This is a genomic window from Streptomyces sp. NPDC058326 (genome assembly GCF_042879855.1).
Classification (GTDB): domain Bacteria; phylum Actinomycetota; class Actinomycetes; order Streptomycetales; family Streptomycetaceae; genus Streptomyces.
The window spans coordinates 1-55117 of sequence record NZ_JBHVZO010000014.1 but is presented as its reverse complement, the minus strand read 5'-3'; the positions used below and the strand labels follow the sequence as shown (position 1 = coordinate 55117).

52 protein-coding genes, 2 tRNA genes and 1 riboswitch (1 of these 55 cut by a window edge) are annotated in these 55117 nt (G+C 71.7%); of the genes, 31 read left to right on the top strand and 23 right to left on the bottom strand.

Going from position 1 to position 55117, the window contains the following annotated elements:
- On the bottom strand, positions 1 to 971 hold the 5' portion of the coding sequence (locus ACFVYX_RS24370) for an ABC1 kinase family protein (RefSeq protein ID WP_389683569.1). The gene continues 379 nt to the left of window position 1, outside the view; 971 of the gene's 1350 nt are visible here — the first part of the coding sequence; the start codon lies at positions 969 to 971; the stop codon falls past the left edge of the window.
- Between the two features lie 41 nt (positions 972 to 1012).
- Positions 1013 to 2224: a TOMM precursor leader peptide-binding protein gene (locus ACFVYX_RS24365; protein WP_389683568.1), complete on the bottom strand. Its 1212-nt coding sequence runs from the start codon at positions 2222 to 2224 to the stop codon at positions 1013 to 1015.
- 233 nt (positions 2225 to 2457) lie between these two features.
- Between ACFVYX_RS24365 and ACFVYX_RS24360 the strand changes: the two genes are divergently transcribed.
- The 4 genes from ACFVYX_RS24360 to ACFVYX_RS24345 all read left to right on the top strand — a co-directional run bounded on the left by ACFVYX_RS24360 (position 2458) and on the right by ACFVYX_RS24345 (position 6318).
- The gene (locus tag ACFVYX_RS24360; protein WP_389683567.1) at positions 2458 to 3033 is read left to right on the top strand and encodes a SprT-like domain-containing protein; all 576 of its coding nucleotides are present in this window, start codon (positions 2458 to 2460) and stop codon (positions 3031 to 3033) included.
- A 132-nt stretch (positions 3034 to 3165) separates the two neighbouring features.
- The gene (locus ACFVYX_RS24355) at positions 3166 to 4848 is read left to right on the top strand and encodes a TerD family protein (protein ID WP_389683566.1); all 1683 of its coding nucleotides are present in this window, start codon (positions 3166 to 3168) and stop codon (positions 4846 to 4848) included.
- Positions 4849 to 4862: 14 nt separating this feature from the next.
- Positions 4863 to 5543, top strand: a complete 681-nt coding sequence (locus ACFVYX_RS24350) for an AIM24 family protein (RefSeq protein ID WP_389683565.1) — start codon at positions 4863 to 4865, stop codon at positions 5541 to 5543.
- A gap of 19 nt (positions 5544 to 5562) precedes the next feature.
- Positions 5563 to 6318, top strand: coding sequence for an AIM24 family protein (locus ACFVYX_RS24345; protein ID WP_389683564.1), 756 nt, complete (start codon positions 5563 to 5565; stop codon positions 6316 to 6318).
- A 57-nt stretch (positions 6319 to 6375) separates the two neighbouring features.
- Here the strand turns inward: ACFVYX_RS24345 and ACFVYX_RS24340 are convergent, their stop codons facing one another.
- Positions 6376 to 6897, bottom strand: a complete 522-nt coding sequence (locus ACFVYX_RS24340; protein WP_389683562.1) for an NUDIX hydrolase — start codon at positions 6895 to 6897, stop codon at positions 6376 to 6378.
- Positions 6894 to 8324 carry a zinc-dependent metalloprotease gene (locus ACFVYX_RS24335; RefSeq protein ID WP_389683561.1) on the bottom strand — a complete coding sequence of 477 codons (1431 nt, stop codon included), beginning with the start codon at positions 8322 to 8324 and terminating at the stop codon, positions 6894 to 6896. Before ACFVYX_RS24335 ends, ACFVYX_RS24340 begins: the two co-directional genes overlap by 4 nt.
- Before the next feature lie 238 nt (positions 8325 to 8562).
- Here ACFVYX_RS24335 and ACFVYX_RS24330 point away from each other — a divergent pair, with 238 nt between their 5' ends.
- From ACFVYX_RS24330 to ACFVYX_RS24315, 4 genes are all read left to right on the top strand, one after another.
- Positions 8563 to 9672, top strand: a complete 1110-nt coding sequence (locus ACFVYX_RS24330) for an SDR family oxidoreductase (protein WP_389683560.1) — start codon at positions 8563 to 8565, stop codon at positions 9670 to 9672.
- 172 nt (positions 9673 to 9844) lie between these two features.
- On the top strand, positions 9845 to 10306 hold the full coding sequence (locus ACFVYX_RS24325; RefSeq protein ID WP_389683559.1) for a molybdenum cofactor biosynthesis protein MoaE: 462 nt from the start codon (positions 9845 to 9847) through the stop codon (positions 10304 to 10306).
- 139 nt (positions 10307 to 10445) lie between these two features.
- Complete coding sequence (locus tag ACFVYX_RS24320; RefSeq protein WP_389683558.1) at positions 10446 to 10676, top strand: hypothetical protein; 231 nt, start codon at positions 10446 to 10448, stop codon at positions 10674 to 10676.
- A gap of 67 nt (positions 10677 to 10743) precedes the next feature.
- Positions 10744 to 11832, top strand: coding sequence for a PDZ domain-containing protein (locus ACFVYX_RS24315; RefSeq protein ID WP_389683557.1), 1089 nt, complete (start codon positions 10744 to 10746; stop codon positions 11830 to 11832).
- Between the two features lie 137 nt (positions 11833 to 11969).
- On the opposite strand, the gene ACFVYX_RS24310 is transcribed toward ACFVYX_RS24315, so the two are convergent.
- On the bottom strand, positions 11970 to 12521 hold the full coding sequence (locus tag ACFVYX_RS24310) for a PPA1309 family protein (RefSeq protein WP_030320796.1): 552 nt from the start codon (positions 12519 to 12521) through the stop codon (positions 11970 to 11972).
- Between the two features lie 135 nt (positions 12522 to 12656).
- Here ACFVYX_RS24310 and ACFVYX_RS24305 point away from each other — a divergent pair, with 135 nt between their 5' ends.
- The 4 genes from ACFVYX_RS24305 (at position 12657) to ACFVYX_RS24290 (ending at position 18006) form a co-directional block, all read left to right on the top strand.
- Complete coding sequence (locus tag ACFVYX_RS24305) at positions 12657 to 15554, top strand: UPF0182 family protein (RefSeq protein ID WP_389683702.1); 2898 nt, start codon at positions 12657 to 12659, stop codon at positions 15552 to 15554.
- 45 nt (positions 15555 to 15599) lie between these two features.
- Positions 15600 to 15673: transfer RNA gene (locus ACFVYX_RS24300), tRNA-Met, on the top strand.
- Positions 15674 to 15877: 204 nt separating this feature from the next.
- Complete coding sequence (locus ACFVYX_RS24295; protein WP_389683556.1) at positions 15878 to 17842, top strand: tetratricopeptide repeat protein; 1965 nt, start codon at positions 15878 to 15880, stop codon at positions 17840 to 17842.
- A 90-nt stretch (positions 17843 to 17932) separates the two neighbouring features.
- A tRNA-Met gene (locus tag ACFVYX_RS24290) sits at positions 17933 to 18006 on the top strand.
- 164 nt (positions 18007 to 18170) lie between these two features.
- Here ACFVYX_RS24290 and ACFVYX_RS24285 read toward each other — a convergent pair.
- Entirely contained in the window at positions 18171 to 18590 is a 420-nt protein-coding gene (locus ACFVYX_RS24285) for a Fur family transcriptional regulator (protein ID WP_384116046.1), read from the bottom strand.
- Between the two features lie 148 nt (positions 18591 to 18738).
- Here ACFVYX_RS24285 and ACFVYX_RS24280 point away from each other — a divergent pair, with 148 nt between their 5' ends.
- On the top strand, positions 18739 to 20208 hold the full coding sequence (locus ACFVYX_RS24280; protein ID WP_389683554.1) for a catalase: 1470 nt from the start codon (positions 18739 to 18741) through the stop codon (positions 20206 to 20208).
- A 77-nt stretch (positions 20209 to 20285) separates the two neighbouring features.
- Here ACFVYX_RS24280 and ACFVYX_RS24275 read toward each other — a convergent pair whose 3' ends face one another.
- Entirely contained in the window at positions 20286 to 20675 is a 390-nt protein-coding gene (locus tag ACFVYX_RS24275) for a cyclic nucleotide-binding/CBS domain-containing protein (protein WP_389683553.1), read from the bottom strand.
- A gap of 139 nt (positions 20676 to 20814) precedes the next feature.
- On the bottom strand, positions 20815 to 21624 hold the full coding sequence (hisN, locus tag ACFVYX_RS24270; RefSeq protein ID WP_389683552.1) for a histidinol-phosphatase: 810 nt from the start codon (positions 21622 to 21624) through the stop codon (positions 20815 to 20817).
- Between the two features lie 116 nt (positions 21625 to 21740).
- On the opposite strand from hisN, the gene ACFVYX_RS24265 reads away from it, so the two are divergent.
- Complete coding sequence (locus tag ACFVYX_RS24265) at positions 21741 to 22394, top strand: TetR/AcrR family transcriptional regulator (protein ID WP_389683551.1); 654 nt, start codon at positions 21741 to 21743, stop codon at positions 22392 to 22394.
- Here the strand turns inward: ACFVYX_RS24265 and ACFVYX_RS24260 are convergent.
- From ACFVYX_RS24260 to ACFVYX_RS24245, 4 genes are all read right to left on the bottom strand, one after another.
- Positions 22286 to 22609: a DMT family transporter gene (locus tag ACFVYX_RS24260; protein WP_389683550.1), complete on the bottom strand. Its 324-nt coding sequence runs from the start codon at positions 22607 to 22609 to the stop codon at positions 22286 to 22288. The two genes, ACFVYX_RS24265 and ACFVYX_RS24260, sit on opposite strands and share 109 nt — an antisense overlap.
- A 92-nt stretch (positions 22610 to 22701) precedes the next feature.
- Positions 22702 to 23715, bottom strand: a complete 1014-nt coding sequence (gene rsgA, locus ACFVYX_RS24255; RefSeq protein WP_389683549.1) for a ribosome small subunit-dependent GTPase A — start codon at positions 23713 to 23715, stop codon at positions 22702 to 22704.
- Positions 23716 to 23718: 3 nt separating this feature from the next.
- The gene (aroA, locus tag ACFVYX_RS24250) at positions 23719 to 25050 is read right to left on the bottom strand and encodes a 3-phosphoshikimate 1-carboxyvinyltransferase (protein WP_389683548.1); all 1332 of its coding nucleotides are present in this window, start codon (positions 25048 to 25050) and stop codon (positions 23719 to 23721) included.
- Between the two features lie 21 nt (positions 25051 to 25071).
- Positions 25072 to 25767 (bottom strand): M50 family metallopeptidase, encoded by a 696-nt coding sequence (locus tag ACFVYX_RS24245; protein WP_389683547.1) that lies wholly within the window; start codon positions 25765 to 25767, stop codon positions 25072 to 25074.
- Positions 25768 to 25815: 48 nt separating this feature from the next.
- Here ACFVYX_RS24245 and ACFVYX_RS24240 point away from each other — a divergent pair, with 48 nt between their 5' ends.
- The 8 genes from ACFVYX_RS24240 to def all read left to right on the top strand — a co-directional run bounded on the left by ACFVYX_RS24240 (position 25816) and on the right by def (position 33238).
- Positions 25816 to 26661 (top strand): SOS response-associated peptidase, encoded by an 846-nt coding sequence (locus ACFVYX_RS24240; RefSeq protein WP_389683546.1) that lies wholly within the window; start codon positions 25816 to 25818, stop codon positions 26659 to 26661.
- Between the two features lie 136 nt (positions 26662 to 26797).
- A complete protein-coding gene (locus tag ACFVYX_RS24235; RefSeq protein WP_389683701.1) occupies positions 26798 to 27430 on the top strand; it encodes an alpha/beta family hydrolase in 633 nt (210 codons plus the stop codon).
- Between the two features lie 252 nt (positions 27431 to 27682).
- Positions 27683 to 28339 carry a sigma-70 family RNA polymerase sigma factor gene (locus ACFVYX_RS24230; RefSeq protein ID WP_030207302.1) on the top strand — a complete coding sequence of 219 codons (657 nt, stop codon included), beginning with the start codon at positions 27683 to 27685 and terminating at the stop codon, positions 28337 to 28339.
- Positions 28336 to 28677: a mycothiol system anti-sigma-R factor gene (gene rsrA, locus ACFVYX_RS24225; protein WP_389683545.1), complete on the top strand. Its 342-nt coding sequence runs from the start codon at positions 28336 to 28338 to the stop codon at positions 28675 to 28677. Before ACFVYX_RS24230 ends, rsrA begins: the two co-directional genes overlap by 4 nt.
- A 147-nt stretch (positions 28678 to 28824) precedes the next feature.
- A complete protein-coding gene (locus ACFVYX_RS24220; protein ID WP_389683700.1) occupies positions 28825 to 30219 on the top strand; it encodes an HD-GYP domain-containing protein in 1395 nt (464 codons plus the stop codon).
- Positions 30216 to 31475 carry an HD-GYP domain-containing protein gene (locus ACFVYX_RS24215; protein ID WP_389683544.1) on the top strand — a complete coding sequence of 420 codons (1260 nt, stop codon included), beginning with the start codon at positions 30216 to 30218 and terminating at the stop codon, positions 31473 to 31475. Before ACFVYX_RS24220 ends, ACFVYX_RS24215 begins: the two co-directional genes overlap by 4 nt.
- Before the next feature lie 79 nt (positions 31476 to 31554).
- Complete coding sequence (locus ACFVYX_RS24210) at positions 31555 to 32535, top strand: tetratricopeptide repeat protein (RefSeq protein WP_389683543.1); 981 nt, start codon at positions 31555 to 31557, stop codon at positions 32533 to 32535.
- Between the two features lie 67 nt (positions 32536 to 32602).
- Positions 32603 to 33238, top strand: a complete 636-nt coding sequence (def, locus tag ACFVYX_RS24205) for a peptide deformylase (RefSeq protein WP_389683542.1) — start codon at positions 32603 to 32605, stop codon at positions 33236 to 33238.
- A 64-nt stretch (positions 33239 to 33302) separates the two neighbouring features.
- Here the strand turns inward: def and ACFVYX_RS24200 are convergent, their stop codons facing one another.
- The 6 genes from ACFVYX_RS24200 to ACFVYX_RS24175 form a co-directional block, all read right to left on the bottom strand.
- Positions 33303 to 34319 (bottom strand): ribonucleotide-diphosphate reductase subunit beta, encoded by a 1017-nt coding sequence (locus ACFVYX_RS24200; protein WP_389683541.1) that lies wholly within the window; start codon positions 34317 to 34319, stop codon positions 33303 to 33305.
- Positions 34319 to 36700, bottom strand: a complete 2382-nt coding sequence (locus tag ACFVYX_RS24195; RefSeq protein ID WP_389683540.1) for a ribonucleoside-diphosphate reductase subunit alpha — start codon at positions 36698 to 36700, stop codon at positions 34319 to 34321. Before ACFVYX_RS24195 ends, ACFVYX_RS24200 begins: the two co-directional genes overlap by 1 nt.
- Positions 36701 to 36831: 131 nt before the next feature.
- Positions 36832 to 36998: riboswitch (cobalamin riboswitch) on the bottom strand.
- Between the two features lie 21 nt (positions 36999 to 37019).
- On the bottom strand, positions 37020 to 37520 hold the full coding sequence (locus tag ACFVYX_RS24190) for a GNAT family N-acetyltransferase (RefSeq protein ID WP_389683539.1): 501 nt from the start codon (positions 37518 to 37520) through the stop codon (positions 37020 to 37022).
- Positions 37521 to 37624: 104 nt separating this feature from the next.
- Positions 37625 to 39256, bottom strand: coding sequence for a monocarboxylate uptake permease MctP (gene mctP / locus ACFVYX_RS24185; RefSeq protein ID WP_389683538.1), 1632 nt, complete (start codon positions 39254 to 39256; stop codon positions 37625 to 37627).
- Positions 39253 to 39465 carry a DUF3311 domain-containing protein gene (locus ACFVYX_RS24180; protein WP_389683537.1) on the bottom strand — a complete coding sequence of 71 codons (213 nt, stop codon included), beginning with the start codon at positions 39463 to 39465 and terminating at the stop codon, positions 39253 to 39255. The genes mctP and ACFVYX_RS24180 overlap by 4 nt, the downstream gene beginning before the upstream one ends.
- A gap of 183 nt (positions 39466 to 39648) precedes the next feature.
- Complete coding sequence (locus ACFVYX_RS24175; protein WP_389683536.1) at positions 39649 to 40632, bottom strand: LuxR C-terminal-related transcriptional regulator; 984 nt, start codon at positions 40630 to 40632, stop codon at positions 39649 to 39651.
- A 221-nt stretch (positions 40633 to 40853) separates the two neighbouring features.
- Here ACFVYX_RS24175 and ACFVYX_RS24170 point away from each other — a divergent pair, with 221 nt between their 5' ends.
- A complete protein-coding gene (locus ACFVYX_RS24170) occupies positions 40854 to 41786 on the top strand; it encodes an aldo/keto reductase (protein WP_389683535.1) in 933 nt (310 codons plus the stop codon).
- A 169-nt stretch (positions 41787 to 41955) separates the two neighbouring features.
- Here the strand turns inward: ACFVYX_RS24170 and ACFVYX_RS24165 are convergent, their stop codons facing one another.
- The gene (locus tag ACFVYX_RS24165) at positions 41956 to 43113 is read right to left on the bottom strand and encodes an endonuclease/exonuclease/phosphatase family protein (protein ID WP_389683534.1); all 1158 of its coding nucleotides are present in this window, start codon (positions 43111 to 43113) and stop codon (positions 41956 to 41958) included.
- Positions 43114 to 43236: 123 nt separating this feature from the next.
- On the opposite strand from ACFVYX_RS24165, the gene ACFVYX_RS24160 reads away from it, so the two are divergent.
- Genes ACFVYX_RS24160 through ACFVYX_RS24130 form a run of 7 tightly spaced genes read left to right on the top strand, consistent with a single transcriptional unit; the run spans position 43237 to position 50916 of the window.
- A complete protein-coding gene (locus tag ACFVYX_RS24160) occupies positions 43237 to 44280 on the top strand; it encodes a glycosyltransferase family 2 protein (protein ID WP_389683533.1) in 1044 nt (347 codons plus the stop codon).
- A complete protein-coding gene (locus ACFVYX_RS24155; RefSeq protein WP_389683532.1) occupies positions 44277 to 45293 on the top strand; it encodes a lysylphosphatidylglycerol synthase domain-containing protein in 1017 nt (338 codons plus the stop codon). Before ACFVYX_RS24160 ends, ACFVYX_RS24155 begins: the two co-directional genes overlap by 4 nt.
- Positions 45280 to 46680, top strand: a complete 1401-nt coding sequence (locus ACFVYX_RS24150) for an aspartate aminotransferase family protein (RefSeq protein ID WP_389683531.1) — start codon at positions 45280 to 45282, stop codon at positions 46678 to 46680. Before ACFVYX_RS24155 ends, ACFVYX_RS24150 begins: the two co-directional genes overlap by 14 nt.
- Positions 46674 to 47696 (top strand): NAD-dependent epimerase/dehydratase family protein, encoded by a 1023-nt coding sequence (locus ACFVYX_RS24145; RefSeq protein ID WP_389683530.1) that lies wholly within the window; start codon positions 46674 to 46676, stop codon positions 47694 to 47696. The genes ACFVYX_RS24150 and ACFVYX_RS24145 overlap by 7 nt, the downstream gene beginning before the upstream one ends.
- 11 nt (positions 47697 to 47707) lie before the next feature.
- A complete protein-coding gene (locus ACFVYX_RS24140; protein ID WP_389683529.1) occupies positions 47708 to 48604 on the top strand; it encodes a UbiA prenyltransferase family protein in 897 nt (298 codons plus the stop codon).
- Between the two features lie 30 nt (positions 48605 to 48634).
- Positions 48635 to 49642: a glycosyltransferase family 2 protein gene (locus ACFVYX_RS24135; RefSeq protein WP_389683528.1), complete on the top strand. Its 1008-nt coding sequence runs from the start codon at positions 48635 to 48637 to the stop codon at positions 49640 to 49642.
- On the top strand, positions 49639 to 50916 hold the full coding sequence (locus tag ACFVYX_RS24130; protein WP_389683527.1) for an endonuclease/exonuclease/phosphatase family protein: 1278 nt from the start codon (positions 49639 to 49641) through the stop codon (positions 50914 to 50916). The genes ACFVYX_RS24135 and ACFVYX_RS24130 overlap by 4 nt, the downstream gene beginning before the upstream one ends.
- Before the next feature lie 19 nt (positions 50917 to 50935).
- On the opposite strand, the gene ACFVYX_RS24125 is transcribed toward ACFVYX_RS24130, so the two are convergent.
- The 4 genes from ACFVYX_RS24125 to ACFVYX_RS24110 all read right to left on the bottom strand — a co-directional run bounded on the left by ACFVYX_RS24125 (position 50936) and on the right by ACFVYX_RS24110 (position 53462).
- The gene (locus ACFVYX_RS24125) at positions 50936 to 51685 is read right to left on the bottom strand and encodes a BTAD domain-containing putative transcriptional regulator (RefSeq protein ID WP_389683526.1); all 750 of its coding nucleotides are present in this window, start codon (positions 51683 to 51685) and stop codon (positions 50936 to 50938) included.
- 25 nt (positions 51686 to 51710) lie between these two features.
- Positions 51711 to 51971 carry a hypothetical protein gene (locus ACFVYX_RS24120; RefSeq protein ID WP_389683525.1) on the bottom strand — a complete coding sequence of 87 codons (261 nt, stop codon included), beginning with the start codon at positions 51969 to 51971 and terminating at the stop codon, positions 51711 to 51713.
- A gap of 73 nt (positions 51972 to 52044) precedes the next feature.
- A complete protein-coding gene (locus ACFVYX_RS24115) occupies positions 52045 to 52266 on the bottom strand; it encodes a hypothetical protein (RefSeq protein ID WP_389683524.1) in 222 nt (73 codons plus the stop codon).
- A 431-nt stretch (positions 52267 to 52697) separates the two neighbouring features.
- Complete coding sequence (locus ACFVYX_RS24110; protein WP_389683699.1) at positions 52698 to 53462, bottom strand: GntR family transcriptional regulator; 765 nt, start codon at positions 53460 to 53462, stop codon at positions 52698 to 52700.
- 285 nt (positions 53463 to 53747) lie between these two features.
- Here ACFVYX_RS24110 and ACFVYX_RS24105 point away from each other — a divergent pair, with 285 nt between their 5' ends.
- A complete protein-coding gene (locus ACFVYX_RS24105; RefSeq protein WP_389683523.1) occupies positions 53748 to 55043 on the top strand; it encodes an extracellular solute-binding protein in 1296 nt (431 codons plus the stop codon).
- Positions 55044 to 55117 lie beyond the last annotated feature (74 nt).

Below are 55117 nucleotides of genomic sequence, written 5' to 3'. Positions count from 1 at the left end.
CCGATCGTCTCCGGCAGTCCGCCCGGCAGCCGGTCCACGGTGCCGAAGTCGAGCACTCCGAGCCGCCAGGCCTCCGGCCCGTCGTCCTCGCCGGGGCCGGGCAGCAGCCGGAAGTTCCCCGGATGCGGATCGGCGTGCAACAGCCCGGTGCGCGCCGGGCCCGAGAAGAGGAAGCGGGCAAGCAGCTGGCCGGCCCGGTCGCGCTGCTCCTCCGTTCCGTCAGCGATCACCTCGGCGAGCGGGAGCCCGTCCATCCACTCGGTCACGAGGATCTGCTCCGACTGGTGCACCACCGCGGGCACCACCACATGGGGGTCGTCCGCGAACTCCTCCGCGTGCCTCTGCTGGGCCTCCGCCTCCAGGCCGTAGTCCAGTTCCTCGGAGACCCGGTCCCGCATCTCGGCGATCAGCGGCTTGATGTCCATGCCCGGAACGAGCGGACCGAGCAGCCGGGCGAAGCGGCTCAACTGTGTCAGGTCGGAGAGCAACGCCTCCCCGGCGCCCGGATACTGCACCTTGACCGCGACCTCGCGACCGTCGTGCCAGACGGCCCGGTGCACCTGCCCGATCGAGGCCGCCGCCGCGGGCTTGTCCTCGAACTCGAGGAAAAGCTCCCGCCATTCGGGACCGAGCCGCTCCGTGAGGACGGTGTGCACGGTCCGCGTCGGCATCGGTGGCGCAGCTTCCTGAAGCTTCGTCAGCGCCGCCCGGTACGGTCCGGCCACGTCCTCCGGCAGGGCGGACTCGAAGACGGACAGCGCCTGTCCGAGCTTCATGGCACCGCCCTTGAGCTCGCCGAGCACCTTGAACAACTGCTCGGCCGTGCGTTGCTGGAGCTCGCGGGCGACGATCTCCGCCGATCTGCCGCCGATCCGCTTTCCCAGGCCCCAGGTGGCCCGGCCCGCGAAGCCGAGCGGCAACGCGGCCAACTTGGCAGTCCGGGTGACCGCCTTCCGGGGAAGATCAGACATACGCCCCTCCAAAACCCAGATAGTTGTGCTGCGTAGGGCCGTTACCCCGCCATTGTGTCCTGCGCGCTTCCGGCCGCCGAGACGCGCTCCCCCTCTCGCCCGCGCGCGGCCCCGCAGGGACACGCCGGATGCGGTCCCAGCCGCTCGGCACGCCACTCCAGCAACGGCAGCGACACCGACCATCGGGTGCCGGTGCTCGCCGGGAGATCCCCGTCCAGAAAGGCCAGCGCGTGCGCGGCGGCGAGCCCCGCCACCGCCGTCGCGAGACCCAGGTCACAGGCGGGCAGCGGATGGGGGGCGCCGGAGCGCCACTGGGCGAGCAGCCGGGGCCACACGGGCTCCCGGTCGGTCCGCCCTTCCTGGAGACACCGCGCGCAGGCGGTGCCGCCCGGCAGTACGAGCGGACCGACCGTCCCTGTCGCTTCGAGCACCCCGGCGTACAGGTGCGGGGTACCGGTGGCGACCCACCGCTCGGCCGGGAGCGGATCGGGGACGTACGCGCCGAGACCGTCCCTCGGCGTCACCACGACGAGTGACAGCCCGGCCCCACCGGAACCCTCACCCGGTCCGCCGCGTCCCCGGCCCGCCGATCCGCTGCCGCCGGCCGGTGCCGGTGCTCTCCGCCGCGGGGCGGACAGGCCCGGTGCGGGGCGGCGGGTCCGCCAGCGGCCGACCAGGCGTCGGGCCGCCGTCGCCCGGCGCTCGCCGACGGACTCGACCGGCAGTCCGCCGGGGGCCGTCTCCCAGGGTTCGACCCGGCCCGAGTCCCGCACCTCGACCTCGCCCACGCCCGCCGCGGCAAGCAGCGCCGCCACGGTCGCCCCCACCCGTCCGGCGCCCCGGACCTGGACACGCAGGGCCCGCCGGGCCGCCAGGGTCCGTGCCGCCCGCTCCGGCCCGGGGTGCACCACGGAGAGGGAGGCCAGGTCGGCGCGGAGCGGATCGAGCGCCGGGTCCACCGCCCCGGCCGCCGGTCCCGCCCTCCCGGGCCGCCCGGTGCCGGCGTCGGCGAGCAGTCCGGCCGACTCCAGTCGCCCGAGGAGTGCCTCCAGACGTCCGTCCGGCAGGCCGCGCTCCCGCGCCTCGGCCCGCAGCAGTTCCGTCCCGCGGGTGCCGTCGAGCAGTCCGAGCAGGGCTTCCGTGTCCTGGTCGACGGGGTCGAGCACCACCGCGTGGGCGGGGGTGACCCCGAACTGGACACAGCGGAGACCCCGCCAGGTCCGCCGCAGCGCAGGTTTCACCATGGGATGCATTTCCCTCGCCCCCCGCTCTCGTCCCGATCCGCATTCAAGATCGACGACGTCGAGATCGTCGACGGTCCATTCGCCGTCCCGAGGCGAGAATGCCCCGTCGCCGTGAGAGCCGCCGAAAGTTGTCCACAGGCGAGGGGATTAGTCATTCGAATGGTGCGGAGTGGGGGCGGATCGCCCGCGAAACCCCTCCTCGGGTGGGACTTCTCCCGCCGGCAGCGGGTAACGTCGGGGCCGTGCCCGCCGACCCACAGCGCAGCGTGACCGACTCCCCGCACCCCGGTGCGGGGACGAGTGCGGTCGAGGTCCGCAGAAGCCCGCGGCGGAGCAGAACCGTCTCGGCCTACCGCGAGGGCGACCGGACCGTGGTGCTCATTCCGGCACGGATGTCCGAGGCGGAGGAGCGCCGCTGGGTCGGCGTCATGCTGGACAAGCTCGCCGCGAAGGAGAGCCGGAGCGTCCTCGGGGACCGTGAGCTGACCGAGCGGGCGCTGCGTCTGTCGGAGCAGCACCTCGGCGGCCGGGCCCGGCCCGGCTCCGTGCGCTGGGTCACCAACCAGAACACCCGCTGGGGTTCGTGCACCCCCTCCGAGGGCAGCATCCGCCTCTCCCACCGGCTCCAGGGCATGCCCGAGTACGTCGTCGACTACGTCCTCCTGCACGAGCTGGCCCATCTGCTCGTCCCCGGGCACGGGCCCCGGTTCTGGCGGCTCCTCGAGGCGTATCCCCGCACCGAGCGGGCGCGCGGCTACCTGGAGGGCGTGGTCGCGGCCGAGCGTCTGCCGCACCTTCCCGCCGCTCGCGAAGAGTGACGGAGCCGGTACGGGCACGCGCGCGGGTTTCCCGATTCCGTACCGAAAACGACCTGCGCTGTCTCAATGTCGTACTCAGCGGCTAGCCTGGCGCGAGCAATCGCCATTCGGGATGGGGGACGGTCGTAACGCATGGCCAGGGAATTCCAACGCGGCCACAAGGCCAAGATCAGTGATCTCACCGCGGGAACCGATCTGTACGTGGGTGTGCAGATCGCGGCGCCCGGGCTGACCTTCGACATCAGCTGTTTCGGGCTCGACGCGGAAGAGCGGCTCTCCGACGACCGCTACTTCGTCTTCTTCAACCAGCCGAAGACTCCGGAGGAGTCCGTCCAGCTGCTCGGTGCCCAGTCCGGCGACACCGAGTCGTTCCGCGTCACCCTCGATCGCATCCCCGCCAACATCCACAAGCTGTCGTTCACCGCGACGATCGACGGCGCCGGCCAGATGTCCCAGGTCGGCCCCGGTCACCTGCGGATCGTGGCGGGCGGCGAAGAGGTCGCCCGGTACTCCTTCACGGGCGCGGAGTTCAGCACCGAGCGCGCCGTGATGCTCGGCGACTTCTACCTCAAGGACGTGTGGCGGTTCGCCGCCGTCGGCCAGGGCTTCGACGGCGGCCTGGACGCGCTCCTGCGCAACTTCGGCGGCGAGGTCGCCGAGGAGGAGCCCGCGGCGCAGCAGCAGGCCGCGGCTCCCGGGTTCGCCCCGCCGCCGCAGGCGGCGGCGCCTCCGGCCTTCGGCGCGCCCGCGGCCCCGGCGCCCGCCTTCGGCGCGCCTCAGGCACCCGCGCCCGCCCCCGCGTTCGGCGGGCCGCCCGCCCCGCAGGCGCCCACGCCGCCGCCCGCTCCGGCGCAGCCGGTGCACACGGCGCCCACGATGGTGGCGCCGATGGCTCCCGCGCCCGTTCCGCCGCCCGCCCCCGCCCCGACGGCCCCCGGGCCGTACGGTCAGCCGCCCCAGCCGTCCCCGTACGGTCAGGTCCCGGGCCAGCCGCCCGGCCAGTACCCCGGTCAGGTCCCGGGGCAGGGCCAGGTGCCGTACGGTCAGGCCGCCCCGGCTCCGTACGGTCAGCAGCAGCCGTACGGGCAGCAGGCGCCGTACGGTCAGCAGCCCGGCGTCCCGCAGGGTGTGCCCCAGGGCGTGCCGGCGACCGGCCCCGGACTCGCGGCCGCACTCGCGCCGTACAAGGAGACCGCCACCGGCGCCCGCTGGACCCCGCAGAACCAGCAGCTCATGCGGGTCGACCTCGCCATGGGCGGCACGCCCGTCCTCGCCCGGCAGGGCTCCATGGTCATGTACCAGGGCAAGGTCGACTTCTCCCACAAGGGCGCGGGCTTCGCGGGCCGGATCGTCGGCAACGCCACCGGCCAGGAGATGCAGCTGATGCGCTGCACCGGTCGCGGTCAGCTCTTCCTCGCCGAGGAAGGCGCCCACCTCCACCCGATCGAGCTCCAGGGCGACGGCATCTGCGTCTCCGCCGAGAACGTCCTCGCGTTCGACGAGTCCCTCCAGTACGAGGTCCGGCGCATCGAGGGCCACGGCATCCCCGGCGGCGCCCTGTTCACCATGCAGTTCCAGGGCACCGGCACCGTCGTCGTGAAGACCCACGGCATCCCCGTGGTGCTGCCCGTCACGCCGACGACCTTCGCCGACTGCAACGCCGTCGTCGCCTGGTCGTCCGCGTCCCAGGTCATCCTCTCCAGCCAGGTCAGGCTCCGGCGCAACGCCTACCCCGGCCACAGCGGGGAGACCGTGAACCTCCAGTTCCGGGGAGCCCCCGGCAACTTCATCGTCGTCCAGCCCTACGAGGTCTGAGGGAGCCCGAAGTCATGAACAAGCAACTCGCGGGCTACGCCCCGACCCCCGTCGCGGCCCGGATGGAGAACCACGGCCGCACCATGCTCAAGGTGGCCATGGCCTCCGGCCAGGACCTCTACGCCCGGACCGGCTCGATGGTCTCCTACGAGGGATTCATCACCTACGAGCCCAACCCGCCCGCCGCGCGCCAGGTCGCCAAGCAGTGGGCCACCGGCGAGGGCGCGCCGATCATGAAGTGTTCCGGCGACGGGCTGCTCTACCTCGCCGACTACGGCGCCGACGTCGTCGTGATCAACCTCCAGAACGACTCGATCTCCGTCAACGGCACCAATGTGCTCGCCTTCGACGCTCACCTCCAGTGGGGCGTCGAGCAGGTCAAGGGCCTCGCCAAGTTCGCCGGCCAGGGCCTGTTCAACGTGGAGATCGCCGGTACCGGCTGGGTCGCGCTGACCTCGCGCGGCACGCCGATCGTCGTCGACTGCGGCCGCGGCGACGACGAGACCTATGTCGACCCCGACGCGCTCGTCGCCTGGTCGCCGTCGCTCAAGGTCAAGGGCAAGCGCAGCTTCAAGGCGTCCTCCCTCATCGGGCGGGGCAGCGGCGAGGCATATCAGATGGCCTTCTCCGGACAGGGCATCGTCGTCGTACAGCCGAGCGAGGACAGCACCGACCGCCTGCGGATCCGGGGCTGAGGGGAAGCGAGAACACACCATGCAGAGCCCGCTTTTCAACCACGCCGAACAGCAGAGCCAGGAGCGGTACGTCCTCCAGAACCCGCAGCTCCTGCGGGTCAGCCTCACCGGGCAGGACGACATCCTCGCCCGCAAGGGCGCCATGGTGGCGTACCAGGGGCTCGTCGACTTCGACGGCGAGTACAAGACCCCGAGCCAGCGGCGGGCCCAGGCCCGCACCGGTGAGGGCCTCGACCTGATGCGCTGCTCCGGCCAGGGCACGGTCTACTTCGCCAACCTCGCCCAGTACGTCCACGTCGTGGAGGTCGAGCAGGAGGGCCTGACCGTCGACAGCGCCTATGTCCTGGCGCTCGACTCGACCCTCAACACCGAGGTCATCGCCGTCGACAGCCAGTACGGCATCTCCGGCTCCGGCAAGTACCAGCTCAACATCTCCGGCCGTGGCAAGGTCGCCCTGATGACCTCGGGGCAGCCGCTGATGATGCACGTCACGCCCGACAAGTACGTCAACGTCGACGCGGACGCGATCGTCGCCTGGTCCACCGGGCTGCGCGTCCAGATGCAGGCGCAGACGACCAACTCCAGCGTCCGGCGCCGTCGCGGTGACACGGGCGAGGGCTGGGAGCTCAGCTTCCTCGGCCAGGGCTTCGCGCTCGTCCAGCCCAGCGAGGTCATGCCCCCGCAGCACGCGGCCATCGGCCAGGGCATCGCGGCCCAGTTCGGCGCGGGCCAGCACGGCGCCCACGCCCAGAACCAGAACAACGCCTGGAACTGAGCACCGGACACGGATGAGGGGCGGTCGCCCGGGCGACCGCCCCTTCCTCATGTCCCGCTACAGACGGGCGAGCGTGCTCTCCAGGAGACGCACCACCGACGTGTCCGCCACGCCCGCCACCTCCTCGTACGCGAACCAGCGCAGGTCCAGCGACTCCTCGCTGATCGCCGCCACCGCGTCGGCCGGGGCGATCGCCGCGTACTGCACGTCCAGGTGCCAGTGACAGGGCGCCGGGATCGGATGCCGGTCGAGCCGCACCGGGCCACCCGGCAACAGGCTCAGACCCGCGATCCCCGACTCCTCGGTCGCCTCGCGCAGCGCCGCCGCCTCCACCGTCGCGTCGCCCGGTTCGCAGTGGCCGCCCATCTGCAGCCACATGCCCAGCTTCCTGTGCAGAGTGAGGAGCACCCGGGCCCGGGACGGGTCGATCACCAGCGCGCTGCTCGTGAGATGACCGGCCCCGCACGGCTTGTACATGCCGTCGGGATGGGCGTCCAGATGCTCCAGGTAGAGCTGCCGCAGCTCCTCCTGGCTCCCGTACTCCTTCAGTACGAGGACCGCGTCGTCGTGCAGGCTCACTCCTTGCCGTCCCCGTCCTCCGGGGCATCGCCCTTCGCCGCCTCGCCGAGCATCTTGTCCAGCTCGGAGAAGTCGAGGTGCTCGCGGTGCACGAAGCCGTCGGGGTCGTCCAGGTCGGTCGCCGTCGGCAGCATGTCCGGGTGCTCCCACAGGCCGTCCCGGCCGTCCACCCCGCGCGCGTCCGTCAGCGACGCCCACAGGCGTGCCGCGTCCCGCAGCCGGCGCGGACGCAGTTCGAGACCGATCAGGGTCGCGAAGGTCTGCTCGGCGGGACCGCCCGACGCCCGGCGCCGGCGCAGCGTCTCGCGCAGCGCGTCCGCCGAGGTCAGCCGCGACTTGGCGGCCTCGTGGACCACCGCGTCCACCCAGCCCTCGACAAGGGCGAGCGCCGTCTCCAGCCGGGCCAGGGCAGCCTTCTGCTGCGGCGTGTCCTCCGGCTGGAACATGCCCTGCTGGAGCGCCTCCTGAAGCTGCTCGGGGTGCGTCGGGTCGAGCTGGCCCACCGCCTCCTCCAGCTTCGAGGTGTCGACCTTGATCCCGCGCGCGTACCCCTCGACGGCGCCGAAGAGGTGCGCCCGCAGCCACGGCACGTGCGCGAAGAGACGCTGGTGGGCGGCCTCGCGCAGGGCCAGGTAGAGCCGCACCTCGTCGGAGGGCACGCCGAGGTCCTTGCCGAAGGCCTCGATGTTCAGCGGCAGCAGAGCGGCCCGGTTGGGCGGGCCGAGCGGCAGACCGACGTCGGTCGACCCGACGACCTCACCGGCGAGCGCGCCGACGGCCTGCCCGATCTGCTGGCCGAACATGGCGCCGCCCATGGAGCGCATCATGCCGATCAGCGGGCCCGCCATGGCCTGCATCTCCTCCGGCAGGACGTCGCCCATCGCCGCGCCGACGCGCTCCGCGACCGGGTCCACGAGCTGCTGCCACGCGGGCAGCGTCGCCTCGACCCACTCGGCGCGGCTCCACGCCACGGCCGTGTTCGCCCCGGAGGGCAGCGAGGTGACCTGGTCGAGCCACAGGTCGGCGAGGCGCACGGCCTCCTCGACCGCGGACTTCTCGGCCGGGCCCACACTGGCGTCCTTGGTGCCGTCGGCGGTGCCCTGGGCCACCACCTGGCGCGCGATCTGCTTGGCCATGTCCCAGTTCACGGGACCGCCCTCGTAGCTCAGCATCTGGCCGAGCTGCTGGAAGGCCGCACCCAGGTCGTTGGGGTTCAGCGAGCCGAACATCGCCGCGAACGGATTGTCCGCGCCCCCCGGCCCGCCCATGCCGGGCAGCCCGCCGAAACCGAACGGGTTCGCCCCGAACGGGTTGCCGCCCTGGCCACCGGACCCCTGGCCACCTCCGGCGGGGTCCTTCTTCTTGCCCTCGTCGCCGTTCTCCGGCTCCTCCGGCGGAAGGCCGAATCCGAATGGGGTGTCACTCACAGGTTTCCTCGGCTCTTCGGGCCGCCGGCCTCTGCCGACGGCGACTGCCCGTTACACACCACCAGCGTAGGTGGTGTCCCACTGATCGGGCCGGGCCCGATCGGCGGGGCATCACCCGACATCCGGGCCGGAAATGGGCTCGGTGCTCCGCCGGGCCGTGCCCTGCGGCAGGATGGACGCCACCTGGTCCGTACGCGTCATGCGTGTACGTACTGAAGACAACCGCTGGAGACGCCCGGTGAGTTCCCCAGATCCTCAGGTTCGCGGAGCGCGAAACCCCTCAACCCGGTCTGCCGCGCGCGGCCCCGTCGTCGCGGTCACCGGTGCCGCGTCCGGCGTGGGTGACCTGCTGACCAGGCGCCTCGCCGCCTCCGACGAGATCAAGAAGGTCGTCGCCATCGACGAGCGCCGCGGCGAGGTCGCCGAGGCGCAGTGGCACATTCTCGACGTGCGCGACCCGGCCATCGCCGAGAAGCTGCGCGGCGCGGACGTCGTCGTGCACCTCGCCGTCGATCTCGACCTGGAGACCGACCCCGCCGCCCGGACGGCCTACAACGTACGGGGCACGCAGACGGTGCTGACCGCCGCGGCGGCCGCCGGCGTCCACCGGGTGGTGCTGTGCACCTCAGCGATGGTCTACGGCGCCCTGCCGGACAACGACATCCCGCTCTCCGAGGACGCCGAACTCAGGGCCACCGCCGAGGCCACCGGCGTGGGCGACATGCTGGAGATCGAGCGCCTCGGCCGCCGGGCGCCCCGCGCGCACCCCGGCCTCCACGTCACCGTCGTCCGCCCGGCCGTCCTCGTCGGCGGCACGGACACGGCGCTGACCCGCTACTTCGAGTCGCCCCGGCTGCTCGTCGTCGCCGGATCCCGGCCCACCTGGCAGTTCTGCCACGTCGACGACCTGGTCAGCGCCCTGGAGTACGCGGCGCTCGAGAAGGTCGACGGGGAGTTCGCCGTCGGCTGCGAGGGCTGGCTGGAACAGGAGGAGGTCGAGGAGCTCTCCGGCATCCGGCGCATGGAGCTGCCCTCCGCCGTCGCCCTCGGCACGGCGGCCCGCCTCCACCGCATCGGTCTCACCCCGTCCCCGGCGGGCGACCTCGCGTACACCATGCACCCCTGGGTGGTGAGCGTCGGACGGCTGCACGACGCCGGCTGGCGGCCGCGGTGGACGAACGAGGAGGTCCTCGCCGCGCTCCTGGAAGAGGTCGAGGGCCGCCACACGGTCGCCGGCCGCCGCCTGGGCCGCAAGGACGCCACGGCGGCCGGTGCGGCGGGCGCGACGGTGGCGCTGCTCGGCACGGCGGCGCTCGTCCGGCAGATGCGGAAGCGGCGCGGGATCTGACGGGCGGGGGCAGGACCGGCGCGGGATCCGACGGACGGGGGACAGGACCGGCGCGGGATCCGACGGGCGGGGGCAGGACCGGCGCGGACTGTAGGACCCTCCTACGCCGGCCGGCGACCGCCGGTCGAAACCGCTATTCCGGGATCTCGCGCGCGTGCGGCACGATGGGGCCATGGCACCGACGTTTGACCACCCCGGCGAGCAGGCCGCCGCCGACCCCATCAAGCTCCTCGCGATCCGGGAGACCCCGCTCTCCCTCGACGAGGTCTTCCGGGCGGTCGGGGACGACGCCTCCGGCGGCACGACGCTCTTCGTGGGCACCGTGCGCAACCACGACGGCGGCGCGGACGTCGACGCCCTCGGCTACTCCTGCCACCCCACGGCGGAGGCGGAACTGCGCCGGGTCGCGGAGAAGGTCGTCGCCGACTACCCGGTCCGCGCGCTGGCCGCCGTCCACCGTGTGGGCGACCTCCGTGTGGGCGACCTGGCGGTCGTCGTCGCCGTCTCCTGCCCGCACCGCGGAGAGGCCTTCGAGGCCTGCCGCAAGCTCATCGACGACCTCAAGCACGAGGTCCCGATCTGGAAGCACCAGACGTTCTCCGACGGTACGGAGGAGTGGGTGGGCGCCTGCTGAGCGTCCGCCCCGGGCGCAAGGCGACGCGCCGACACCCTGTAGCCGAACGCCCGATTTGCGTAACCGGCCCCCAAGCGCCAGCGTTGACCTCACAGATGGCAGAGTCTGCTGAGCAATTCACTGGGGATGGGAGGTCGGGATGGCAGCGCTGGCCTGGTTGCTGATTCCGCTTTTCGCAGTCGTCGGCGCGGCGATATGGGGAAGCTGGGCGCAGAGGAACAAGACGATAGGTGACGTGGCCGAGCTCGCCGGCTACGCACGCTTCCGGGACGCGATGGAACGCGCCCACACCATGACCGCGCCTTCCGCGCACGCGGACCTCGAACCGGCCGCCGCGGCCGGCGGTGTCACCACCTCGCCGTCGAGCTGACGCCTGCCCGCCTCGTACGGACCCGCCCCACAGGTGCACTCACAGGCGAGTCCCGTACTGTCGTTCCATGCCACGCCGCACCGCGACGATGCTCGCCTCCACCCTGGTCCTGATCTGTCTGCTCATCGCGGGCGTTCTGATCCCGGTGCCGTACGCGGAGATGAGCCCGGGCCCCACGGTGAACACCCTCGGAGACGCCAGGGGAGAGCCCGTCCTGCAGATCTCGGGACGCAAGACCTACCCGACCGACGGGCACCTGAACATGACCACGGTCCGGGTCACCAGCGCGGACTACAAGATGAACGCCGTCGAGGCCGTCTACGGCTGGCTGGCCCACGACAACGTGGTGGTGCCCCACGACACGCTCTACCCGGACGGCAAGACCGAGGAGCAGTCGAGCCAGGAGAACGCCGAGGAGTTCAGCCAGTCCCAGGAGAGCGCCAAGGTGGCCGCCCTGAGGGAGCTGGGGATCCCGGTGGTGTCCCGGGTCGTCGTCGGCACCGTGATCAAGGGCTCGCCCTCCGAGGGCAAGCTGCACGCCGGTGACGTGATCAAGGCCGTCGACGGGGTGCCGATCGCCGCGCAGGGCGATGTCGCCAAGCAGGTCACGAAGCGGAAGCCCGGCCAGGACGTCGAGTTCACGATCGTCCCCGCCAAGGAGGCGGCCGCGGCAGAGAAGGCCCGCAAGGAGCCGACCGTCACCCGCAAGGTGGTCATCACGACCACGACGTCCGAGGAGGGCGACCGGGCCGTCGTCGGCATCCAGGCCGGTACCGACCACGTCTTCCCGTTCACGATCGACATCAACCTGGCGGACGTCGGCGGTCCCAGCGCCGGGCTGATGTTCGCCCTCGGCATCGTCGACAAGCTCACCCCGGGCAGCCTCACCGGCGGCCGGTTCGTCGCCGGCACCGGCACCATCGACGACGCCGGCGCGGTCGGCCCGATCGGCGGCATCCAGATGAAGCTGGTCGGCGCGCGGGACGCCGGAGCGGAGTACTTCCTCACCCCGGCCGACAACTGCGAGACCGCCGCCTCCGACACCCCCGAGGGGCTCACCCTCATCAAGGTCGACACCATCGACGACGCCACGAAGACCCTGGAGAAGCTCCGCGAGGGCGACACCGCGTCCCTGCCGAGCTGCTCGAAGAAGTGAGCCCGAGCTGCTCGGAGAACTGACCCGAGCGGCTCCGAGGACGGGCGCGGTTGCCCGATGAGCTGACAGAGGCGCCGATACGCCGAAGGGGCGCCCGGTCGACACGACCGGGCGCCCCTTCCCGTACGGGGGGCGGATCAGGATTCGAAGGTCGCCGCCAGTGCCTCGGCGAGGCCCGGCACCAGGTCGGGGCCGGTCAGGACCTCGGTCGCGGTGTCCTTCTCGCGCAGCCGGATCGCCGCCTCGCGGGCGCCGCCGCGCAGCACCGCCACGGTCATGCGTACCTCCTGACGGTCGGGGTGGGCGGCCACCCACTTGGCGAGCTGCTTCTCGTTCAGGCCCTGGGGGACCTGGGCCTCCGCCGACGGGGGCAGCATGAGCCGCTCCACCGTCATGGCGCAGCCCGCCACGCCCGCGGGCCAGGCGATCGTGCCGAGGAACTCGTCGAGGGGCTTCCCGCGCGGCAGCTTGTCCTGCTCGATCGGGGTGTAGGCGGTGGCATCGTCACCCAGGCCCAGCTGGGAGGCGAGCGCGGGTTCCTTGGCGCGCAGGCGGGCGGTGTCGACAAGGGCGAAGAGGCGGGCCGGCTGGTCCCAGCCGAGGCCCGCCGCGTACTCGTCGATCTCGAGCACCGCGCGGGTGAGGGGGCTCGCGGCCATCGCCGGGCCGGAGGGGGAAACGTTGGACATGACCAATATCCTGCCTCCTCTTGCCCGGAACACGGGAACTAGGTAAAGCCTCAGTAAGTTGCATCAGTGGGCTCTACGATCGCGGGGCCTGCTTTCAGACGCATCAACATCGAGGGGCGCACGTTGGCTTTCCAGATGCCGGACCGCGGCGGTAGCCCGTCCGGGCCGAGGATGAGAGTCGGCCGGCCGTCCCGGCGGGCCCGGACCTTGCTCATGACTCTCGGGGTGCTGGCCGTTCTGGCCATGGCGTTCGTGATGTTCGCCGGGTTCTGGACGGACTGGCTCTGGTACCGCTCGGTCCAGTACTCGTCCGTGTTCACCACCACCCTGTGGACCAAGATCGGCCTCTTCGCGGTCTTCGGTCTGCTCATGGGCCTCGCCGTCGGCCTGAACATCTGGCTGGCGCACCGGCTGCGGCCGCCGCTCAGCGCGATGTCGCTGGAGCAGCAGAGCCTCGACCGCTACCGGATGGGCCTCGCTCCGTTCAAGAAGTGGGTGCTGCTCGCCGTCACCGCCCTGGTGGCGCTGATCGCCGGCGCCTCCGCGTCCGGCCAGTGGCGCACCTGGCTGATGTGGGTCAACGGCGTGAAGTTCGGCCAGAAGGACCCGCAGTTCGGGCTCGACGTGGCGTTCTACGCCTTCGACCTGCCCTGGTACCGCTTCCTGCTCGCCTTCGGCTTCGCCGCCACCGTCCTGTCGCTGATCGCCGCGGCGCTCACGCACTACCTGTACGGCGGGCTGCGGATCACCAGCCCGGGGGCGCGGGCCACCGCCGCCGCCACCGGGCACCTGTCCGTGCTGCTCGGCGTCTTCGTGTCGCTGAAGGCCGTGGCGTACTGGCTCGACCGGTACGGGCTTGCCGTGAAGTCCAGCGACTTCAAGGCCACCGGGAACTGGACGGGTCTGCGGTACGTCGACGCCAACGCGTACCTGCCGGCGAAGACCATCCTGTTCTGCATCGCGGCGATCTGCGCCGTGCTGTTCTTCGCGACGCTCTGGCGCCGCACCTGGCAGCTGCCGGTGATCGGCTTCGGCCTGATGGTGCTCTCCGCGATCCTGATCGGCGGCCTGTACCCGGCCATCGTGCAGAAGTTCCAGGTCCAGCCGAACGAGCAGGCCAAGGAAGCGCCGTACATCCAGAAGAACATCGACGCGACCCGCAAGGCGTACGCGATCGACGGGACGAAGCCCGAGAACTACTCGGGCAAGTCGACGGTGAAGGCCAAGGACCAGCTGCGCGCGAACGCCGACGGGGCCGCCAGCTACCGCGTCCTCGACCCGAACATCGTTTCGCCGACGTTCCAGCAGCTGGAGCAGAAGCGGAAGTACTACCAGTTCCCGACGACCCTGGACGTGGACCGCTACCAGGGCAAGGACACCGTCGTCGGTCTGCGCGAGCTCAACATCAAGGGCATCCCGAAGCGCAACTGGATCAACGACCACTTCACATACACCCACGGCTTCGGGGCGATCATGGCCTCGGGTACGCAGACGGACGCCAACGGCTCCCCGGTCTTCACCGAGGCCGGCCTGCCGACCAAGGGGACGCTCGGCCCGTACCAGCAGCGGATCTACTACGGCGAGAAGACCGACCAGTACTCGATCGTGGGCGGCCCGCAGAAGGAGCTGGACTACGAGGAGAACGGCGAGAAGACCACCAGCTACAAGGAGAAGAGCGGCGTCAGCCTCTCCAACGCCTTCAACCGCGCCGCGTACGCGGTGGCCTTCAGTGAGCCGCAGATCCTCTACTCGGGGGCCATCGGCGAGGGCTCGCGGATTCTCTACAACCGCACCCCGAAGGAGCGCGTCGAGGCCGTCGCGCCCTGGCTGACCATCGACGGCGACGCCTACCCGGCGGTCGTCGAGGGCCGGATCCAGTGGATCATCGACGCCTACACGACGACCAACGGCTACCCGTACGCCTCGCGCACCACGCTCGGCGACACCACGGCCGACTCGCTGACCGTCGGCAACCAGCAGCGCGCGGTCGTCGCCCAGCAGAACCAGGTCAACTACATCCGGAACTCGGTGAAGGCCACCGTCGACGCCTACGACGGCACGGTGACCCTCTATCAGTGGGACACCGCCGACCCGGTCCTGAAGACCTGGATGAAGGCCTTCCCGGACACCGTCAAGCCGAGGGCCGAGATCAAGGGCGACCTCCTGGAGCACCTGCGGTACCCGCAGGACATGTTCAAGGTCCAGCGCGAGCTCCTGACCCGCTACCACGTGACCGACCCCGCGCAGTTCTACAGCGGTTCGGACGCCTGGCAGGTGCCGGACGACCCGACCAACAAGGAGGGCAACGCGGTCCCGCCGTACTACCTGAGCATGAAGATGCCCGGGGACACGGTGCAGCGCTTCTCGCTGACGACGACGTTCACGCCGAACGGACGCCCCAACCTGGGCGGCTTCATGGCGGTCGACGCCGACGCCACCAGCAAGGAGTACGGCCGGCTGAGGCTGCTGCGAGTCACCGAGGATGTGCCGGGCCCGGCCCAGGTGCAGAGCAAGCTCAACGGTCTGCCCGCGGTCGCCACGTTCGTCCGGGACATGAAGGGCGCCGACTCCGACATCCAGTACGGCAACCTGCTGACCGTCCCGCTCGACGGCGGCTTCCTGTACGTGGAGCCGGTGTACGCCCAGGGGCGCAACGCGCTGTACCCGCTCCTGAAGAAGGTCGCGGTGTCGTACGTGGACGCGGACCAGCCGGACGGTGACACGACCAAGGACACCACGGTGTTCGAGGACACCCTCACCGGGGCGCTCAACGCGGTCTTCGGGGTGGACGCCCCCACGGCCCCGCCCACGTCGCCCACGGACCCGCCGGGCACCCCCGAGCAGCCGGTCACCAACGACGCCGCGCTCAAGAAGGCCATCGCCGACGCCCAGAAGGCGTACGACGCGGGCGAGGCGGCGCTGGCGAAGGGCGACTGGACCGCGTACGGCAAGGCACAGGACGACCTCCAGGCGGCCCTCCAGAAGGCGGCGGAAGCCGGAGCGAAGCTGAAGGCCCCGGGATCAGGCGGCTGACCTGAGGTTTTCCATCCCGCGTCCGTGGTACTGTTGGTTCACCGACGCGGGGTGGAGCAGCTCGGTAGCTCGCTGGGCTCATAACCCAGAGGTCGCAGGTTCAAATCCTGTCCCCGCTACTCAGATGATGAGGGCCCGGATCCATAAGGATCCGGGCCCTCGTCGTGTGTCGGCGTGCACAGGGGGCCCGAAGAGCGGTAGGGAGGGGGCGAGTTGGCGTGAGTCGTGTTTGACTTGTCTCTCTGTGGGCATGTCGACAAAACGCTGAGTGACCTCACTGGCTGCGGTATACCAGGTGTGCTCGGGTTGCGGGTGGTGCGACGATGGTATTCATGGGGGACAGGGCAACTCTGTTGGAGACAGGGCGGTTTGTGCAGCGGCACGCCAGGAACGCCGCGGACGAGATCATCGAGGCAGTGGGGGCCGTCGATGCGGCCGTCGACACCACCGCCGAGACCGATCCCGACACCGAGAACGAGACCGAGAACGAGGCCCGCCACCGACGGGCCGCCGAGCACGGCGACCTCGCCTCGATGAGCGCGCTCGGCGCGCTGCTGCTGCGCCGCGGAGACCTCGACGGCGCCGAGCCCTATCTGCGCGGCGCCACCGCCGAGGGCGACCGGGCCGCCGCCAACAACCTCGGGGTCCTGCTGCATCAGCGCGGATACACCGAGGAGGCCGCCGGCTGGTGGCGGGTCGCCGCCGTCGCCGGCTCCGCGCCCGCCGCCCACGCCCTCGGCCGCCACCACCGCGAGCGCGGCGACGAGCCGGCCGCCGAGTACTGGCTCCGGCAGGCCGCCGAGCAGGGCCACGCCCTCGGCGCGTACGCCCTCGCCGACCTCCTGGAGCACCGCAGCGACGTCGGCGCCGAGCGCTGGCTGCGTGCCGCCGCCGAACAGGGCCACCGCGAGGCCGCGTACCGGCTCGCCCTCGCCCTGGAGCGTCGCGCCACCGAGACGACCCGCGGACCCCACGACACCGGCACCCGGCTCCGGGTGCCCGGCACGGGTGCCCTCGTGCCCACCGGCGCGGGCGCCGCGGGCGCCGTCGCCGGGCCTGCCGCCGGCGAGCCCGGGGGAGAGCCGACCGAGGCCGAGCAGTGGTTCCGGCAGGCGGCCGCGCGCGGCCACCGGCGGGCCGCGCTGCACCTCGGGGCGATCCTGGAGCAGCGGGGCGAGCTCAAGGAGGCCGGCCGCTGGTACCTCAGCTCCGCCAAGGAGGGCGAGGCCAAGGCCGCCTGCGCGCTCGGCTTCCTGCTCCGTGACGCGGGCGACGAGGAGAGCGCCGCCGTGTGGTGGCTGCGCGCCGCCCAGGACGGCGACGGCAACGCCGCCAACGCCCTCGGCGCCCTGCACGCCGCCCGGGGCGAGCAGCAGACCGCCGAGCGCTGGTACCGGGCCGCCATGGACGCGGGCGACGTGAACGGCGCGTACAACCTCGGGCTGCTCTGCGCCGCCCAGGACCGTATCCAGCAGGCCGAGCAGTGGTACCGGCGCGCCGCCTACGCGGGCCACCGCGAGGCCGCCAACGCGCTCGCCGTGCTGCTCCTCCAGGCCGGCGACGCCAACGGCGCGGAGCCCTGGTTCTCCAAGGCGGCCGAGGCGGGCAGCGTGGACGCCGCCTTCAACCTGGGCATCCTCCACGCCGGCCGTGACGACGACCGTACGGCCCTCGTCTGGTACGAGCGGGCCGCCGCCGCGGGGCACACCGAGGCCGCCCTCCAGGTCGGCATCGCCGCCCTCCGCGACGGTGACGAGCGGACCGCCGAGCGGCACCTGCGCTGCGCGGCCGGCGGCGGCAGCGCCGAGGCTGCCTTCCGGCTCGCCTCGGTGCTCGACGCGCGTCGCCCCGACCCGGGCCCCGCCGTCCTCGGCGCGCCCCGGGAGGAGAAGACGGAGTGCGAGGAGTGGTACGAGCGGGCCGCCCAGCAGGGGCACCGGCGCGCCCAGGTGCGGGTCGGCATGCTCGCCGCCGGGCGCGGCGACCTGGCGGAGGCCGACCGCTGGTACCGCGAGGCGGCGGAGGCGGGCAGCCGCAACGGCGCCTTCAACCTGGGGCTGCTCCTCGCCCGCGAGGGCAGCGAGCGGGAGGCCGCCCTCTGGTGGACCCGGGCCGCCCGGGCCGGGCACGGCCGCGCCGCCCTCCGGCTGGCGCTGCTCGCGGCGCGCCGCGGGGAGCTCACCGAGGGGCGCCGCTGGTGTGCCCGCGCGGTGGAGCTCGGGCCGGCGGAGGTCGCCGAGCGGGCGGCCCGGCTGAGCGAGGCGCTGCACCAGGAGCTGACGGCGTAGCGCTGTCCTCCGCGCCCTCCCGTACCCCGTGTGCTCTTCGTTAACGGATTTGCGCTGGTGACGGGGGTCCCGTAGAGTCGTGTTTACCGACGCGGGGTGGAGCAGCTCGGTAGCTCGCTGGGCTCATAACCCAGAGGTCGCAGGTTCAAATCCTGTCCCCGCTACTCAGTAGCAACGAAGGCCCGGATCCGATGTCGATCGGATCCGGGCCTTCGTCGTGTTCCCCGGGCGCGGTCTTCCCTGACGCAACGCCGCAACCACGCGACACGCCAACACCCCCACCACGCAAAAAGCCCCCGCACCGGCGGGGGCTTTCGTCGTCTGTCGCTCAGGCGGTCGTCGCGCAGCTCGGGCAGACGCCCCGGTACGTGACCTCCACGTTCGAGATCGTGAAACCGAAGCGCTCGGTGTCCGGCAGGTCCGCCAGCGGGTCGCCGCCCGGGTGGACGTCGCGGATGGCGCCGCAGCGCCCGCAGACGAGGTGCTGGTGCGGCCGGTGGGCATTGGGGTCGTACCGCTTGGCGCGTCCGTCGGTCGCGACCTCCATGACCTCGCCGAGGGTGACCATCTCGCCCAGCGTGTTGTAGACGGTGGCGCGCGAGATCTCGGGCAGCCGCGTCACGGCGCGCGCGTGGACCTCGTCGGCGGTCAGGTGCACATGGTCGCCGTCGAGGACCTCGGCCACGACGCGCCGCTGCGCGGTCATCCGCCAGCCGCGTCCGCGCAGTCGTTCCAACAGGTCACTCATGAGGGCCAGCCTAACAGTCGCGGGACCGCGATCCCGAACGGGTGTGACTTTGGAAGTTCACTTGACTTAGACAATGTCTATCGTAGGATCTGAACCGGCATCGGCCAAGAGGCCCACCGGGCTCGGCCGAAGGACAGGACTCGCAGGAATGACGCAGGAGGCGCACGTGACGCAGGGACCGCTCACCACGGAGGCCGGCGCGCCGGTCGCCGACAACCAGAACAGCGAGACGGCGGGCGTCGGCGGTCCGGTCCTCGTGCAGGACCAGCTCCTCCTGGAGAAGCTCGCCCACTTCAACCGTGAGCGCATCCCGGAGCGTGTGGTCCACGCGCGCGGTGCGGGCGCCTACGGCACCTTCACGCTCACCCGTGACGTCTCGCAGTGGACGCGTGCCGCGTTCCTCTCCGAGGTCGGCAAGGAGACCGAGACCTTCCTGCGCTTCTCCACCGTCGCGGGCAACCTCGGCGCGGCGGACGCGGTGCGCGACCCCCGCGGCTGGGCGCTGAAGTTCTACACCGAAGAGGGCAACTACGACCTCGTCGGCAACAACACCCCGGTGTTCTTCATCAAGGACGCCATCAAGTTCCCCGACTTCATCCACACCCAGAAGCGCGACCCGTACACGGGCTCGCAGGAGGCGGACAACGTCTGGGACTTCTGGGGCCTGTCCCCGGAGTCGACCCACCAGGTGACCTGGCTCTTCGGTGACCGCGGCATCCCCGCCTCGTACCGCCACATGAACGGCTACGGCTCGCACACGTTCCAGTGGAACAACGAGGCCGGCGAGGTCTTCTGGGTCAAGTACCACTTCAAGACCGACCAGGGCATCAAGAACCTCACCCAGGACGAGGCCAACCGCCTCGCCGGTGAGGACCCGGACTCGCACCAGCGCGACCTGCGCGAGGCCATCGAGCGCGGCGACTTCCCGACCTGGACCGTGCAGGTCCAGATCATGCCCGCGGCCGACGCGGCGAACTACCGCTTCAACCCGTTCGACCTCACCAAGGTGTGGCCGCACGAGGACTACCCGCCGATCGAGATCGGCAAGCTGGAGCTCAACCGCAACCCGGAGAACGTCTTCGCCGAGGTCGAGCAGTCCATCTTCAGCCCGGCGCACTTCGTGCCCGGCATCGGCCCGTCCCCGGACAAGATGCTCCAGGGCCGCCTCTTCGCCTACGGCGACGCCCACCGCTACCGCGTCGGCATCAACGCCGACCACCTGCCGGTGAACCGCCCGCACGCCACCGAGGCGCGCACCAACTCCCGTGACGGCTTCCTCTACGACGGCCGCCACAAGGGCGCGAAGAACTACGAGCCCAACAGCTTCGGCGGCCCGTTCCAGACGGACCGTCCGCTGTGGCAGCCGGTCCCGGTCAGCGGCGTCACCGGCGACCAGGCGGCGCCCGTGCACTCCGAGGACAACGACTTCGTGCAGGCGGGCAACCTCTACCGCCTGATGTCCGAGGACGAGAAGGGCCGTCTCGTCGAGAACCTGGCGGGCTTCATCGCCAAGGTCTCGCGCGACGACATCGCCGAGCGGGCCATCAACAACTTCCGCCAGGCGGACGGTGACTTCGGCAAGCGGCTGGAGGCCGCGGTCCAGGCCCTGCGCGGCTGAGGACGCTTGTCGTAGGGGGAGCGGGCCGGATTTCCGTACGGGATCCGGCCCGCTCTCGCGTGTCCGGGCGAGTGGGCTCAGCCGGCGACGCTGTGCGCCGGGATCCAGCAGCGGATGATGTCGCGTACGGAGACGATGCCGACGGGCCCCAGGTCGTCGAGGACGACGAGGTGGCGGAAGCCGCCGCGCGTCATGGCCTCGGCCGCCTCCGAGAGGGTCCAGGTGGGCGCGGCGAAGACGACGTCGCGGGTGGTGTGGGAGCCCGCCGTCTCGACGTCGGGATCCTGGTCGACGGCGAGGGAGTTGAGGATGTCGCGCTCGGTGAGGATGCCGAGCCCGCCGGCGTCGGTGTCGAGGACGACGGCGGCGCCGACGCGGCGCGCCGACATCAGCCGGGCCGCCTGCCGGAGGGTGTGGGCCGGACCGATGGTGAGGACGACCGAACTCATGGCGTCACGAACGAGCATGGACGGAGCCACCTCCTTGGTGAACCGCCCCTTGGGAATCGGTTCACAAGTTCACAAGGGGAATGATGCTGAGCGTGGCACCGCGCACGGGGTCTGACAAGGGGGCGCGCGAGGCGCGCCCCGGTGGTGTCGGCGGCGCTCAGTCCTCCGCGTTCTCCTGGTTGAGGTAGCTCAGCAGCTCACCGTGGAGCAGCCCGTTCGACGCGGCCGCGTTGCCGCTGTGCGGACCGTGCCGCCCGTCGAGGCCCGTGTACGTACCGCCCGCCTCCTGCACCACGACCGCCACCGCCGCCATGTCCCACAGCGAGAGCTCCGGCTCCGCGCAGATGTCCACGGAACCCTCCGCGACCATCATGTACGGCCAGAAGTCGCCGTACGCCCGGGTCCGCCAGCACGCGCGCGTGAGGTCCAGGAAACCGTCGAGGCGGCCCTGCTCCTCCCAGCCGCTCAGCGAGGAGTACGCGAACGAGGCGTCCTCCAGGGAGGCGACCTTCGAGACCCCGATCCGGGTCGCCGAGGCCAGACTGCGCCCGGTGTACGCCCCCAGGCCCTTCGCCGCCCACCAGCGCCGGCCGAGCGCCGGGGCCGACACCACGCCGACCACCGGCTGGAACCCGGTCTCCCCGGCCTCCATCAGAGCGATCAGGGTCGCCCAGACCGGCACCCCGCGGACGTAGTTCTTCGTACCGTCGATCGGGTCGATCACCCAGCGGCGCGGGCCCGAGCCCTCCACGCCGTACTCCTCGCCCAGGATCGCGTCACGCGGCCTGGCCCGCTGGAGCTGACCCCGGATCAGCTCCTCGGCCGCCTTGTCGGCCTCGCTCACCGGAGTCATGTCCGGCTTCGTCTCGACCTTGAGGTCGAGCGCCTGGAATCGGTCCATGGTGGCCGCGTCGGCGGCATCCGCGAGGACGTGGGCGAGACGCAGATCATCGTGGTAATCGGCCATGGTCGGCACTCTATCCCCGCGCGTCACCCGACCGGAGAACCGTCCACGGGCGCCCTTGACAGGGCGTGGACGGCTGCCGACGCTGGGCGGAGAACCGTTCCCTCCCGGAGGTGCCGATGGCGACCGCCCGCGAGGCCCTGCTCGACGCCGCCCTCGCCGCGCTCGCGCACCGGCCCTGGTCCGCCGTGCGGATGGCCGACCTCGCCGCGGCCGCCCGGGTCTCCCGGCAGACCCTCTACAACGAGTTCGGCAGCAAGGAGGGGCTCGCCCGCGCCCTGGTACGGCGGGAGGCCGACGCCTACCTCCAGGGCGTCCGGCAGCTGCTCGCCGCCCCCGGCCCGCCCGAGCGGAACCTGATCACCGTCGCCGAGTGGATCGTCACCCGGACCGCCACCCGCCCCGTCCTCCGGGCCCTGCTCACCGGCGCCTGGGACGCACGGCTGCCCGCGCCCCGGCCCGCCAGGCCCGGCGCCCGTCCGGCGGCCGTACCGGCCCAGCGCCGTGCCGACGAGGGTCCGCCCGCGCCCGGCGAGCTGGTGGCGGCGACCGCGGCCTGCGCCGGCGAACGGTGGGCGGCGGGCTGCGAACTCGCCGTCCGGCTCGCCCTCAGCCATGTCGTGGCCCCCGCCGTCCCGTACGGCCCGCGGGCGGGGACCGACGGTCAGTGCGAGGAGCCGGACAGCTGGAGCCCGATGACCCCGAGGATGACCAGCGTGATCGAGACGATCTTGAGCGTGGAGACCAGGTCGCCGAGGAAGAGCATGCCGTAGATCGCCGTCCCGGCCGCGCCGATCCCCGTCCACACCGCGTACGCGGGCCCCACGTCGAGCTTCCGCAGGGCCAGCGTGAGGAGACCGAAACTTCCCATGGCGAAGATCGCGAACGCGATCGTCGGCCACAGCCGGGTAAATCCGTGCGAGAGCTTCAGACAGACCGCGAAACCGGTCTCGAGGAAGCCCGCGACCACCACCAGCAGCCACGCCATCGTCAGTGCCTCCCACGCCGTCGGTGACTGCTTCGCCGCACTTGGTGCGATTATGCCCTTACCGGTCGCTGTCGGCCCTGAAGACGGACGGCTCAGTCGCCCTCGCGTCGCTCCCGGGTCGCGAGGAGCCGCCGCAGCGATTCGAGGCGCGCCGGATCGGCGTGCCCCTCCGCCGCCCACGCGTCGAGCGCGCAGTCCGGCTCGTCGTGGCTGCACGCGCGCGGGCAGCCCTCCGTCCCCGGCACGAGATCGGGGAAGGCCAGGATCACCCGGGACGGATCGACGTGGTGCAGACCGAAGGAGCGCACACCGGGGGTGTCGATGACCCAGCCGCCCTCCTTGTCGTTCAGCGGCAGAGCGAGCGCCGAGGTGGTCGTGTGGCGGCCGCGGCCCGTGACCGCGTTGACCACACCCGTGGTCCGCCGCCGGTCCGCCGGGACCAGGGCGTTGACCAGCGTCGTCTTGCCGACTCCGGAGTGCCCGACGAACGCGGTCGTCCGCCCCTTCAGGTGCTCGTGCACCCGCTCGGCCGCGACCCCGTCCACGAACTCGTCGCGGGTCGTCACCACGTACGGCACACCCAGCGCGCCGTACATCTCCAGGAGCTCGTCCGGCGGCGCCAGGTCCGACTTGGTGAGGACGAGCAGCGGGGTGAGACCGCCGTCGTACGCGGCGACCAGACAGCGGTCGATCAGCCGGGGGCGCGGCTCCGGATCGGCGAGCGCGGTGACGATCGCCAGCTGGTCCGCGTTGGCCACGACCACCCGCTCGTACGGGTCGTCGTCATCGGCCGTTCGGCGCAGCACCGAGCTGCGCGGGCTGATCCGCACGATCCGGGCCAGCGTGTCCTTCTCGCCCGACAGATCGCCCACGATCGAGACCCGGTCGCCGACCACGGCCGCTTTGCGGCCCAGCTCGCGCGCCTTCATCGCCGTCACGAACCGGTCGCCGACCAGACAGGTCAGCCGGCCGCGGTCCACGGTGAGGACCATGCCCTCGACGGCGTCCTCGTGCTTCGGGCGGAGAGTCGTACGGGGACGGGTGCCCTTGCGGTTGGGCCGCTGGCGGATGTCGTCCTCGTCGGTGTGCTTGCCGTAACGCCGCATGGTTCAGACCCCGAGCATTTCGGTCCACATCGTCGGGAAGTCGGGCAAGGTCTTCGCCGTCGTCGCCACGTCCTCGATCTCCACGCCCTCGACCGCGAGGCCGATGATCGCGCCGGCCGTCGCCATGCGGTGGTCGTGGTACGTGCGGAAGACGCCGCCGTGCAGCGGGCGCGGGCGGATGCGCAGACCGTCCTCGGTCTCGGTGACGTCACCGCCGAGCTCGTTGATCTCCTTGGTGAGCGCCGCGAGCCGGTCCGTCTCGTGCAGCCGCAGATGAGCGACCCCGCGCAGGGTGGAGGGGGAGTCGGCGAGCGCCGCGACCGCCGCGATACCCGGCGTCAGCTCACCGACCTCGCCCAGGTCCACGTCGATGCCGTGGATCCGGCCCGTGCCGGTGAACGTCAGACCCGCGTCGGTCAGCTCGCAGGAACCACCCATCTCGGTGAAGATCTCCCGCAGCGCGTCACCGGGCTGGGTGGTCCGCTCGGGCCAGTCCGGGACGGTCACCCGGCCGCCGGTCACCAGGGCGGCCGCCAGGAACGGCTGCGCGTTCGACAGGTCGGGCTCCACGACCAGGTCCCGGCCGCGCAGCGCCGACGGGCTGACCCGCCACACGTCCGGCGCGCCGCCGTGCTCCGGCTCGTCGACCTGGGCGCCGACCGCGCGCAGCATGTCGACGGTCATCCGGATGTGCGGCAGCGAGGGAAGCCGCGCCCCCGCGTGCCGCACCTCGACGCCCTGGTTGAAGCGGGCACCGGACAGCAGCAGGGCGCTGACGAACTGGGAGGACGAGGAGGCGTCGATCTCGACCGTGCCGCCGTCCAGGCCACCGGCGCCGTGCACGGTCAGGGGCAGCGCGCCCCGGCCGTCGTCGTCGATGCGGGCACCGAGCGCGCGCAGCGCGTCGATCACGCCGTGCAGCGGGCGCTCGTGGGAGCGGGGGTCGCCGTCGAAGCGCACCGGGCCGTCGGCGAGCGCCGCGACCGGCGGCAGGAAGCGCATGACCGTGCCGGCGTTGCCGACGTCGACGGTCGCGGGGCCGCGCAGCGGCGCCGGGATGATCCGCCAGGCCTCGCCCGAACCGTCGGGGCCCACGCCCTCCTCGATCTTCACGCCGAGGGTACGGAGCGCCTCGGCCATCAGGAGGGTGTCCCGGGAGCGCAGCGGGCGACGCACCCAGCCGGGCTCGGAGGCCAGCGCGGCGAGGACGAGGGCCCGGTTGGTGACCGACTTCGAGCCGGGCACGGTGACGGTCGCGTCGACGGCGCCGCGGGCGTACGGAGCGGGCCAGAGGTCGGTGGACGGGTCGGTGTGCGCGGAAGCAGCTGCGGTCATGGAACTCACTGTACGGGGGAGTCAGTAGCCCAGGAGCCAGCGGCCGCCGCCGATCAGGGCCGAGATCGACACCGCGTGGAAGAAGAACAGCCACACGCCCGCGGGCACATGGGTGAGCCGCGACAGCTGGTCCGCGTCCGAGTCGGGGGCGCCGCCGCGGCGCCGTTTCGACTGGAGCTCGAAGACCGGCCGGACGCCGCCGAGGAGCAGGAACCACACCACCGCGTAGGCGAAGACGGACTGGACCTCGGGAGCGGTCAGCCAGGAGACGAGGAGGAAGGTCGCTCCCGTCAGGACGACGGTGAGGATCCCGTACGCGTTGCGGACCATCACCAGCATCGCGAGGAGCAGGGCCGTCGCGATCCACAGCAGCAGGGTGACCCGGTGGGTGCCGAGCAGGGCGGCGCCGCCGAGACCGAGCAGCGGGCCCGCGGGGTAGCCGGCGGCCAGGGTGAGGACCACTCCGAGCCCGGTCGGACGGCCCCGGCTCACGGTCAGCCCGCTGGTGTCCGAGTGCAGCCGGATCGCTTCGAGGCGCCGCCCGGTGGCGAGGGCGAGGAGCCCGTGGCCGCCCTCGTGGGCGATGGTGATCGCGTTGCGGGCGAGCAGCCAGACGCGGCGGGGCACGGTGACGGCGAGGGCGGCGACGCCGGTGGCGATCACCAGCCACTCGGCCGGGGCGTCCTGCGGGCTGAAGAGGTCCAGCGAGAGGTCCATCGTTCGGGCCGCTCCTCGGGGGTCGGGGATCGTGGCAGTCTGGCACGTATGTGCGGACGGTATGCAGCGAGTCGGCGGCCCGAGGACCTCGTCGACATCTTCGGCATCGAGATGGGGGTCCCTCCTGCCCGAGCGGAGCCGGGGAGGGAGCCGGAGGAGACCCTGGCCCCCGACTGGAACGTGGCCCCCACCAAAGAGGTCTGGGCCGTTCTGGAGCGTCCTCTGAAAGACGCCGAGTCACGCCGTCCGGTTCGCCAGCTGCGCGTACTCAAGTGGGGCCTCGTACCGTCCTGGGCGAAGTCGCCGGAGGGCGCCGCCCGCATGATCAACGCGCGCGCGGAGACCCTGGACGAGAAGCCCTCCTTCAAGCGGGCCTTCGCCTCCCGCCGGTGCATCCTGCCCGCCGACGGCTACTACGAATGGGTCACCGGGGCGGGGGAGCGCGACCTGGAGGTCGAGGGGAAGAAGAAGCGTCCCAGGAAGCAGCCGTACTTCGTGACCCCGGCGGACGGCTCCGTCTTCGCGATGGCCGGGCTCTACGAGTTCTGGCGCGACCGGACCCTCCCCGACGCCCACCCCTCGGCGTGGTGGGTGACCTGCTCGGTGATCACCACCGAGGCGGAGACCGGGCCGCTCGGGGTGGCCCCGGCCGAGGGCCCGCGCTCGCTCGCCGACATCCACCCCCGGATGCCGCTGATGCTCACCGAGGACCGCTGGGACGCCTGGCTCGACCCGGCGCGCACGGACCCGGAGGAGCTGCGCGGACTGCTCGCCCCGCCGCCGGGGGGACTGATGCGGGCCTACCCGGTGGCGACCGCCGTCAGCAACGTCCGCAACAACGGGCCCGAGCTGCTCGAGGAACTGGAGGGCCCGGAGATCGCCACGTTGTTCTGACCGCGCGGCGCGCCGTCGCGAAACGGGTCGGGAGGAACGGGTCCCCTGGTTCGTGGGCCCCGGTGCGACGGACGGCCGGGACCGCCGGTTCCGGCCGTCCCGGCCCGATGGACGGCAGGATGGGGCCGTGACCGACGTGACACAGTACGAGACCGTTTCCACCGACGCCGGCGAGGCCCGCGTCACCTGGTGCGAGGGGACGAAGCCCTGGGCCGTCCTCGCCCTCGGCCACGGTGCCGGCGGCGGCGTCGAGGCCCGCGACCTCCAGGCCCTGGCCGGCGCGCTGCCCGCGCGGGGCGTGACCGTCGCCCTCGTCGAGCAGCCCTGGCGGGTCGCCGGCAAGAAGGTCGCGCCCGCGCCGAAGACCCTGGACACCGGCTGGCGCGGCCTCTGGCCCGCCCTCGCGCGGCCCGGCCTCCCCGTGATCGCCGGCGGCCGCAGCGCCGGCGCCCGCGTGGCCTGCCGTACCGGCCGGGAGCTCGGTGCCCTCGCCGTCCTCGCCCTGAGCTTCCCGCTGCACCCCCCGGGCAAGCCGGAGAAGTCCCGCGCCGACGAGCTCCTCGGCACCGGAGTGCCCACACTCGTCGTCCAGGGCGGCAACGACACCTTCGGGCGGCCGGAGGAGTTCCCGGACGGCCCGTACGAGCTCGTCGAGATCCCGGGCGGCGACCACGGCTTCGCCGTGCCCAAGCGTGCCGCCCTCGGCCAGGACGAGGCCCTCGCCGCCCTCGTGGACGGCGTCACCGCGTGGATCACCGGCCTGCGCTGAACCAGCCGCCGGACCGGGAATGCCGAACCCGTGACCACTGTTGTCACAGAGCGTCGGTGTGAGAGCAAAGGAAGAGGTGTCCGTCGTATGGGTTCGACCATCTGCCCGGAGCGTGTGCAGGCCGCTGACCTCGACTGGACAGTGCTGCCCGCGCCCAAGGGTGCCCAGATTCGGGCGGCGGGCGGAGCGGTTCCTCGTCTATCCTCCGAAACGAGCGGGTCCGCCCTCGGGCTCGCCGCCGCGCTGGAGGAGGTGGGTCCGGTCACTGGGACCGACACAGGGACCGACGACGGCCCCGAGGAGACGACCGAGGAGCGCAACGCGCGCTTCGAGCGGGACGCCCTCGGCTACCTCGACCAGATGTACTCGGCCGCGCTGCGCATGACGCGCAACCCCGCGGACGCGGAGGACCTGGTGCAGGAGACCTACGCCAAGGCGTACGGATCCTTCCACCAGTTCCGCGAGGGCACGAACCTCAAGGCGTGGCTGTACCGCATCCTCACGAACACCTTCATCAACTCGTACCGCAAGAAGCAGCGCGAGCCCCAGCGCAGCGCCGCCGAGGAGATCGAGGACTGGCAGCTCGCCCGCGCCGAGTCGCACATGTCGACCGGACTGCGCTCCGCGGAGTCACAGGCCCTCGACCACCTTCCGGACTCCGACGTGAAGGAAGCGCTCCAGGCGATTCCCGAGGAGTTCCGCATCGCCGTCTATCTCGCCGATGTCGAGGGCTTTGCGTACAAGGAGATCGCGGACATCATGGGGACACCCATCGGTACGGTGATGTCCCGACTGCACCGGGGCCGCCGCCAGCTGCGCGGCATGCTCGAGGACTACGCCCGCGACCGCGGGCTGGTACCCGCGGGCGCCGGAGAGTCGTCGAACGATCTGAAAGGCTCGGGCTCATGAGCTGCGGAGAGCCGCACGAGACGGATTGCTCAGAGGTCCTGGATCATCTCTACGAGTTCCTCGACCATGAGATGCCCGACAGCGACTGCAACAAGTTCGAGGTGCACTTCGAGGAGTGCTCCCCGTGCCTGGAGAAGTACGGACTCGAGCAGGCGGTGAAGAAGCTCGTCAAGCGCTGCTGCGGCAGCGACGACGTCCCCACCGACCTGCGCGCCAAGGTCATGGGCCGGATCGACCTCATCCGCTCCGGGCACGCGGTGCCCGAGCAGGACATCACGGCGACCGTCCAGCCGACGCCGGCATCGGCTCAGGCGCAGACTCCGGCTCCCCAGGAGTAGACCCCTCCGGCAGAGGGAATCGAGGCCGTCGCGGCACGAACGCGGCGGCCTCGGCCGTAAGTCAGCTTGTATCACCCGATGGTGCGAATCAGCGCCACAGCGCCGCCCCCGGACGCCCCACTCGCTAGCGTGGCGGGCGTGATGGGCGTGAAGGTCATTCCGCGAGCGGCCCGCGTGTACATCGGCTGCGCCCTGCTCGGCGCCGGGGCCTGCGTGCTGCCCGCGCTGCACCCCGGCTCGTCCACCCCCTGGGTCACGGTCGCCCTCCTCGCCGCCCTGTACGCGCTCTGCGAACTGCCCGCCCGCTGCCCGCTCCTGAGGCGCGCCCTCGGCAGCTCCGTCTCCATGGGCACCGGCTCCTTCTTCCCCGTGCTCCTCGCCGCCGCCCTGCTCCTGCCGCCCTCCGCCGCCGCGCTCACCGCCCTGCCCGGCAGCCTCCTCGCCCGCGTCGACGAACCCCCGGCCGCACCCCGCCGCGCCTGGCGGGCCGCCGCCACCGCCCTCGCCCTCTGGGCGGCCGCCCACGCCGCCACCGCCCTGAACTCCGCCGACGCCCTCGGAGACGGCCCCGACGCCCCCGACTTCCCCCACGCCCTGCTCCCCGCGGGCGCCGCCGCGCTCACCTTCTGCCTGGCCCTGACCGCTCTCGACGGCGGCATCCGGGCCACCGCCGACGGACTCCCGCCACGCGCCGCCTGGCGCGGCCTCCTCGGCCGGGCACTCGCCCCGCACACTGTCCACGGGCTCGCCGGACTGATGATGGCCGTCCTCTGGCGCAGCACCTACGGACCGGTCTCGGCGCTCTTCGTGCTCCTCCCCATGTACATCTCGTGCTGGGTCTTCGCCCAGTACCACCGCGAACGGGCCGCCCACCAGGCCACCATCCGCGCCCTCGTCCAGGCCGTCGACATCAAGGACCGGTACACCCGCGGCCACAGCGAACGCGTCGGCCACGCCTCCGTCCTGATCGCCCGTGAGCTCGGCATGGCCGATGACAGGCTCGACGTCGTACGGTTCGCCGGCATCCTCCACGACGTCGGCAAACTGGGCGTGCCCACCCGGGTCCTCCGCAAGGACGGCCCACTCACCCCGGAGGAACGCCGGATCATCGAACTCCACCCGGAGTACGGCCACGAGATGGTCCGGGGCATCGGCTTCCTCGGCGAGGCGCGGGACGCGATCCTCCACCACCACGAACGCATGGACGGCAGCGGCTACCCGTACGGGCTGCACGGCGAGGACATCCCCGAGTTCGCCCGGGTCGTCGCCGTCGCCGACGCCTTCGACGCCATGACCTCCACCCGCTCCTACAGCCGCGCCCGGCCCGTGCCGACCGCCGTCGCCGAACTGGAACGGTGCGCCGGCACCCACTTCGACCCCCGGATGGTCGGCGCGCTCGTCCGCGCCCTCGAACGGCACGGCTGGCAGCCCGCCGTCACCGCCGACGAGACCGCCGGGACGGCCCCACGGCCGGACCAGCTCCCCCCGCCGCGCGAAGCGGACCCGGCCGCCCCGCCCGCCCGGTCGAAGGAGCGCGCATGAGGCCCGGGGCCGTCACCATCGGCGCCGCCCACGGAGCCGCACTGCTGCTCAGCCTCGCCGGCTTCGGCTCCACCCTCTGGTACGGCGTCGCCGAACCCGGCAACGCCCTCGCCTTCGGCACCCTCGTCCTCCTCGGCGAGCTCGCCCGCTGGGGCGCCGCCCCCGACGAGAGGGAACCCGCCCCGCTCGGCGCCGCCGGTGCCCTCTCCTACGCCCTCCTCGGGGCCAGCGCCGGCACCGCCACCACCCACGGCGTCCTCCAGATCGTCGCCGTCGTCGTCGCCGCCGGACTCGCCGGCATCGTCCCCCACATCGCCAGGGGTCGCGGCCCCGGCCTCGACCACCTCGCCCGCCGCGTCCTCACCGTCGGCTTCGCCGCGCTCTGCTTCCAGCCCCTCTACAACGCGGGGGCCGTCGTCGACCACCTCGGCCACGGCCCGCCGTACGCCCTCTTCCTGGTGCTCCTGATCATCCTGACCGCCCTCTGCGACGCCGTCCTCGCCGCGCTCCTGCTCCGCGCCCGCACCGGATTCCCGTACGGCCCCCTCCTCCGCGACGCACTGCGGGCCCTCCTCGGCATCGGCTCCGCCGTCTGCGCCACCGGCGCCGTCATGGCGCTCGGCGTGGCCGCCGCCGGGCTCTGGGCGCTGCCCGTGCTCGCCGTCCCGCTGCTGCTCACCCAGGTCTCCTTCCGGCGGTACGCGGCCGTCCGCACCGTCAACCGGCAGACCATCGCCTCCCTCGCCCGCGCCACCGAGATCGCCGGCTGCACCCCGCCCGGCCACGCCCGCCGGGTCGCGGCCCTCAGCGGCGCCGTCGGCCGCGAGCTGGGCCTCTCCGGGGCCGAGCTGACCGTCCTCGAACACGCGGCGCTCATGCACGACATCGGACAGCTCTCCCTCGTCGACCCGGTCGAGGGCGGCGCCACCGCCCTCCTCCCGGCGGACGAGCAGCGCCGGATCGCCCTGCTCGGCGGCGAGGTCGTACGCAGGACCGGCGTCCCCGCCGCCGTCGCCGTGATCGTGGAACGGCAGGCCGACCCGTACCGCGAGCAGCCGCTGCCCGCCCGCATCGTCCGGGCCGTGAACGCCTACGACGACCTCGCGGGCGGTGAGAGCGCGGGCGCCGCCCTCGACGCCCTGGAGCGGCTCCGGCTCGGCACCGCCCGCGACTATCACCCGGATGTCGTCGAATGCCTGGCCAGAGTCCTGGCACGGGGCGGAGCAGCTGGGGTGACCTCCGTCGCCACTGGGTAACCCATGGGTAATGAGCGCGCGTCCGACCGGGCATGGTTGGATGCGAACAAGAGGGTGAAGCGACCGGCAGGCGGGAATCGTGAAGATCTTCGGGAAGGTACGGCATCGGCCCTCCGCCTCGTGGCGGCAGGCCACCGACCGCGCGTTCACGCTGATCGGCGACGGCCGGTACGAGGACGCGGGGACGCTGCTGACACGCGCGGCGGATCTGGAGCCCTGGCTCTCCGAGTCCTGGTTCAACCTGGCGCTGCTGCACAAGTTCCGGCACGACTGGGAACAGGCGCGGGCCGCCGGGCTCCGCGCGGTCGCGCTGCTCGACAAGGAGACCGGCGCCCCCGACTGGTGGAACGTCGGGATCGCCGCCACCGCGCTCCAGGACTGGCCGCTGGCCCGCCGCGCCTGGCAGGCGTACGGCCTCAAGGTGCCCGGCGCCGCCTCCGGCACCGGTGAGCCCGCCGGGATGGAGCTGGGCAGCGCCGCCGTCCGGCTCTCGCCCGAGGGCGAGGCCGAGGTGGTGTGGGGCCGCAGGCTCGACCCCGCCCGCATCGAGGTCCTCTCCATCCCCCTGCCGTCCTCCGGACGCCGCTGGGGCGAGGTCGTCCTCCACGACGGCGTGCCGAACGGCGAGCGGACCACCACCGCGGGCCCCTCCTACCCGGTCTTCGACGAGATCGAGCTCTGGGCGCCCTCACCCGTTCCCACCTGGGTGGTCCTCCTGGAAGCGGCCACCGAGGCCGACCGGGACGCCCTGGAGCAGCTCGCCGCGGAGGCGGGCTTCGCCGCCGAGGACTGGTCGTCCTCCGTGCGGCTGCTCTGCCGCGCCTGCTCCGAGTCGACCATGCCCAGCGCCGAGGGCGAGGGCGAGCACTCCGACCCCCACGACCACAGCGAACCGGGACACCCCGGGCCGCTCGGCCACCGCTCGCCCGGCGAGCTGTGGGTGCCCGAGCGCGAGTGCGGCATCGCGGCCCCGCCGGGGCTGGTGCGCGGCCTCCTCGACGGCTGGGTGGCGGACAGTCCCGACAGCCGCGAGTGGCGCGATCTCGAAGAGGTCTGCTGAGGCTCCTGTCACGGGCCCGTAGGCTGTCCTCCGACGGAATCGGGTTTTCAGAAGGGCGCGGCCGGACATGGCGCAGCAGGAGACGGACGAGCAGACGCAGATCAACGACGGCTTCGTCGTGGACACGGAGGACTGCGAGGCGCGTGAGCTCGCGTACCGCGAGCGCGGCACGGCGCGCCCCATCACCGTCGTCGGCAACCCGGTGCTCCACAAGGAGTGCAAGGACGTCACGGAGTTCGACGACGAGCTCGCGTCCCTCATCGACGACATGTTCGCCAGCCAGAAGGCCGCGGAGGGCGTGGGCCTCGCCGCCAACCAGATCGGCGTGGACCTCAAGGTCTTCGTCTACGACTGCCCCGACGACGAGGGCGTCCGGCACACCGGCGTCGTCGTCAACCCGGTCCTCCAGGAGCTCCCGGCCGAGCTCCGCGTCCTGGACGAGTCCAACGAGGGCTGCCTCTCGGTGCCGACCGCCTACGCCGAGCTGGCCCGCCCCGACTACGCGGAGGTCCACGGCCAGGACGCCCGGGGCAACCCGATCAAGGTGCGCGGCACGGGCTACTTCGCCCGCTGCCTCCAGCACGAGACGGACCACCTGTACGGCTACCTGTACATCGACCGCCTCTCCAAGCGCGACCGCAAGGACGCCCTGCGCCAGATGGAAGAGGGCACCCCGCGCTACGAGACGGTGCCGAACGCCTGATCGCCCATGTGACGAAGGGCCCCGCACTCGGTGAGTGCGGGGCCCTTCCTCGTATCCGTACGGACTAGAAGTCCTCGTCCAGGTCCACCGAGCCCTCGACCGCCACCTGGTAGGCGGACGGGCGGCGCTCGAAGAAGTTGGTGAGCTCCTGGACGCCCTGGAGCTCCATGAACGCGAAGGGGTTCGCCGAGCCGTACACCGGGGCGAAGCCCAGGCGCTGGAGGCGCTGGTCGGCGACGCACTGGAGGTACTCGCGCATCGACTCGGTGTTCATGCCCGGCAGTCCGTCGCCGCACAGGTCGCGGCCGAACTGCAGCTCCGCCTCGACGGCCTCCCTCAGCATGTCCGTGACCTGCTGCTGAAGCGCGTCGTCGAAGAGCTCCGGCTCCTCCTTGCGGACGGTGTCCACGACCTCGAAGGCGAAGTTCATGTGCATCGTCTCGTCCCGGAACACCCAGTTGGTGCCGGTCGCCAGGCCGTGCAGCAGGCCGCGGGAGCGGAACCAGTACACGTACGCGAAGGCGCCGTAGAAGAACAGGCCCTCGATGCACGCGGCGAAGCAGATGAGGTTCAGCAGGAAGCGGCGGCGGTCGGCGGCCGTCTCCAGCTTCTCGATCTTCTCGACCGAGTCCATCCACTTGAAGCAGAACTGCGCCTTCTCGCGGATCGAGGGGATCTCCTCGACCGCGTCGAACGCGGCCGCGCGGTCGTCCGGGTCGGGCAGGTACGTGTCGAGCAGCGTCAGATAGAACTGGACGTGCACGGCCTCCTCGAAGAGCTGGCGCGACAGGTACAGGCGCGCCTCCGGGGAGTTGATGTGCTTGTAGAGCGTCAGGACCAGGTTGTTCGAGACGATCGAGTCGCCCGTCGCGAAGAACGCGACAAGACGGCCGATCATGTGCTGCTCGCCGGGGGTCAGCTTGGCGAGGTCGGCGACGTCCGAGTGGAGGTCGACCTCCTCCACCGTCCACGTGTTCTTGATGGCGTCCCGGTAGCGCTCGTAGAAGTCCGGGTAGCGCATCGGACGGAGGGTCAGCTCGAAGCCCGGGTCGAGGAGGTTCTTCTGTTCGGTGGAGCTCATTACTGGCAGGCCTCGCAGGACTCGGGGTTTTCGAGGGAGCAGGCGAGGGCGTCCGCGTCGGGGGTCGCCTGCTGTACGGGGATGGTGGCGGCGGCCGTCGACGCCTGCGCGGCGCGGGCGATCCGGGTCGCCGGGCGGGAGCGCAGGTAGTACGTCGTCTTCAGGCCCTGCTTCCAGGCGTACGCGTACATCGACGACAGCTTGCCGATGGTGGGTGTCTCCAGGAACAGGTTCAGCGACTGCGACTGGTCCAGGAACGGCGTACGGGCGGCGGCCATGTCGATCAGACCGCGCTGCGGGATCTCCCACGCCGTCCGGTACAGCTCGCGGACCTCGGCCGGGACCCAGGTGAAGCCGGCCACCGAGCCGTTGGCGTCGCGCAGCGCCTCGCGGGTCTGGGCGTCCCACACGCCGAGCCTCTTCAGCTCGTCGACCAGGTACGAGTTGACCTGGAGGAACTCGCCGGAGAGCGTCTCGCGCTTGAACAGGTTGGAGACCTGCGGCTCGATGCACTCGTAGACGCCGGCGATCGAGGCGATCGTCGCGGTCGGGGCGATGGCGAGGAGGAGGCTGTTGCGCATGCCGGTCGTCGCGATCCGCTCGCGCAGCGCCGCCCAGCGCTCCGGCCAGGTCAGCTCGACGTCGTAGTGGTCGGGGTGCAGGACACCGCGGGCCGTGCGGGTCTTGTCCCAGGCGGGCAGCGGGCCGTTGCGCTCGGCGAGGTCGGCCGAGGCCTCGTAGGCCGCCAGCATGATGCGCTCGGCGATCCTCGTCGACAGGGCGCGGGCCTCCGCCGAGTCGAACGGCAGCTTCAGCTGGAAGAAGACGTCCTGGAGCCCCATCGCGCCCAGGCCCACCGGCCGCCAGCGGGCGTTGGAGCGGCCCGCCTGCTCGGTCGGGTAGAAGTTGATGTCGACGACCCGGTCGAGGAAGGTGACGGCCGTGCGGACGGTCGCGTCGAGGCGCTCCCAGTCGATGTCCTGGGTCGCGGCGTCCACGAACGAGCCGAGGTTGACCGAGCCCAGGTTGCAGACGGCCGTCTCGCCGTCGTTGGTGACCTCGATGATCTCGGTGCAGAGGTTCGAGGAGTGGACGACGGTGCCGGGCTCGGCGGTCTGGTTGGCCGTCCGGTTCGAGGCGTCCTTGAAGGTCATCCAGCCGTTGCCGGTCTGGGCCAGGGTCCGCATCATGCGGCCGTACAGGTCGCGGGCCGGCATCGTCTTGCGGGCCAGGCCCCGGGATTCGGCGGCGCGGTAGGCGGCGTCGAACTCCTCGCCCCACAGGTCGACGAGCTCGGGCACGTCCGCGGGGGAGAACAGCGACCAGTCGGCGTCGGCGTTCACCCGGCGCATGAACTCGTCCGGGATCCAGTGCGCCAGGTTCAGGTTGTGCGTACGGCGCTGGTCCTCGCCGGTGTTGTCGCGGAGCTCCAGGAACTCCTCGATGTCCGCGTGCCAGGTCTCCAGGTAGACGGCGGCGGCGCCCTTGCGGCGGCCGCCCTGGTTCACGGCGGCGACGGAGGCGTCGAGGGTCTTCAGGAACGGCACGATGCCGTTGGAGTGCCCGTTGGTGCCGCGGATCAGCGAACCGCGGGCCCGGATGCGGGAGTACGAGAGGCCGATGCCGCCCGCGTGCTTGGAGAGGCGCGCCACCTGGTGGTAGCGGTCGTAGATGGAGTCCAGCTCGTCCTGCGGGGAGTCCAGGAGGTAGCAGGAGGACATCTGCGGGTGGCGGGTGCCGGAGTTGAAGAGCGTGGGGGAGGACGGGAGGTAGTCCAGGCGGCTCATCAGGCCGTACAGCGCGGTCACTTCGTCGAGCGCGCGGGCCGAGTCGTCCTCGGCCAGACCGCAGGCGACGCGCAGCATGAAGTGCTGCGGGGTCTCGATGACCTTGCGGGTGATCGGGTGGCGCAGCAGGTAGCGGGAGTAGAGGGTGCGCAGGCCGAAGTAGCCGAAGCGGTCGTCGGCGGCCGTGTCCACGGTCGCGTCGAGCCGGTTCGCGTGCAGTGCGACGAACTCGGCGGTGCGGTCGGCGATCAGACCCTCACGGTGACCGACGGCGACGGAGGCGGAGAAGGAGAACGCGCCCTGGCCGGCCGCCTCGTCGGCGATGGTGATCGTCAGGAGCCGGGCCGCGAGCCGGGAGTAGGCCGGGTCCTCCGCGATCAGGCCCGCGGCCGCCTCGGTGGCCAGCTCGCGCAGCTCCGCCTCGTCCGACGCGGCGCTGCGGCCGCGGAGCGCGGCGGCGGCGACCTTGCCGGGGTCGGTGTCGGGGAGATCGGCGGTGAGGTCGGTCAGGGTCCGCAGCAGTACGGTCCCGGGTCCGTCGCTCTCGACCGCGGAAACCTCGGCGGAAGCCGGATCGGCGGGCGCGATGGTCACGTGGGGGCTCTCCCTCGCTCGGCTCGGGGCCGCGGCGGGGGAAGGCGGGCATGCGTGCGTCCGTAACGTCGGACGCGACGCTTCCACCGGCCCACTCCGCGAGGCCCGGACGTCAGTGGCACCCGGAACGGTCGGACCGGGTGCGCTGCGGCAGGTGCTCGGACTCACCTCGTACGGACGGGTCGTATCCGTAGGAAGCACACCGTTGCGGGACAGTTCCGGATTCGCGCCGGATTCCCCTGCGTCGACAGCGAGCATGAGCATACATGTGGGGGGCACCGCTCGCGGCACCCCCCACATGTTGTGTGTCGCCCTCGGCTCAGAACTCCAGGGCGTAGGTGCGCAGCGAGTGGCCGGGGATCGGTTCCCAGTCCCGGTGGGGGGTGCGGACGAAGCCGAGGCGGTCGTACATCCGGTGCGCGGCGACCATCGTCGCGTCCGTGGAGAGCACGAGCCGCTCGCACCCGGGGAGGGCCCGCGCGCGGTCGATACAGGCCCGTACGAGGGCCTCTCCGACGCCCCGGCCGCGGGCCTCGCGGGTGACGGCGAGCATCCGGAACTCGGCCTCGCCGTCGACCGCGATGTCCGCCCAGGTGGTGTTGCCGGTGGCGAAGGTCACCCCGCCGAGGAGTCGTCCCTCGGCGTCCTCGGCGATGAGCACCTCGCTCTCGCGGGCCCGGCGCGCGGTGTCCCGGAGCACCTCCAGGTAGGAGTCCTGGGCCCCGTACTTCAGCAGCCCGTCGTTCAGATAGGTGCCCGCGGTGAGTTCGCCGAGGGCCTCGTACTCCTCGGGCCGTACCGCCCTGATCGTGAAGTCCATGAGGAAAGTGTGCCCGGCGGGGGACGCGAAGGGGCCCGGGGTCTCCTGGTGGAGAGCCCGGGCCCGTGTGTTGGGGGCCGGCCGCGTGCGGCCGTACCGTCGGGTCAGTGCGTCTGGGCGCCGACCTTCGGGAGTTCGGTCTGCACGCCGGCGTCACCGGCGTCCGCCGTGTAGTCGGACGGGGAGGTCTCGTCGACGCCCTCGGGGGCCTTGACGGCCTTGAGGACGAAGGTGAGGACGACCGTGACGACGAGGTTCAGGACGAAGGCGGTGAGGCCGATGTAGCCGATCTCGCCGATGCCCGGGATCTCGGCGGAGGAGCCGCCGAAGTGCTTCTGGGTCGGGCTGGCGACACCGTAGGCGGCGACCGTGCCGTAGACCATGCCGACGGCCCAGCCGGCGAGCAGCGCCCAGCGGTGGAACCAGCGGGTGAAGAGACCGCCGACGAGGGCCGGGAAGGTCTGCAGGATCCAGATGCCGCCGAGCAGCTGGAAGTTGATCGCGACCGTCTTGTCCATGGTGAGGACGAAGGCGAGCGCGCCGACCTTCACCAGGAGCGAGACGATCTTGGAGACCTTGGTCTCCTGCGCCGGGGTCGCGTCCTTCTTGATGAAGTCCTTGTAGATGTTGCGGGTGAAGAGGTTGGCCGCGGCGATCGACATGATCGCGGCCGGGACGAGCGCGCCGATGCCGATCGCGGCGAACGCGACGCCCGCGAACCAGTCCGGGAACATCGTCTCGAAGAGCTGCGGGATGGCGAGCTGGCCGTTCTTCACCTGGATGCCGGCGGCGATCGCCATGAAACCGAGCAGCGCGAGCAGGCCCAGCATCAGGGAGTACAGCGGCAGGATCGTGGTGTTGCGGCGGATGACCTCGCGGCTCCGGGACGACAGGGTCGCCGTGATGGAGTGCGGGTACATGAAGAGCGCGAGCGCCGAGCCGAGGGCGAGGGTCGCGTACGTCCACTGGCCGGCCTCACCGGGGACGAGCGAGCCGCGCGGCTTGTCGGTGGCCGGGTTGGTCTGCGCGTACGCCTCGCCCGCCTTGGCGAAGATCTCGTCGAAGCCGCCCAGCTTGATCGGGATGTAGATGATCGCCACCGCGATGACGATGTAGATCAGGGTGTCCTTGACGAAGGCGATGAGCGCGGGGGCGCGGAGGCCCGAGGAGTACGTGTACGCCGCGAGGACGCCGAAGGCGATGAGCAGCGGCAGGTCCTTGATGAACCAGTGGGTGGTCTCGCCGCCGCCGACGCCCATCACGTCCAGGACGGCCTGGATGCCGACGAGCTGGAGCGCGATGTACGGCATGGTGGCGAGGATGCCGGTGACCGCCACCGCGAGCGAGAGGCCCTTGGAGCCGAAGCGGCCGCGCACGAAGTCCGAGGTGGTGACGTATCCGTGCTTGTGCGAGACCGACCAGAGGCGCGGCAGGAAGGTGAAGATCAGCGGGTAGACCAGGATCGTGTACGGCACGGCGAAGAAGCCGGCCGCGCCCGCCGCGTAGATGGCCGCCGGGACGGCGACGAAGGTGTACGCGGTGTAGAGGTCGCCGCCGAGCAGGAACCAGGTCACCCAGGTGCCGAACGACCGGCCGCCGAGGCCCCATTCGTCGAGGCTGTTCTCGTTCTCGGCCTTGCGCCAGCGCGAGGCGAGGAAGCCCATGACCGTGACGGCCAGGAAGAAGAAGATGAAGACGGCGAGTGCGACGCCGTTGACTCCGGTCACGTCCTTCATCGCGCGTCACCTCCCTTGCGGGCGCGCTGGTCGCTCTTCCACAGCTGGTAGGCGACCATGGTGAGCACGGTGGAGATCAGCACCCAGAGCATCTGGTACCAGTAGAAGAACGGGATGCCGGCGAAGAACGGTTCGGTCTTCGCGTAGGAGCTCACCCAGAGCATCGCCACGAACGGGGCGAACAGACAGAGTCCGATCACCACCCGCATGGGTGTGATGGTGGGGTGTTTCCTTTGTGTCGAATCCGGCGTGTCTGTCGCATCTGGCATGGCGATTCCCGTCCCCTCGCTGATCACCTTGTAATGGTGGGGAAATCTAGGGGACGGCTCCGCTCCATGGAACCCCTGTCCGTATAACGGAAGTGACTCGTGGGAACGCTCCCCCTCGCGGGGTCAGAGCCAGCCCTCCTTGGTGGCCCGTACGCCCGCCTCGAAACGGCTGCGCGCCCCGAGCCGGTTCATCAGCTCCGAGCTCATCCGGCGCACGGTCCGCAGGGAGATCCCGAGCCGACGGGCGGCGATGTCGTCCGTGCAGCCGATGCCGAGCAGCATGAGCAACTCCCGCTCCTGCGGGGAGAGGTCGTGCTCGTCGCGGCGGGGGGTCTCGCCGAACGGGGTTCCGGTGTCCCACAGGCGGTCGAAGAGCACCATGAGCGCGTGGACGAGGCCGGGGCTGCGGACTTCGAGAGCGCCCGCGCGCCCGTCCTCCGGGTCGACGGGGACGAGCGCGGCCTCACGGTCGACGATCACCATGAGCATGGGCACGACGGGCACGGTCCGTGCCTCGCCGCCGAGTTCGCAGTACCAGCGGACGTACTCGACGGTCGGCGGGTCGTTGCGGAAGCTCTCCTGGTAGATCGACCTGATCCGCACGCCGCGTTCCAGGGCGAGCTGGTCGAGCGGCTGGCTCGCGTCCATCGTGTCGGGGAGCTGAGCGCCGCCCGGCAGGAGCGAGAGGCATTCGGTGCGGGCGTTCGCGGCCAGGTCCTCCAGGCGTTCACGGACGTTGTCGAGGCCCACCACCCGGTGCACCACGTCGTGCCGCGCCGCGCCGTCGCTCCGGTCGGTGTACGTGGCGAGGATGTCGGCCACCGCCCGCTCGGCTCGCTCGACCTGGCGCCGGCGACGGCTCAGCTCGGCCTCGGCCCGGGAGAGGAGGAAGGAGAAGCCGACCTCGGGATCGAACGGGAGCGCCTCCCCCGATCCGTCCTCCATGGAGACGAGCCGCGCCTCCGTGAGCCTGCTCAGGGCTTCGCGGACCTGTTGCTCCGACCAATCGAGCCGGCGGGCCATCTCCGCCACCCCGTAGTCGGGGCGTTCGAGCATGAGCCGGTACACGGTCTCCGCGGACTTCTCTATCCCCAGCGCCTCGAGCAAGGCGTCTTCCCCCCGAATAGTCCCGTCGTGCCGTTCACTGTGCGTGCCTGACCGTGAGGTCTCTGCGATGGTAGGCCGCGACCGCCTTCAGGACTAGACCAATCGAACCTCCTTGGGGATCCCCGGAGTTCGGCCAGTCCTTGTCCGGTCGATCCCCTGCGCGACGGAGGTTCTTGATCCAAGATGGTCTAGTCCAAGCACCTCCGGGAAGGACTGTATCCATGGCGATCCCCCAGCGCACCCTCGCACTCGGCGCCCTGCCGTTCGGTACGTCGGTCGACGAGGCCACCTCGTTCGCCGTGCTCGACCGCTTCACCGAACTCGGCGGCACCGTGATCGACACCGCCAACAACTACGCGTACTGGGTCGAGGACGGTACGGGCGACGAGAGCGAGGCGACCCTCGGCCGCTGGCTCGCCGCGCGCGGCAACCGCGACGGCCTCGTCCTCTCCACCAAGTGCGGTGCCCGGCCCACCGCCCCCGGAGCCGCCGAGGTCGAGGGGCTCTCCGAGAAGGCCGTCAGGAGCGCCCTGGACGACAGCCTGCGCCGGCTCGGCGTGGACCGGATCGACGTCTTCTGGGCCCACGTGGAGGACCGTGCGGTGCCGCTCGCCGAGACCGTCGAGACCCTCGCCGACCTCGTCGACGAGGGCAAGGCCGGTGAACTCGGCGTCAGCAACCACGCCGTCTGGCGGGTCGAGCGCGCCCGCGCCCTCGCAGGCGACCGCCCGCGCTACACCCACCTCCAGTACCGCCACTCCTACCTCCAGCCGCGCTTCGACAAGGCCCTCCCCTCCACGGCGCACGTCCATGTCACCCGGGAGCTCCTCGACTACACGCGCAGCGAGGGCGATCTGACGATCTGGGCCTACAGCGCGCTGCTCTCCGGCGGCTACACCCGCCCCGAGGTCGGACTCCCCGACGCCTACGACCACCCCGGCACCGCTCCGCGGCTCGCGGCGCTGCGCGAGGTCGCCGGAGAACTCGGCGCGACCGTCAACCAGGTGGTGCTCGCCTGGCTCCTCGACGGCGAACCGTCCGTCCTGCCCGTCGTCGGGGCGAGCCGGGTCGAGCAGGTGGAAGAGGCCATGGGCGCGCTCGCCCTGACCCTCGACCCCGACCAGCGGCGACGTCTGGACGAGGCGGGCGCCTGACGGAGCCGCGCGTCCGGCCGTAGGCGGGACCGGGGGTCGGTCCGGGGCGGTTCGGGGTCGGCCCGGGAGCCGGCCCAGGGGCCCGTCCGGGGGTCGGTCCTCCGGCCGGGCCCCTCGCTCGGTCCTCCGGCCCGGCCCCTCGTTCACTCCTCCGGCCCCGGCCCCTCGCTCAGTCCTTCGGGGAGACCAGCAGCTCCTGGCCCTTGTGGTCGGAGAGGCCCGCGGCGGAGACCAGCGCGTAGCGGTGCACGCGCAGGCCCTCGTCCGTGAACGTCCAGTCCAGCCGCCACAGCGGAAGGCCCCCGACGCCCCAGGTGCCCGGCAGGAAGGACGACGAGGCCGGCAGCGCGTCACGGAACGCCTCCCGCAGCCCCTTCAGATCGCCCATCGCCGGGGTCGTGTTGAAGTCCCCCGAGATCAGGAGCGGGTGGGGATTCGCGCGGGCGTCGCTCAGCAGGGCCGCGTAGTGCTCCTTGCGTACGGGATCGGTGTCGCGGACCACTCCGTAGAAGCCGGGGCTCAGCCAGCTGCGCTCGATGTCCAGCTGCACCGGGACGTGCACGTTGTAGAACGACACCACCGTGCCCGCCACGTCCACGTCGGTGCGCAGCACCTTGTTCCACTCGAACCGCTCCCGCCAGGACGCGGAACTCGCCGGCGCCCGGCCGGGACCGACCGGGGGAGCCGCCACGACCGGATGGCGCGAGAGGGTGACCAGCTCCCCCCGCGCCACGAGGTGGTAGCCGGGAAACTCCGCCCGCAGCCGGTCGAGCCGGTCGATCTCCCTGTGCGTGCCGTCCCAGCCCAGATGTTCCTGGAGCAGGTAGACATCGGCGTCCTTGGACCGCAGGAAGCGGTGGAACGCGTCCGGGTCGTCGGTCGTGTCCCAGTAGAGCGTGTTCCACGAGAACACCTTGAGCGCGTGCGCGGGGGCCGGGCCCGGCCCGCCGCCGGGGACCAGCGCGCCCCAGTGGAGCCCCGCCCTCCCGACCCCCGCCACCAGGAGCACCGCGAGGACCGGGAGCAGCCACCGCCGGGTGCGCCCGCGGGTGACGGCGCACGCCAGGACGGACAGGGCGACGGGCACCGCGACGAAGGCCGGCGGCGGCACCAGATCCGGCAGCAGCCACAGCCACCACCGCCCGCTCAGCAGCTGCCCGAGTGCGACGAAGAGCGCCCAGGCCACCGCCGCGCCGACCAGGAACCGGGTGGCCCGTGGCCTCCAGGGCGGCGGCCGGTCCGGGGCGCGTACGGGCTCCGCCGGGGCGGCCCCTGGGGTGTGCTCGGTGGTCTCGGCAGGGACGCCGGGGCTCAGGGGAAGGTTCACGACCGGGGACGCTAGCAGCCCTCAACTCCCTTTTTTCTCATGAGTGTTGGCCGTCTCGCTCTCCGAGAAGTCGCGATACGTGATCGATATCCGATCCATACGCGGACCCGGTGTGCTCCTCCCATGACGCAAACCGTGTCGGTCGTCATACCGGCCTACAACTCCGCACGCACGCTCGACGCCTGTCTGAGATCCGTCCTCGCCCAGACCCACCCCGTCCACGAGGTCATCGTCGTCGACGACGGCAGCACCGACCGGACCGCCGAGATCGCCCGGACCCATCCGTGCGTCCTGATCGGCGGCGAGGGCAACCGCGGTGTCTCCGCCGCCCGGAACGCGGGCATCGCCGCCGCCACCGGTGACGTCCTGTTCTTCCTCGACTCCGACGAGGCGCTCACCCCGGACTCGGTGGCCAACGCGCTCGAGATCCTGCGCGACGACCCCTCCTGCGGCTGTGTGCACGGTGTCATCGCGCCCGAGCCGCTCTTCGACGACGGACCCGTCGAGTGGTACAAGACGCTGCACGCCTACTGGTGGCGCGCCCGGGGTGCCGGAGTGGTGGAGACCGCGTTCTTCGCCCAGGCCGCGGTGCCGCGCACGGTCTTCGACCGCCTCGGCGGCTTCGACGAGCGGCTCCGCGACTCGGAGGACCTGGAGTTCAGCGACCGGCTCGCCCCGCACTACCGGATCGTCCTCACGGAACGGGTGATGGCGCGCCACGACGAGGAGCACCGCCTCGTCCCGCTGCTCTCGGAGACGTACCGCCGGGCCCTCCTGCTCGTACCCGCCCTGCTCTCCGCCCGCGCCGGCGGGCGTGGCAACCTGACGGCCAACAGTCCCGCGTCCGTCCTCGCCGCGGCCCTCTGCCTCGGCTCCCTGCCCCTGCCCTTCCTGGCGCTCCTCCTGTCCGCCCCGCCCCCGGCCGCACCGCTCCTCGCGGCCCTGCCGGTGGCCGGGCTGCTCGCCTTCTGCCTGGCCAACCTCGGTCTGCTCGGCTTCGCGGCCCGCCGCAAGGGTGCCTCGTTCGTCCCCTTCTTCGTCGCAGTCCATCTCGCCTGTCACGCGGCGCTCCTCGCCGGTGCCGCGCGGGGCGCGCTCCGGGCGCTCACCTCCGCCCGGCCCCGCACCGGTGACCGGCGCACCACCGAACGGGCGGCGGCGCGATGACCGTGTGGCTGCGCAGAATCCTCACGCCGGTCGTCGTGGCCGCCGCCCTGATCGGGGTCTACCTCCTCCTGCGGGGCGAAGGGCCCAAGGTCGTGGAGGCGTTCGCCCACGCCGACGCCGTCCCCCTGATCGCCGCCTCTGTCCTCGCCAACATCGCAGGCCTGGTCCTCGCCGTGCACGCCTGGCGGGTGCTCATCCCCGGCGACCACCCCATCCGCGGCCTGCGCGCGGCGAAGATCTACTTCCTCGGCCAGCTCAGCAAGTACGTGCCCGGCCGGGTCTGGGGGGTCATCACCCATGTGGCGCACGGCCGGGAGGCCGGTGTTCCCGGCGCCCAGATGACCTCCGCCTATGTGCTGAGCCTCGCCCTGACCCTGCTCACCGGCGCCGCCGTCGGCCTCGTCGCCGCGCCCGCCGCGCTGCCCGGCCACTGGATGTGGCTGTGCCCGCCCGCGCTGCTCTTCCTCGCCGGCGTCGTCCGGCCCGCGCTGATCACCCGACCCGTCACGGCCCTCGCGCGGCTGGTGAAGCGGCCGGTCGTCCCCCCGCCGGACCGCGCGGTCCGCACGGCCGTGCTGCTCGCCATCGCCTCCTGGACCGCCTCGGGACTCCACCTGTGGTTCCTGCTCCTGGCCGTCGGAGCCCCGCCCTGGGCGGGGCTCGGCGCGGCGGTCGGCGGTTTCGCCCTGGCCACCGCGATCAGCAGCCTCGCGCTGGTCGTCCCCGACGGCTGGGGTGTGCGCGAGCTGACCCTGACCGCCGCTCTCTCCACCGTCCTGCCCGGTGGCCTGGCAGCCGCCGCCGCGATCGCCAGCCGGCTGGTGTGCGTCGTCGCCGAGCTCGCCAGTTCGGCGGTCGTCCTGGCCTGGTCGCGGACCAGGTCGGCCCGGCAGGCCGCTTCCGCGGAAGCGAGTACCGCCTCCGCCTCCCGCCGCGCCGCGCCCGCGCTCCTCGCCGCCCCGATCACCCACACCACCGCCCCGATGGGAGACCAAGCCCGTGTACACCCTTGACGACGCCGAGAAGTTCCAGGTCGACGAGGTCCACGACCTCTACCGCCGTTACGTGAACAAGAGCCAGGTCTCCCTCATGACCTCGTTCGGCTTCGGCCGCGAGCTCGTCCGCAGCGCCGAGGGCGCCTACCTCACCCTCGACGACGGCCGGCGGATCCTCGACCTGACCGGAGGCGTCGGCGTCCTCAACCACGGCCACAACCACCCCCGCATCCTCGCCGCCCGGGAGCGCTTCGCCCGCGACCGGCGCATGGAGGTGCACAAGACCTACTTCTCGCCCTACCTCGCCGCCCTCGGCCACAACCTGGCCGAAGTCCTGCCCGGCGACCTGAACATGGCGTTCCTGCCGAACTCGGGCGCCGAGGCGGTCGAGGGCGCGGTGAAACTCGCGTACAAGTACCACAACGGCAAGCGGAACACGGTGCTGCGCGCGGACTGCGCCTTCCACGGCAAGCTCCTCGGCTCGGGCGGCCTGACCGGCCAGGCCCAGTTCGGCTTCCCCACCATCCCCGGCGTGGACACCTTCCGTTACGGGGACCTCGACTCCGTCCGCAAGGTCGTCGCCGCCCACCGGGGCGACGTCTACGCCCTTCTCATCGAGCCCTTCAGCGCCTCCACCATCCAGGAGTGCTCGGAGGAGTTCCTGCGCGGCCTGCGCGAGATCTGCGACCGCGAGAAGATCATCCTGATCTTCGACGAGATCTACACCGGCTGGGGCAAGACCGGCAGCCTCTTCCACTTCATGCGCTACCCGGGCCTGATTCCGGACGTGCTCACCACCTCCAAGTCCTTCGGCGGCGGCAAGTCGTCCATCTCCGCATTCGTCGCCCGCGAGCCGATCTTCCGCAAGGCGTACGACAACCTCGGCGACTCCCTGATCAACTCCACCTCCACCACCTACTACGGCTTCGGCGAGGAGTGCGCCACCGCCCTCGAAGCCGTCAACATCGCGGTGGAGGACGACTACCCGGCGCGGGCCCGCGCCCTCGGAGCCGTACTCGAACCCGGTCTCCAACGGCTCGCCAAGCGGTACCCCGACGAGATCGGCCGGGTGGCGGGCGCCGGAGCCCTCTGGGGTGTCTTCATCGAGGGCGGCCCCCGCATCCTCGACCTGGTCGCCAAGCTCGCGCCCGGCGGCATGGCCCGCGACCCCCGCTTCAAGACCAAGCTCGTGACCTGCGCCGTGATCAACGCGCTCTACCAGGACCACGGCATCTTCACGTACTACACGCTCAACGGCGCCAACCCCCTGATCATCGGCCCCTCCCTGGTCACCGAACCCGAGGAGGCCGAGCGCGCGATCGACGCCCTCGACGACGTCCTCGGCCGCGGTCTGACCGGTCTCGTGGCCCGTTTCATCAAGCAGAAGGTGAGCTCCCAGTGGTGATCACGATCACCGGCGCGGCCGGCATGCTCGGCTCCCGCCTGGCCGAACGGCTCCTCTCCGAGGGCCACGAAGTACGCGGCGTCGACCTCAGGCCCGGCCCCGGCGTCCTGCTGACCGGCGACATCCGCGACCGCGAGCTCATGGACCGGGCCCTCGACGGCGCCGACGTCCTCGTCCACGCGGCGGCCGCCCTGCCCAGCTACCCCGACGAGCAGATCCGCTCCATCATCATCGGCGGGACGCGGAACGTCTTCGCGGCGGCCAAGGCCGCCGGCACCCCCCGCGTCGTGCACATCTCCTCGACCGCCGTCTACGGTCTGCCGACGATCGTGCCCACCCCCGAGGAGTACCCCCGCGAGCCGGTCGACACCTACAGCCGCGCCAAGGCGTCCGCCGAGGAGATCGCCGAGCGGTACCGCGCCGAGGGCATGTGCGTCCCCATCCTCCGCCCCAAGACCTTCGTCGGCCCCGGCCGCATGGGCCTGTTCTCGATGCTGTTCGAATGGGCCGAGGAGGGCCGGAACTTCCCCGTTCTCGGCAAGGGTGACGTACGGATCCAGATGTTCGCCGTCGACGACCTCGTCGACGCCGTCGTCACCGTCCTCACCGCACCCGACGACGTGGCCAACGACACCTACAACCTCGCGGCGGCCGAGTTCGGCACCATCCGGGAGGACTTCCAGGCGGTCCTCGACGCCGCAGGACACGGCAAGCGGGTCATCGGACTGCCCGCCCGCCCCGCCCTGACCCTGCTCAACCTCCTCCAGCGGGCCAAGCTCTCCCCGGTCTACGGCCGACTGCTGCACAAGCTGATGGACGACTCCTACGTCAGCATCGACAAGGCGAAGGCCCAACTCGGCTTCACCCCGCGCCTGTCCAACGCCGACGCCGTCCTACGCACCTACGAGTGGTGGCGCACCGCCCGTCACACCGCCCCGAAGGCGGGGGCCACCGGCCGTACGAGCCGTGACCCGTGGAGCCAGGGCCTGCTGTCCACCGCGAAGATCTTCTTCTGAGAGGCCGTGCCATGACCCAGCTCACCGGACACACCAGTGCGCCGGCACCGGTACGGCCAGGACGGCTGCCCGCGCCGATCGCCCTGCTCAGACCCGGCCAGTGGCCCAAGAACCTGCTCGTGGTGCCCCTGGCGCTGCTCGGCGGCGGCGTCGACACCACGACCCTGGTCCGGGTCGCCCTCGCTCTGGGCGCCTTCGTCCTCGCCTCGTCCCTCGTCTACGTCCTGAACGACATCGCCGACGTGGAGCGGGACAAACGGCACCCGGTCAAGCGCCACCGTCCCCTTGCCTCGGGACGCATGAGCATGGCCTCCGCCGCGACCACGGCCCTCGTGCTCGGCGCCCTGCTCGCCCCCGCCCTGTTCGCCCTGGGAGCCGGCTCCACCCTGATCGTCCTGCTGTACCTGGCCGTGAACGGCGCGTACAGCTGGAAGCTCAAGCACCTTCCGCTCCTGGACGTCTTCGTCGTCGCCACCGGCTTCGTGCTCCGCCTCCTCGGCGGTTACGAGGCCGCCCACCGCCCGGCCGAGATGTGGCTGGTGCTCACGGTGCTCGCGTCCTGCCTGGTCCTGATCCTCGGCAAGCGGCGCCATGAGCTGAGCGTCTCCGGCACCGGGCACCGGCCGGCGCTCGTCGGCTACTCGGCCCACTTCCTCGACCTGGTCCTGGTGCTCTGCTCGGCCCTGACCCTGTTCGGGTACCTGCTCTATCTGCGCACCGAATCGGGCTTCGGGCAGTACGCCCTGCTCACCGTGGTCTGCGCGCTCTTCGCCCTCTTCCGCTACCTCCAGATCGTGATCGTCGACGGCGGCGGGGGAGAGCCCGTCAAGACCCTGATGCGCGACCGGGTGATGGTCGTCAACTCCGCCGTCTGGGGCGCGCTCCTCGTCCCGCACCTCGCCACCTGAACCGCCCCTCCACCCCCACCGAGGAATCCCATGTCCGATCCCCTCGTGTCGGTCGTCGTCCCGATGTACAACGACCGGCCCACCATCGACCTCTGCCTGCGGTCCGTACGCGAGCAGACGTACCCCCGCATCGAAGTGATCGTCGTCGACGACGCCAGCACCGACGGCTGCGCGGAGATCGCCGCCGGCCATCCCGTCGAGCTCGTCCGCGTCCGGGAGAACGGAGGACCCGGTGCCTCCCGCAACGAGGGCGTCCGCCGCTCCAGGGGAGAGATCGTCTTCTTCCTCGACGCCGACCTGACCATGCACCCGGAGGCGGTCGCCCAGGCCGTCGCACTCTTCGAGGAGAACCCCACGTACGGCGCGGTGTTCGGCATACCCGACAAGGAGCCGCTGTTCGAGGAGGGCCCGGTCGGCCAGTACCGCATCCTTCAGTACCACTACTGGCGCAAGAGCGCCGAAGGCCTGGTCAGCGGCGGCTTCTACGCCCTGGGCGCGGTCCGCAGGTCCGCCTTCATGGAAGCCGGCTGGTTCAACACGGCGCTGCGGCAGACCGAGGAGATCGACCACGCGGAACGCCTGGCCGCCCGGTGGCCCATGCTCCTGACATCCCGGATCAGGGGCCGGCTCTCCGACGAGAACCGGATGCGGCCCCTGCTGCGCAAGGCCTTCGTCCGCAGCCGCCTCCGGGTGCCCTTCTACTTCGACCGGGGCCGGGCCATGCAGGGCATGGAGACCGGAGGCCGGGCCGTCGCCTCCGCCCTCGGCGGCCTCGCCGTGGCAGCCCTGCCGTTCGGCCCGCTGCACCCGGCCGCGTTCGCGGTGTCGCTGGCCGCACTCACCGGATCGGTTCTCGCGGACCTCGGGCAGTACCGCTTCGTGCTCCGTGAACGGGGGCTGCTCTTCGGGGCCTTCTTCACCGGCGCCCAGGCACTCGTCAACACCGCCGTCGTGGCCGGTCTCGCGGCCGGGCTCGCCCAGTACGCGGCGAGTGCGCGCTTCCGGCGGATGTACGAGCCGCGCGGGAGCCTCGCATGACCCCCTCGCAGGCCCCGGAGACCTCGCAGGCCCCGGAGACCTCGCAGGCCCCGGACACCGTGCAGGCCCCGGACACCGCGCGGCCGGAGATCGTGCGGGCCGTGAGCTCCGCGCGGTCCCCGGTCGGGGAGGGGCCGACCGGCCGCGGCCGCCGGGCCGCTCGCCGTGTCCGCTTGTGGTACGGCCGGACCGTCCTCGGCCTCGCCTTCCTCTGGCTGCTGTTCGCCGTGGTCCGGTGGCTGGTGAGCGGCCGGTGGCACTGGTCCCTCATTCTGGACGTCGCGCCGCCCCTGTTCCTGACCGGCATCCCGCTGGTCCTCCTGGTGGCCGGCGCCGCCGCCTGCGGACGCCGCCGACGGCTCGCCGCCGGCGTCTCGGGCCTGGCACTCGCGCTCGCCCTGACCACCGGCTCCGGATTCAACTGGCCCGCGCTCTGGCGCGATCCGGGTCCCGTGCCGGCGGACGCCCTGCGGGTGGTGTCGCTCAACACCCAGTACTGGGCCATGGCGACCAGCACCGACCGGCTGTTCGCCCTCCTCCACGCCCGCGACGCCGACGTCTACCTCCTCCAGGAACACGTGGGCTGGACCCCCGGTCTCGGCGAGGACGGCTACTGGAGGCTCGACGACGACGCCGAGCTGCGCCGCCAGTTCCCCGGCTACCACATCGCCCGCCGCAGCGAGCTGCTCACGATCTCCCGCTTCCCGATCCTGTCCCAGACGCCCGTGGGGGCCGGACCACGGCTCACGTACGGCAGGAAGCCCGCGTTTGGACAGGAGTTCGCTCGGGAGAAGGTGCTCCGCACCGACCTCGCGGTACGCGGCCGGGTGCTGAGCGCGTACAACGTGCACATCACCGTGCCGCTGGCGCTCGACAACCTGAACCTCTTCTCGGACTTCGACCACGACCCGTACCTGCGCCGCAAGCACGCCTGGCGGCAGGAGGAGTTCCGCGGCCTTGAGCGCGACGTGGCCGCCAACCCCCATCCCGTGCTGATCGCCGGCGACTTCAACGCCACCGACTCCATGCGCTCCCTCGACGGCGTACGCGCGGTGGCCGAGGACGCCACCCCCGCGAACCCGGACTTCCTGCCGCTGAGCTGGAAGTTCGCGGCCCTGGGGGAGTTCGGGGACAACCTCTTCAACCAGGACCTGCCGTTCTTCCGGATGGACTGGGCCTTCACCAAGGACGTCACCCGCGTGCACCGCTACCGGTTCCTGCCGACCGACGGGGTGTCCGAGCACCGGCTCCAGGAGCTGCGGATCACCGTATGAGCGGCGGCGCGGCGACCGTTCAGGCGGAGAGGCACTCGCCGAGCAGGATCGACCGCTCCAGGGCGCCGAGCTTCGGGCCGGGCTCGATCCCCAGCTCCTCGACGAGGGTCAGCCGCACGCGCCGGTACGCCGCCAGGGCCTCGGCCGTCCGGCCGGCACGGTGCAGGGCCAGCATCAGCTGGGCGTGCAACTGCTCCCGGAAGGGGTACGTCGCCGTCAGGGCCATCAGCTCGCCGATGACGTCCTCGTGCCGGCCGAGGTCCAGTTCGAGGCCGAGCCGTTCCTCGGTCGCCCGGATCCGCAGTTCCTCAAGGCGCCGGATCCCGGGATCAAGGGCCCGGCTGGACTGCCCGGCGAGCGCGGGGCCGTTCCACAGGGCGAGCGCGTTGCGCAGCTCCAGTACGGCCTCGGCCCGGCGACCGCCCCCGGCCAGGGCGCGTGCGCGCTCCACGCCGGTCTCGAACACCGCGGCGTCCAGGTCGTGGGGCCCGAGACGCAGCCGGTAGCCGTACGAATGGGTCTCGATGAGCTCGGGGGCACCGGCGGCGGCGAAGGCGCGGCGCAGTGTGGAGACACAGATGCGGATCTGGGTGCGGGCACTGGCGGGGGGATGAGGGCCCCAGACGGTTTCGACGAGGCCGTCGACGGAGACGGCCCAGTCGACCTCCAGCGCGAGGGCGGCCAGGACGGTCTGGGTCCGTCGGCCGCCGAGCGGCACCGGGCGGTCGTCGACGGTGGCGCGGAGGGGGCCCAGGATATGGACGAACACGGCTGAATTCCCCGTTCGGGAGGGTTCACAGGAGTCTGCAGTCGGCGATGCCGTAGCCGTCGAGTTCGGGGGTGCGCCCCAGCATGCGCCGGCAGATGCCCAGCGCGCGTCCGACCGCCTCGAGTTCGTCGGGGCAGTCGAGGCACAGCGCGATCCGGACGGAGTGGTCCGTGACCAGCGCACGAGCGGTCTCGACGGGGTCCGTCGGCTCGGCGGACCGGTACAGCGCCGCGAGGACGCCGCTGGGGGTGGGGTGCCCGCTGTCCGTCGCGGCGGACGCGGACATCGAGATGCCGATGAGGAAGATGGCGGGTCCCGCGGGAGAGAGGGGCGGTCTCGTGGGGTGCGGAGCGGGGCGGTCAGCCCCACGAGAAGCCGTCGGTGGAGGCGGCGGACGGGGTGGGCGCCACCGTCGGCGCGGCGGTCGGGCCGGCCGCCGGGTCGGCGGCGAGGACCCGCGCCGGCGGCGTGGCGTCCGCCCCCGTGGCGGCACCGGCGGACGGTCCGGCGGTGACGAGGATCGCGCCGAGGACGGCGAGCGGGGCGGCGGAGAGGACGAGACGGCGGGCGGAAGAGCGCATGACGGAGACACCTCTGGCGAGTTCGGGATTCGGTGGAATGTGCCGATTGCCCTTGGCGGGGCCCTTTCGACACGTTCAAGCATGCTCGAACGAGGAGGTGCTGTCAGCGGCCGGCCACTGGCAGCAACCGCCCGGTCGTTAGGCGCCACCCCTTGGGCCACCGTCGGGGGCCGGGCTCACCAGCGGGTTCGCGGGTGCTGTCACGTTGCTGCCGTGCAGAAGGTGCCGAGGTCCGTGGACCCGTACAGCGTGGTGCCGGGGCGCGTGGACCCGGTAGAGCGTGGTGCCGCGGCGCGCGGACCGTTGAACACGGAACGAGGGGGGCCGTGAACACGGAAGGAGGGGGGCCGTGAATACGGAACGAGGAGGGCCGCCGATCCTTCGGCGACCCCCCTCGTTCCGCTGCGGTCCGGTGCTCGCGGGCCGTCCGCTCAGCCGTTGGGGCGCTTGAGGCGCGCCACGAACTTGTACCGGTCGCCGCGGTAGACGGACCGTACCCACTCGACCGGCTCGCCCTTGGCGTCGACGGAGTGGCGGGAGAGCATCAGCATCGGCAGGCCGACGTCCGTGCCGAGCAGGCCGGCCTCGCGCGGGGTGGCGAGGGAGGTCTCGATGGTCTCCTCGGCCTCGGCGAGGTGCACGTCGTAGACCTCGGCGAGCGCGGTGTACAGCGAGGTGTACTTCACCAGCGAGCGGCGCAGCGCGGGGAAGCGCTTCGCCGACAGGTGGGTGGTCTCGATCGCCATCGGCTCACCGCTCGCGAGCCGCAGGCGCTCGATGCGCAGCACCCGGCCGCCGGCCGAGATGTCGAGCAGCCCGGCGAGGGTGTCGTCGGCGGTGACGTACCCGATGTCGAGGAGCTGCGAGGTGGGTTCCAGACCCTGGGCGCGCATGTCCTCCGTGTAGGAGGTGAGCTGCAGGGCCTGGGAGACCTTGGGCTTGGCCACGAACGTGCCCTTGCCCTGGATGCGCTCCAGCCGGCCCTCGACGACCAGCTCCTGGAGGGCCTGGCGCACGGTGGTGCGCGAGGTGTCGAACTCGGCGGCGAGCGTCCGCTCCGGCGGGACCGGTGTGCCGGGCGGCAGGGTCTCCGTCATATCGAGCAAATGCCGCTTCAGTCGGTAGTACTTGGGCACGCGCGCGGTGCGGGTGGGCGCCCCGCCCTCTGTCTCCGTGCTGCCCGCGTCCGTGGCCATGGCCTGCCTTCCCGACTCCTGTGCTGCTGCCGTCACCGGCTCCTCCGTCTGTAGCGGCTCACATGGTGGCACGGACCGGTCACGGGTCGTCGCCCTCCCTCAGGTGTCGGTCCGATAACGGACGCGACTGCCCTTCTTATACACCCTTGACACCCCTAAAGGTCTAGGCCAAGCTCCGGGTACTGGTCTAAACCATTAAAGACCAGGTCCCAGCCCCACGAGCACTACCTGACGTATGTCTTCGCGCGGTGGGCAGGGGTTGCAGGCATCCCTGAGGAGGGTGGCGTGAAGCGCAAGCTCATCGCGGCGATCGGCGTCGCAGGCATGATGGTCTCTATCGCCGCGTGCGGTTCCGAGAGCGACAAGGGCAAGGACGGCGCCAAGGCGTCGGCCGGGGGCGACAAGACCCTGACCGTCTGGGTCATGGACGGTTCCGCCCCGGACCCGTGGATGGCCGAGGTGAACAAGGCGTTCGAGGCCAAGCACCCCGGCGTCAAGGTCAAGGTCGAGAAGCAGATCTGGAACGGCATCCAGGAGAAGGTCACCACCGCCCTCTCCGAGGACACCCCGCCGGACGTCCTCGAGCTCGGCAACACCCAGACCGCCGGCTACGCGGTCACCGGCGGCCTCGCCGACCTGACGGGTGACAAGGCCAAGCTCGGCTACGACGGCTGGAACAAGGGGATGGTCGCCTCCAGCGAGCTGGACGGCAAGCTCTACTCCGCCCCGTGGTACGCCGCCAACCGCGTCGTCATCTACGACAAGGCCGCCTACAAGAAGGCCGGTGTCACCCCGCCGAAGACCCGCGCCGAGTGGATCGAGGGCCTGAAGAAGCTCAAGGCCTCCGACCCCAAGTCGCAGGCGATCTACCTGCCGGGTCAGTCCTGGTACGTCCTCGCCGGCCTCATCTGGGACGAGGGCAGCGACCTCGCGGTCAAGGACGGCGAGAAGTGGAAGGGCAACCTGTCCTCTCCCGAGGCCGCGGCCGCCATGAACTTCTACAAGGAGCTGGCGTCCTACTCCACCGCTCCGAAGGACAAGGACGAGGCGACCCCGCAGCAGTCCACCGACATCGTCCCCAAGGGCGGCGTGGCGTCCTGGATCGGCCTCGGCTGGGAGGCCGGCGGCGCGATCGACGCCATGAAGAAGGCCGGCAAGACCGCCGACTTCGGCTACTTCCCGATCCCGGGCAAGACCGCCGACAAGCCGGGCTCCGTCTTCCTCGGCGGCTCCAACCTCGCCATCGCCGAGCGCTCCCCGAACAAGGACCTCGCGAAGGAGTGGCTGGCCCTCGCCGCCGGCAAGGAGTTCATGACGAAGTACGCCGCCGCCACCGAGGGCGCGCTGCTTCCCAACTCCGACGCCGCGCAGTTCAAGCCGGCCGCGGGCTCCTTCGCCGAGGCCATGGCCATCTCCTCCGCCTCCGGCAAGGTCACCCCGGTGACCCCGGGCTGGGCGAACGTCGAGACCGTGCCGAACCCGATCAAGGACTACATGACCAAGGTCCTCAAGGGTGAGGACGCCAAGGCGGCCGGCGAGGCGGCCGACAAGGTCATCAACGAGCGCGTCAACCAGCAGTAATCCGTAGCCCGGTGGTGGGGGGGGGGGGGGGCGGGCGCCCACGCACCGCCCGGGGGGGGGAGGGTCGTGTTCGG

Excerpts from the sequence above, each read along its gene's own strand:
- ACFVYX_RS24200 (WP_389683541.1), bottom strand. The coding sequence starts at position 34,319 with ATGAGCTCCACCGAACAGAAGAACCTCCTCGACCCGGGCTTCGAGCTG.
- ACFVYX_RS24280 (WP_389683554.1), top strand. The coding sequence starts at position 18,739 with ATGACGCAGGAGGCGCACGTGACGCAGGGACCGCTCACCACGGAGGCC.
- ACFVYX_RS24355 (WP_389683566.1), top strand. The coding sequence starts at position 3,166 with ATGGCCAGGGAATTCCAACGCGGCCACAAGGCCAAGATCAGTGATCTC.
- ACFVYX_RS24160 (WP_389683533.1), top strand. The coding sequence starts at position 43,237 with ATGACGCAAACCGTGTCGGTCGTCATACCGGCCTACAACTCCGCACGC.
- ACFVYX_RS24120 (WP_389683525.1), bottom strand. The coding sequence starts at position 51,971 with ATGTCCGCGTCCGCCGCGACGGACAGCGGGCACCCCACCCCCAGCGGC.
- ACFVYX_RS24135 (WP_389683528.1), top strand. The coding sequence starts at position 48,635 with ATGTCCGATCCCCTCGTGTCGGTCGTCGTCCCGATGTACAACGACCGG.
- ACFVYX_RS24325 (WP_389683559.1), top strand. The coding sequence starts at position 9,845 with ATGGCACCGACGTTTGACCACCCCGGCGAGCAGGCCGCCGCCGACCCC.
- ACFVYX_RS24320 (WP_389683558.1), top strand. The coding sequence starts at position 10,446 with ATGGCAGCGCTGGCCTGGTTGCTGATTCCGCTTTTCGCAGTCGTCGGC.
- ACFVYX_RS24170 (WP_389683535.1), top strand. The coding sequence starts at position 40,854 with ATGGCGATCCCCCAGCGCACCCTCGCACTCGGCGCCCTGCCGTTCGGT.
- def (WP_389683542.1), top strand. The coding sequence starts at position 32,603 with ATGGCGCAGCAGGAGACGGACGAGCAGACGCAGATCAACGACGGCTTC.
- ACFVYX_RS24140 (WP_389683529.1), top strand. The coding sequence starts at position 47,708 with ATGACCCAGCTCACCGGACACACCAGTGCGCCGGCACCGGTACGGCCA.
- ACFVYX_RS24365 (WP_389683568.1), bottom strand. The coding sequence starts at position 2,224 with ATGCATCCCATGGTGAAACCTGCGCTGCGGCGGACCTGGCGGGGTCTC.
- ACFVYX_RS24130 (WP_389683527.1), top strand. The coding sequence starts at position 49,639 with ATGACCCCCTCGCAGGCCCCGGAGACCTCGCAGGCCCCGGAGACCTCG.
- rsrA (WP_389683545.1), top strand. The coding sequence starts at position 28,336 with ATGAGCTGCGGAGAGCCGCACGAGACGGATTGCTCAGAGGTCCTGGAT.
- hisN (WP_389683552.1), bottom strand. The coding sequence starts at position 21,624 with ATGGCCGATTACCACGATGATCTGCGTCTCGCCCACGTCCTCGCGGAT.
- ACFVYX_RS24295 (WP_389683556.1), top strand. The coding sequence starts at position 15,878 with ATGGTATTCATGGGGGACAGGGCAACTCTGTTGGAGACAGGGCGGTTT.
- ACFVYX_RS24285 (WP_384116046.1), bottom strand. The coding sequence starts at position 18,590 with ATGAGTGACCTGTTGGAACGACTGCGCGGACGCGGCTGGCGGATGACC.
- ACFVYX_RS24190 (WP_389683539.1), bottom strand. The coding sequence starts at position 37,520 with ATGGACTTCACGATCAGGGCGGTACGGCCCGAGGAGTACGAGGCCCTC.
- ACFVYX_RS24115 (WP_389683524.1), bottom strand. The coding sequence starts at position 52,266 with ATGCGCTCTTCCGCCCGCCGTCTCGTCCTCTCCGCCGCCCCGCTCGCC.
- ACFVYX_RS24345 (WP_389683564.1), top strand. The coding sequence starts at position 5,563 with ATGCAGAGCCCGCTTTTCAACCACGCCGAACAGCAGAGCCAGGAGCGG.
- ACFVYX_RS24215 (WP_389683544.1), top strand. The coding sequence starts at position 30,216 with ATGAGGCCCGGGGCCGTCACCATCGGCGCCGCCCACGGAGCCGCACTG.
- ACFVYX_RS24180 (WP_389683537.1), bottom strand. The coding sequence starts at position 39,465 with ATGCGGGTGGTGATCGGACTCTGTCTGTTCGCCCCGTTCGTGGCGATG.
- ACFVYX_RS24155 (WP_389683532.1), top strand. The coding sequence starts at position 44,277 with ATGACCGTGTGGCTGCGCAGAATCCTCACGCCGGTCGTCGTGGCCGCC.
- ACFVYX_RS24240 (WP_389683546.1), top strand. The coding sequence starts at position 25,816 with ATGTGCGGACGGTATGCAGCGAGTCGGCGGCCCGAGGACCTCGTCGAC.
- aroA (WP_389683548.1), bottom strand. The coding sequence starts at position 25,050 with ATGACCGCAGCTGCTTCCGCGCACACCGACCCGTCCACCGACCTCTGG.
- ACFVYX_RS24310 (WP_030320796.1), bottom strand. The coding sequence starts at position 12,521 with ATGTCCAACGTTTCCCCCTCCGGCCCGGCGATGGCCGCGAGCCCCCTC.
- rsgA (WP_389683549.1), bottom strand. The coding sequence starts at position 23,715 with ATGCGGCGTTACGGCAAGCACACCGACGAGGACGACATCCGCCAGCGG.
- mctP (WP_389683538.1), bottom strand. The coding sequence starts at position 39,256 with ATGAAGGACGTGACCGGAGTCAACGGCGTCGCACTCGCCGTCTTCATC.
- ACFVYX_RS24260 (WP_389683550.1), bottom strand. The coding sequence starts at position 22,609 with ATGGCGTGGCTGCTGGTGGTGGTCGCGGGCTTCCTCGAGACCGGTTTC.
- ACFVYX_RS24275 (WP_389683553.1), bottom strand. The coding sequence starts at position 20,675 with ATGCTCGTTCGTGACGCCATGAGTTCGGTCGTCCTCACCATCGGTCCG.
- ACFVYX_RS24110 (WP_389683699.1), bottom strand. The coding sequence starts at position 53,462 with ATGGCCACGGACGCGGGCAGCACGGAGACAGAGGGCGGGGCGCCCACC.
- ACFVYX_RS24315 (WP_389683557.1), top strand. The coding sequence starts at position 10,744 with ATGCCACGCCGCACCGCGACGATGCTCGCCTCCACCCTGGTCCTGATC.
- ACFVYX_RS24265 (WP_389683551.1), top strand. The coding sequence starts at position 21,741 with ATGGCGACCGCCCGCGAGGCCCTGCTCGACGCCGCCCTCGCCGCGCTC.
- ACFVYX_RS24245 (WP_389683547.1), bottom strand. The coding sequence starts at position 25,767 with ATGGACCTCTCGCTGGACCTCTTCAGCCCGCAGGACGCCCCGGCCGAG.
- ACFVYX_RS24305 (WP_389683702.1), top strand. The coding sequence starts at position 12,657 with ATGCCGGACCGCGGCGGTAGCCCGTCCGGGCCGAGGATGAGAGTCGGC.
- ACFVYX_RS24350 (WP_389683565.1), top strand. The coding sequence starts at position 4,863 with ATGAACAAGCAACTCGCGGGCTACGCCCCGACCCCCGTCGCGGCCCGG.